Origin of the sequence: Streptomyces sp. WMMC940, assembly GCF_027460265.1 — a bacterium.
Taxonomy (GTDB): domain Bacteria; phylum Actinomycetota; class Actinomycetes; order Streptomycetales; family Streptomycetaceae; genus Streptomyces.
Window position 1 is genome coordinate 6,560,001 of sequence record NZ_JAPZBC010000001.1, and the last position, 57,671, is coordinate 6,617,671.

Sequence of the window (57,671 nt, forward strand, 5' to 3'; positions counted from 1 at the left end):
TGAATCTGGCGGGACCACCCGCTAAGCCTAAATATTCCCTGGTGACCGATAGCGGATAGTACCGTGAGGGAATGGTGAAAAGTACCGCGGGAGCGGAGTGAAATAGTACCTGAAACCGTGTGCCTACAAGCCGTGGGAGCGTCGGGCGTGCCTTTGGGTGCGTCTCGTGACTGCGTGCCTTTTGAAGAATGAGCCTGCGAGTTAGCGGTGTGTAGCGAGGTTAACCCGTGTGGGGAAGCCGTAGCGAAAGCGAGTCCGAACAGGGCGGTTGAGTTGCACGCTCTAGACCCGAAGCGGAGTGATCTAGCCATGGGCAGGTTGAAGCGGAGGTAAGACTTCGTGGAGGACCGAACCCACCAGGGTTGAAAACCTGGGGGATGACCTGTGGTTAGGGGTGAAAGGCCAATCAAACTCCGTGATAGCTGGTTCTCCCCGAAATGCATTTAGGTGCAGCGTCGTGTGTTTCTTGCCGGAGGTAGAGCACTGGATAGGCGATGGGCCCTACCGGGTTACTGACCTTAGCCAAACTCCGAATGCCGGTAAGTGAGAGCGCGGCAGTGAGACTGTGGGGGATAAGCTCCATGGTCGAGAGGGAAACAGCCCAGAGCATCGACTAAGGCCCCTAAGCGTACGCTAAGTGGGAAAGGATGTGGAGTCGCAGAGACAACCAGGAGGTTGGCTTAGAAGCAGCCACCCTTGAAAGAGTGCGTAATAGCTCACTGGTCAAGTGATTCCGCGCCGACAATGTAGCGGGGCTCAAGCGTACCGCCGAAGTCGTGTCATTGCGATATGTACCCCCAACGGGGATCGTGATGGGTAGGGGAGCGTCGTGTGCCGGGTGAAGCAGCCGTGGAAGCGAGTTGTGGACGGTTCACGAGTGAGAATGCAGGCATGAGTAGCGATACACACGTGGGAAACGTGTGCGCCGATTGACTAAGGGTTCCTGGGTCAAGCTGATCTGCCCAGGGTAAGTCGGGACCTAAGGCGAGGCCGACAGGCGTAGTCGATGGACAACCGGTTGATATTCCGGTACCCGCTTTGAAACGCCCAGTATCGAGCCCATTAATGCTAAGGCCGTGAAGCCGTCGGCTGAGTCTTCGGACGAGGTCGGAGTGGTGGAGCCGCTGACCCAAGGTGGTAGTAGGTAAGTGATGGGGTGACGCAGGAAGGTAGTCCAGCCCGGGCGGTGGTTGTCCCGGGGTAAGGGTGTAGGACGTCGCGTAGGCAAATCCGCGTGACATGTGTCTGAGACCTGATGCCGAGCCGATTGTGGTGAAGTGGATGATCCTATGCTGTCGAGAAAAGCCTCTAGCGAGTTTCATGGCGGCCCGTACCCTAAACCGACTCAGGTGGTCAGGTAGAGAATACCGAGGCGTTCGGGTGAACTATGGTTAAGGAACTCGGCAAAATGCCCCCGTAACTTCGGGAGAAGGGGGGCCACGTCTGGTGATCACTCTTGCAGTGTGAGCTGGGTGTGGCCGCAGAGACCAGCGAGAAGCGACTGTTTACTAAAAACACAGGTCCGTGCGAAGCCGTAAGGCGATGTATACGGACTGACGCCTGCCCGGTGCTGGAACGTTAAGGGGACCGGTTAGCTCCATTTCGGTGGGGCGAAGCTGAGAACTTAAGCGCCAGTAAACGGCGGTGGTAACTATAACCATCCTAAGGTAGCGAAATTCCTTGTCGGGTAAGTTCCGACCTGCACGAATGGCGTAACGACTTCTCGACTGTCTCAACCATAGGCCCGGTGAAATTGCACTACGAGTAAAGATGCTCGTTTCGCGCAGCAGGACGGAAAGACCCCGGGACCTTTACTACAGTTTGATATTGGTGTTCGGTTCGGCTTGTGTAGGATAGGTGGGAGACTGTGAAGCTTGGACGCCAGTTCAGGTGGAGTCGTCGTTGAAATACCACTCTGGTCGTGCTGAATGTCTAACCTGGGTCCGTGATCCGGATCAGGGACAGTGTCTGATGGGTAGTTTAACTGGGGCGGTTGCCTCCCAAAGGGTAACGGAGGCGCCCAAAGGTTCCCTCAGCCTGGTTGGCAATCAGGTGTTGAGTGTAAGTGCACAAGGGAGCTTGACTGTGAGACCGACGGGTCGAGCAGGGACGAAAGTCGGGACTAGTGATCCGGCGGTGGCTTGTGGAAGCGCCGTCGCTCAACGGATAAAAGGTACCCCGGGGATAACAGGCTGATCTTCCCCAAGAGTCCATATCGACGGGATGGTTTGGCACCTCGATGTCGGCTCGTCGCATCCTGGGGCTGGAGTCGGTCCCAAGGGTTGGGCTGTTCGCCCATTAAAGCGGTACGCGAGCTGGGTTTAGAACGTCGTGAGACAGTTCGGTCCCTATCCGCTGTGCGCGTAGGAGTCTTGAGAAGGGCTGTCCCTAGTACGAGAGGACCGGGACGGACGAACCTCTGGTGTGCCAGTTGTCCTGCCAAGGGCATGGCTGGTTGGCTACGTTCGGGAGGGATAACCGCTGAAAGCATCTAAGCGGGAAGCCTGCTTCGAGATGAGGACTCCCACCCACTTGATGGGGTAAGGCTCCCAGTAGACGACTGGGTTGATAGGCCGGATATGGAAGCCAGGTGACTGGTGGAGTTGACCGGTACTAATAGGCCGAGGGCTTGTCCTCAGTTGCTCGCGTCCACTGTGTCAGTTCTGAAGTAACGAACATGCCGGGACCATGTGGATGGTCGGTCGGGTTCGACATCTTCATAGAGTTTCGGTGGTCATAGCGTTAGGGAAACGCCCGGTTACATTCCGAACCCGGAAGCTAAGCCTTTCAGCGCCGATGGTACTGCAGGGGGGACCCTGTGGGAGAGTAGGACACCGCCGAACAAATTTTACTGGGAAAGCCCCGGGCCGAGACGGTCCGGGGCTTTTCCGCGTTCCGGGGAGGCAGGGGCAGATTGGGCCTGAGCGACCCGACACCCCTGTGTACATCGCTCATCCTGCTGACGGTAAGGTCAGGAGGCATCGTTGGTACGTTCGGCAGGAGGCCCCCGGGTGGAGGTCCAGGAGACCCGCGTTCAGACCGACCGGGTACTCACCATCCCCAACATCCTCAGTATGGCCCGCCTGCTCGGCGTGCCGCTGTTCCTGTGGCTGATCCTCCTGCCGGAGTTCGGTGGCCCGAAGGTCGACGGCTGGGCGCTGCTCGTGCTGGCGCTGAGTGGCGTCAGTGACTATCTCGACGGCAAGCTCGCCCGTCGATGGAACCAGGTCAGCAGCCTGGGCCGGATCCTCGACCCCGCCGCTGACCGGCTCTACATCCTCTCCACCCTCGTGGGCCTGACCTGGCGGGGGATCCTGCCCCTTTGGTTGACCGCGGCACTTTTGGCACGGGACCTGATGCTCCTCGTGATGGTGGGAATCCTGCGCCGGCACGGCTATCCGCCTCCCCAGGTGAACTTTCTGGGCAAGGCGGCTACCTTCAACTTGATGTATGCGTTCCCGCTCCTGCTGCTCAGCGACGGAGAAGGGTGGCTCGCGTCACTCGCCGAAGTCTTCGGATGGGCGTTCGCAGGATGGGGTACAACTCTGTATTGGTGGGCAGGGATCCTCTATGTGGTCCAGGTCCGCCGACTCGTCAAGGCTGACGCCGTGGCCGATTGAGCCGTATGCACAGAGCTGTGCAGAGTCCCACCGGTCCGCATGAGAACTGGAGAGGGGCCTGCCCGGACGGGTGAAGTCGGCTGGACCGTCGTCTCTTCAAGGAGGACGCTTCCGACATGAAGGCCGTCGTGATGGCTGGTGGCGAAGGAACACGACTTCGCCCCATGACCTCGAGCATGCCCAAGCCACTGCTGCCGGTGGTCAACAGGCCGATCATGGAGCATGTGCTGCGCCTGCTCAAGCGGCACGGGCTCACTGAGACGGTCGTTACCGTCCAGTTCCTCGCTTCCCTCGTCAAGAACTACTTCGGCGACGGTGAAGAGCTGGGGATGGAGCTCACATACGCGCACGAGGAGAAGCCACTCGGTACCGCGGGCAGTGTGAAGAATGCGGAAGAGGCGCTCAAGGACGATGCTTTCCTCGTCATTTCCGGAGATGCGCTCACCGACTTCGACCTTTCGGATCTCATCCGGTTCCACAAGGAGAAGGGCGCACTGGTCACGGTGTGCCTGACCCGGGTGCCGAATCCCCTTGAATTCGGCATCACGATCGTGGACGAGCAGGGCAAGGTCGAGCGCTTCCTGGAGAAGCCCACCTGGGGCCAGGTCTTCTCGGACACCGTGAACACCGGCATCTACGTGATGGAGCCGGAGGTCTTCGACTACGTCGAGCCGGATGTCTCGGTGGACTGGTCCGGTGATGTCTTCCCGCAGTTGATGAAGGAAGGCAAGCCGATCTACGGCTATATCGCCGAGGGCTACTGGGAGGACGTCGGCACCCACGAGAGCTATGTGAAAGCGCAGGCCGACGTGCTCGAGGGCAAGGTCGACGTGGACGTCGACGGCTTCGAGATCTCGCCCGGCGTCTGGGTGGCGGAGGGTGCCGAGGTGCATCCGGACGCCGTGCTGCGCGGTCCTCTCTACGTCGGTGACTACGCCAAGGTCGAAGCGGACGTCGAAATCCGCGAACACACCGTGGTCGGGTCCAACGTGGTCGTGAAATCGGGTGCGTTCCTCCACCGGGCCGTCATCCACGACAACGTCTACATCGGACCCCACAGCAATCTGCGCGGTTGCGTCATCGGCAAGAACACCGACATCATGCGCGCCGTGCGGATCGAGGACGGCGCGGTCATCGGTGACGAGTGCCTGATCGGCGAGGAGTCGATCGTCCAGGGCAACGTTCGGGTCTATCCGTTCAAGACCATCGAGGCCGGCGCCTTCGTCAACACCTCGGTGATCTGGGAGTCCCGCGGCCAGGCGCATCTGTTCGGGGCCCGGGGAGTATCGGGAATCCTCAACGTCGAGATCACGCCCGAGCTCGCCGTGCGGCTCGCGGGCGCGTACGCCACCACCCTGAAGAAGGGCGCGACCGTCACCACGGCCCGTGACCACTCACGAGGCGCGCGAGCCCTCAAACGCGCGGTGATCTCAGCACTCCAGGCCAGCGCCATCGACGTACGGGACCTGGAGAACGTCCCCCTGCCGGTCGCCCGGCAGCAGACGGCCCGAGGAAGCGCCGGCGGCATCATGATCCGCACTTCGCCGGGCGTACCCGACTCGGTCGACATCATGTTCTTCGACGAACGAGGCGCGGACCTGTCCCAGGGCGGCCAGCGGAAACTCGACCGCGTGTACGCGCGCCAGGAGTACCGTCGCGCGTTCCCCGGCGAGATCGGAGACCTCTCCTTCCCGGCGAGCATCTACGACTCCTACACGGGCTCGCTTCTGCGCCACGTCGACACCAGCGGGATCGCGGACGCCGGCCTCAAGGTCGTCATCGACGCGTCCAACGGCAGCGCCGGTCTCGTACTGCCGAGCCTCCTCGGCAGGCTCGGCGTGGACGCGCTGACGATCAACCCCGGGCTCGACGAGTCGCGGCCGACCGAGACGCTCGAGCAACGCCGGCAGGGCCTGGTGCGGCTGGGCGAGATCGTGGCGTCCGCGCACGCCGCCTTCGGCGTGCGTTTCGACCCCGTCGGCGAGCGGTTGTCGTTCGTGGACGAGCGTGGGCGGATCGTGGAGGACGACAGGGCGCTGCTCGTCATGCTGGACCTGGTGGCCGCGGAGCGCCGCAGCGGCAAGGTGGCGTTGCCCGTGACGACGACGCGCATCGCCGAGCAGGTCGCCGCGTACCACGGCACTCAGGTGGAGTGGACGACCACGTCGCCCGACGACCTGACCCGGGTGTGCCGGGAGGAGTCCACCATCTTCGGCGGCGACGGCCGCGGCGGCCTCATCATCCCGGAGTTCAGCAGTGTGTTCGACGGTCCGGCGGCGTTCGTGCGGCTCCTCGGCCTGGTGGCCCGTACCCAGCTCACGCTCAGCCAGATCGACGCCCGTATCCCGAGGGCCCATGTGCTCCGCAAGGACATCGCGACGCCGTGGGCGGTCAAGGGCCTGGTGATGCGCCGGGTCGTCGAGGCCGCCGGCGACCGGTCCGTGGACACGACCGACGGTGTCCGCGTCGTGGAGGCCGACGGCCGCTGGGTCCTCGTGCTCCCCGACCCGTCCGAGGCAGTCACCCATCTGTGGGCCGAGGGCCCCGACGACACGTCCGCCCAGGCGCTCCTCGGCGAGTGGTCCGCGGTCGTGGAAAGCGCAGGTGACGACACGAAGCAGTGAGCGTGCCGGCGGTCTGAGGACGAAGTGCCGGGGTGCGGCGCGGTCCGCATCCCGGCACAACCGTGGGGCCATTCGGCGGTAGCGGCTGCGACGTGCGACGATGTGCGGCATGCCGCAGCAGCACCCCGTACCGAGGACAGCCTCACCGCCGCGTCCCGATGCGTCGATGTCGCTGCTGAACAACGTCATGGACCACAGCCTCGACGACGGTTACGCGGAGGCGGCGGCCCGTAGGGACGCGGAGGGCGGACGGCTGCCCCAGACGCTTCGGGCCAAGCTGTGGCTCGCGGCCGGGCTGGTGCTGGCGGCGCTGGTGGTCACCCTCGGGGCTGCGCAGGCGCGGATATCGGCACCCGTCGTGGCGAAGGAACGCGAAGAGCTCATCGACCGTATCGAGGCCGAGACCGCGGCCGCGGACGAACTGGAGCAGGACGTCGACAGCCTCCGTGAGGAGGTCGGCGAACGGCAGCGCAAGGCGCTCCAGCAGCAGGGCGGGCACCAGGGGGACGTGGTGGCGCTGCTCTCCGGAGCGACCGAGGTGACCGGCCGAGGGGTCAAGCTGGTCGTCGACGATGCCAAGGACAGCGAGGCAGGCGGTGGCGGTCCGCGGGAGAGCAGCGGCTTCTCCGACACCGGACGGGTCCGCGACCGCGACATGCAGCGCGTCGTCAACGGACTCTGGGAGTCCGGCGCGGAGGCCGTCGCGATCAACGGACAGCGGCTGACGGCCCTGTCCGCGATCAGGGCCGCCGGCGACGCCATACTCGTCGACAACAGGCCGCTGGTGCCGCCCTACACGGTGCTCGCCGTCGGGGACGGGAAGAAGCTGAGCACCGCTTTCCAGGACAGTGTGGACGGCCAGTACCTCCACGCGCTGCAGGAGAACTTCGGAATCCGGAGCAGCATCTCCGCCCAGGAGCGGGTGCGTCTGCCGGCCGCACCGAGCCTGATCGTACGTACCGCAGAGCCGAGGACCGCCGGTGGCACGCCCGCCGGTCAGGGCACGGCAGAGACAGGGAAGGGCACATCGTGATCGCCGTACTTGGCCTGGTCTTGGGAGTCGTGGCGGGACTGTTGCTCCGCCCCGAGGTGCCGGCGGTGGTCGAGCCCTACCTTCCGATCGCCGTGGTCGCGGCTCTCGACGCGGTGTTCGGCGGCCTGCGGGCCATGCTCGACGGGATCTTCGTCGACAAGGTCTTCGTGGTCTCGTTCCTGTCGAACGTCGTCGTGGCCGCACTGATCGTCTTCCTCGGCGACAAGCTGGGCGTCGGTGCGCAGTTGTCCACGGGTGTGGTGGTGGTCCTCGGCATCCGCATCTTCTCCAACGCGGCCGCGATCCGCCGCCATGTCTTCCGGGCGTGAGGCCGATGAGTGACGACGACAAGACCCTGCGCGAGAAGCCGGACTCCCAGGACGGGCCGCCGAGGACGACGGGCGACCGCGCGCCCGGGGCGACGCCGCCGCAGGGGCCCGGAGGGACACCGCCGACCTCGACGCGCGACCGCGCGCCAGGGGCGACGCCGCCGCAGGGGCCCGGAGGGACACCGCCGACCCCGCCCGTCCTCGCACGCGGGTCCGTGCCCGCCGAGCCGGGGCCGCTTCCCGTCCCGGCCCCCGCGAGGCCGGCGGAATCCGGGAAGGACGGTGCACGGTCCGCCGCTGCCGGGACCGCAGGCTCCCGGACCGACGGGTCGGAGGGGACGGACCGCACCGCCGTCCACGGCACGGGCGCTCCCGCGGAGGAGGGCCCGGAGACGACGACGCCGTCCGGCGACGGGCCGCAGCTGACCGGGCGGCAGCGACTGGCGGCCGGGCTGTGGCCGCCCCGCTTCTCCCGCGCCCAACTCGTCGTGGCCCTCCTGCTGTTCGTCCTCGGTCTGGGTCTGGCCATCCAGGTCCAGTCGACGAGCGACAACAGCGCCCTGCGCGGCGCCCGCCAGGAAGATCTCGTGCGCATCCTCGATGAACTGGATGACCGCACCAAGCGTCTGGAAGATGAGAAGCGGCGTCTCGAGGACCAGCGGACCGAACTGGAGACCAGCTCGGACCAGGCCGAAGAGGCGCGCAGGCAGACACAGGAAAAGGAGCGGCAGCTGGGCATCCTCGCCGGTACCGTGGCGGCACAGGGCCCGGGCATCACGCTGACCATCGGCGACGGTGCCGGAGCGGTCGAGTCGGACATGCTGCTCGACGCGATCCAGGAGCTCCGTGCCGCAGGGGCCGAGGCGATCCAGGTCAACGGGGTGAGGGTCGTCGCGGACTCCTACTTCTCCGACGGCGGTGGTTCCATCGAGGTGGACGGCAAGAGGATCAGCGCTCCGTACCGCTTCAAGGTCATCGGCAAGCCGCAGGACCTCGAGCCGGCGCTGAACATCCCCGGCGGTGTGGTGCAGACCCTGGAGAAGGAGCAGGCCACCGCCTCGGTGACCCGCTCGGAGAAGATCGTCGTGGACGCCTTGCGACCCGTGGAACGGCCTGACTACGCTCGGTCGTCCTCCCAGTGAGACAAGGGCGTACGAGGGAGGCCGGAGATGGACGAGGGGTTGCGGGGGGTCGGCGCATCGTAGGAGTGCTGCGTGGTGGAAACTGTCCGGAGGGTACGGACGTTGTGAGGATGTCCGGGTCGGCAGGTGTGTTCATTCAGGGTTCCTGCCCCACGGGCGGGTCTGTTTTTCGGTCAAGGGGAATCGCCCGTGAAGTTGTTTGGGAAGTTGTTCGGCAAGAGCGCACGCGACGACAGCGGCACCGCCCGCCATCGCGCTCCGCGCCATGGCCACGAGGAGGAGCAGAGCGGCGAGCGTCCGCTCTTCCGGGACGAGATCGCCGGTGACATTCCCGGCGGTCCGGGCGCGTCTGCTGTTGACCCTGCCGGTCCCGGCCGCATAGGTTTCGGGGAACCGTCAACCTCAAGTGCGGGTGGAGGGTTTACGCCCGACCCGTATGCATCCCATGCCCCCGCGGGGCAGCCGCGGCAGGAGGATCCGTCCATGCCGGTGTGTACGCGATGCGGCAATCGCAATGCCGAGACCAGCCGCTTCTGTTCCAACTGCGGCGCGCCACTGCGGTCCGGAGCTCCGGCGGAGCGTGCCTCGGAGACGACCTCGACGATCTCCATCTCGGGGATCGAGGCCTATGAGGCGGAGGCCACCGGCCAGACGCCCATCCCGTCGCTCTCGCCCGAGGCACAGGCGGCCGTCGACGCCCTGCCGCTCGGATCCGCGCTGCTCGTGGTGCGCCGCGGGCCGAACGCGGGCAGCCGCTTCCTCCTGGACAGCGAACTGACCACGGCGGGCCGCCACCCCCAGAGCGACATCTTCCTCGACGACTTCACCGTCTCCCGGCGCCATGTGGAGTTCCGGAGGGCGGCCGACGGCACCTTCACCGTCACCGATGTCGGCAGCCTCAACGGCACGTACGTCAACCGCGAGCCCATCGACTCGGTCGTCCTGGCGAACGGTGACGAAGTTCAGATCGGTAAGTACCGGCTGGTCTTCTACGCGAACCAGCGGGGCATGTGACCTCAGGGACCTCCATGCGGCGAACTCCGACGGGCGGTGCCGGTCACGGCACCGCCGGTGGCGACCGGCTGGTCAGCATCGGCTCGGTGCTGAGTCAGCTGCGCGAAGAGTTCCCCGAGGTCACGATCTCCAAGATCCGGTTCCTGGAGGCCGAGGGGCTCGTCGAGCCGCAGCGCACACCGTCCGGTTATCGCAAGTTCAGCGTCGAGGACGTCCAGCGGCTCGCGCAGGTGCTCCGTATGCAGCGGGACCACTACCTGCCCCTGAAGGTCATCCGCGAGCACCTCGACGCGCCGGCCCGGGGGGAGCGGCCTCCAGTGCCGCCCCCGAGCGGGCCGGCGGACTCCGGTGCGCCAGGCGGGTTCCCCTCCGAGACGGCCACGGCGGCGCGCGTCGGCCGGGCGGAACTGCTCGCCGCCGCTGAAGTGACCGAGGCGGAGCTCGACGAGTGGGAGTCCTACGGTCTGATCACTCCTTCGGCGGAGTCCGCCTATGACGCCGAGTCCGTGACGGTGGCCAAACTGATCGCCGACCTGGGCAGATTCGGTCTGGAGCCGAGGCATCTGCGGGCCATGAAGGCGGCTGCCGACCGCGAGGCCGGCCTGGTCGAACAAGTGGTCGCACCGCTTCGCCGGCACCGCAATCCGCAGACCAGAGCGCATGCCGAAGCGACCACGAAGGAGCTGGCGGCGCTCTCGGTCCGGCTGCACTCCGCGCTGGTCCAGACGGCGCTGGGGGTGCGTCTGCCCTGAACCCCCGGGCGGGCTTGCACCGATCTTGGGGGAACCCGACTACCCAAACCTGCCGGGCACGTCCTAGGGTTGCTGTGTGAACGAGCTCGACGTTGTGGGTGTCCGGGTGGAAATGCCCTCCAACCAGCCGATCGTGCTCCTGCGTGAAGTGGGAGGCGATCGGTACCTCCCCATCTGGATCGGACCGGGTGAGGCGACCGCTATCGCCTTCGCGCAGCAGGGAATGGCGCCGGCCAGGCCGTTGACCCACGACCTGTTCAAGGACGTGCTGGAGGCCGTCGGACAGGAACTCACCGAGGTGCGGATCACGGACCTGCGGGAGGGTGTCTTCTACGCGGAGCTGGTCTTCGCCAGCGGCGTCGAGGTCAGCGCCAGGCCGTCCGACGCCATAGCTCTGGCGCTGCGCACCGGCACGCCGATCTACGGCAGCGACGGCGTTCTGGACGACGCGGGCATCGCGATCCCGGACGAGCAGGAGGACGAGGTCGAGAAGTTCCGCGAGTTCCTCGACCAGATCTCGCCCGAGGACTTCGGCTCCAGCAGCCAGTGATCCGCGGGCCCGGCGCCGCGATCCGTAGGGACGAGCGGCGTCGCGGTCGGGTCGGGACCCGTGCGTCGGACGTCCCACCGGGGATCCGGCCACGTATTCCCCGAAACAGGGCACGCAAAACCACTCTCAGGGTGATTATCACTCGGCGTGCCGAGTGTGGCGATCGTTGACGCACCCGGGGCGACTCCCTACCGTCGAGGAGGCAGGTCAAGGACGGAGGTCGGCGTGAGAAGCAGCGGCGACGGTACGGCAGCGGGTGCTCACGGGCGTGGTCCCGCGGAGGGCTTGCCGTATCCGCTTCACGACAGTGCGCAAGCCGATGTGACGCCCGAGACCGTGGGCTATCGGGGGCCGACCGCCTGCGCGGCGGCGGGCATCACCTACCGGCAGCTCGACTACTGGGCGCGCACCGGTCTGGTCGAACCGAGCGTCCGGTCGGCTCACGGATCGGGCACGCAGCGGCTCTACAGCTTCCGGGACGTGGTGGTCCTCAAGATCGTCAAGCGCTTCCTGGACACGGGCGTGGCCCTGCAGAACATCCGCGCGGCGGTACGGCACCTGCGGGCCCGCGGCTTCGCGGACCTGGAGCGGATGACCCTCATGAGTGACGGCGCGACGGTCTACGAGTGCTCCTCGCCGGACGAGGTCGTCGATCTCCTCCAGGGCGGGCAGGGCGTGTTCGGGATCGCGGTCGGAGTCGTGTGGCGGGACGTCGAGGCGGCGCTCTCGCAGCTGCACGGCGAGCGCATCGACACCGGCGAGACGCTGATCGGCCAGGACCCGGGTGACGAGCTGGCCCGGCGCCGCCGCGAGCGCGCCGGCTGACCCCCGGGGCCGTCGGGACTTCCCGGTCGGCCCGTACGCGCGTACGGGCGATTGTCAGTGCCGTAGGGCAGCATCGGAGCCGTGAGACCCGCGCCCACCATCCTGCATCTGGACATGGATGCGTTCTTCGCCGCCGCGGAGCAGGCGGCGAAGCCGAGTCTGCGCGGGAAGCCGGTGGTCGTCGGTGGGCTGGGGCCGCGCGGAGTGGTCGCCACCGCTTCGTACGAGGCGAGACGGTTCGGTGTGCACTCGGCGATGCCCATGGCGCAGGCGCGGAGGCTGTGCCCCAACGCCGCCTGTCTGGTGCCGCGCTTCTCGCTCTACCGGACGGTCAGCGACCAGGTGATGGAGCTGCTGGGCGGGCTCTCGCCCCTGGTGGAACCGCTGAGCCTGGACGAGGCCTTCGTGGACCTCGAGGCGGGCGGCACGGCGGATGACTCCCGGTCGGCCCGGGAGGCCGGTGAGCGGCTGCGCAGGGACATTTTGATGACCACCGGGCTGACGGGTTCGGTGGGACTGGCGGGTTCCAAGATGCTGGCGAAGATCGCCTCGGAGCAGGCCAAGCCCGACGGGCTGGTGCTCATAGAGCCCGGCACCGAGCGGGAGCTGCTCGCTCCGATGCCGGTGCGGACCCTGCCGGGCGTGGGCCCCGCGACGGGCGAGCATCTGCGGCGGGCCGGCATGACCACGGTCGCGGACCTGGCCGAGGCGGGCGAGGACGAGCTGGTACGGCTGCTGGGGAAGGCGCACGGGGGAGCGATCTTCCGGATGGCCATGGGCCACGACGACCGGCCGGTGGTCGCCGAGCGGGACGCCAAGTCCGTGTCGGTCGAGGACACCTTCGACGTGGACCTGCACGACCGGGTCCGCATCCGGATGGAGGTCGAGCGGTTGGCCGGCCGCTGTGTGCGCCGGCTGAGGGCCTCCGGGCACTCGGGACGGACGATCGTGCTGAAGGTGCGGCGGTTCGACTTCTCGACGCTGACCCGGTCGGAGACGCTGCGCGGGCCCACCGACGATCCCGCGGTGGTACGGGAGGCCGCGGCCCGGCTGCTGGAGGCGGTGGACACCACGGGTGGGGTCCGGCTGCTCGGCGTGGGTGTGAGCGGTCTCGCCGACTACACGCAGGAGGACCTGTTCGCACAGGCCGCCGCGGGGGAGCGACACGACCAGGACGACGAGCCTGCGCCGTCCCGGGAGCCGTCGCCGGGCGAGGAGCAGCCGCCGGGCGGGGGCGTGCGGCCGGTGGTGGACCGGCGCTGGGCCGCCGGTCAGGACGTACACCACGCCGAGTACGGCCCTGGATGGGTCCAGGGCAGCGGGCTGGGGAGGGTCACGGTCCGCTTCGAGGAGCCGTGGTCGGTCGCACCGGGCCGGGTGCGGACGTTCCCGGTGGACGACCCGGGGCTGGAGCCCTCGGAGCCGCTGCCGCTGGTGCGTCCGCCGGAGGATCAGTCGTCGGGGCCGGCCAGCCGCCCGAAGTCGCGGTCCCCGGCGGAGCCGGTGCCGGGCCCTCCGGCCTCGTCGCCGGGGGACGGGGAGGCGGTCGGCCCCTCCGGCGGCGAGGGCAGGTCGAGACCGTAGTGGTGGTACAGCTGCAGTTCCTGCTCGGGGGAGAGATGGCGGCCGACACCGAAGTCGGGCGCGTCCTTGATCAGGGCGCGCTCGAACGGTATGTGGAGGCCGTCGCCCTCCAGCCGGCTGGGTTCCAGCGGTACGAACGCGTCCCGGCTGAACAGGCCGGTCCGCACGGCCGCCCATTCGGGGACGCCCGTGGCGTCGTCGAGGTACACCTCGTCCACGGTCCCGAGCTTGTGGCCCTCGCGGTCGAACGCCTTGCGGCCGATCAGGCTGCGCGGATCGATGTCGGTCTGCACGGTCCCTCCAAACAGGTCGCACGGGTTCGCTGAACACTACGAAAGTGCACATCCGGGGCGTCGTCCACTCGAAGGTCCCAGGTGAGGCCGCGCTGGTACGCTGGCAGCGGCTGCTGACCCCGTGCGGGAGAGTGCCCCGGTGAAAGCCGGAGCCGCCGAAGGAGCAAATCCTCCCCGGAATCTCTCAGGCCCCTGTACCGCACGGACGAGGTCACTCTGGAAAGCAGGGCGGGCGTCGGACGGCATCCGCTCTCACCGACGGTGAAAGCCGGCACGCCCCGGGGCGTGCCGGTGAAGCTCTCAGGTTGAGATGACAGAGGGGGAGGCCGTCCGGGCACCCGCGCCGTGGTGCCCCTCGCAGGTCGTTACGACCAGGAGGCCTCCGCAATGACCGCCAACCGCATTCCGCTCTCCCAGCTGGAGCGAGGCACCCCCTTCGAGCAGCGCCACATCGGCCCCGACACCGAGGCCCAGGCGAAGATGCTGGCGCAGGTCGGCTACGGCTCGCTGGACGAGCTGACCGCCGCCGCCGTGCCGGACGTCATCAAGAGCGCCGAGGCCCTGGGGCTGCCCGGCGCCCGCACCGAGGCCGAGGTGCTCGCCGAGCTCCGGGGCCTCGCCGACCGCAACCAGGTGCTTGCCCCGATGATCGGCCTCGGCTACCACGGGACCTTCACCCCGCCGGTCGTCCTGCGGAACGTGATGGAGAACCCGGCCTGGTACACGGCGTACACGCCGTACCAGCCGGAGATCTCGCAGGGCCGTCTGGAGGCGCTGCTCAACTTCCAGACCATGGTCGCCGACCTGACCGGACTGCCCACGTCCGGCGCCTCGCTGCTCGACGAGGGCACCGCCGCCGCGGAGGCCATGGCGCTGTCCCGGCGGGTCGGCAAGGTCAAGAACGGCGTCTTCCTGATCGACGCCGACGCGCTGCCGCAGACCATCGCCGTGATCGAGACCCGGGCCGAGCCGACCGGTGTGGAGGTCGTCGTGGCCGACCTCGGCGACGGGATCCCGGTGGAGATCGCCGAGCGCGGTGTCTTCGGCGTACTGGTCCAGTACCCGGGTGCCTCCGGTGCGGTCCGGGACATCAAGCCGGTCATCGACCAGGCCCACGACCTCGGCGCGATCGTCACCGTCGCCGCCGATCTGCTCGCCCTGACGCTGCTCACCTCGCCCGGTGAGCTCGGAGCGGACATCGCCGTCGGTACGACGCAGCGCTTCGGCGTCCCCATGGGCTTCGGCGGCCCGCACGCCGGCTACATGGCCGTCCAGGAGAAGCACGCCCGCAGCCTGCCCGGACGACTCGTCGGCGTCTCCGTCGACGCCGACGGCAACAAGGCGTACCGTCTCGCCCTGCAGACCCGCGAGCAGCACATCCGCCGCGAGAAGGCCACCAGCAACATCTGCACCGCCCAGGTGCTCCTCGCCGTCATGGCCGGGATGTACGCCGTCTACCACGGCCCCGAGGGCCTGCGGACGATCGCGCGCCGGACCCACCGCTACGCCGCGATCCTCGCCGAGGGGCTGCGCTCGGGCGGCGTCGAGATCGTCCACGGCGCGTTCTTCGACACGCTGACCGCACGCGTCCCGGGCAGGGCCGCCGGTATCGTCGCCGCGGCCCGCGAGGGCGGTGTCAATCTGCACCTCGTGGACGCCGACCACGTGTCGCTCTCCTGCGACGAGACCACGCTGCGCGCCCAGGTCTCCGCCGTCTGGGCCGCGTTCGGCGTCGACGGCGACATCGACGCGCTGGACGCGACGGTCGAGGACACGCTGCCGGCCGCGCTGCTCCGCAGGGACGACTACCTCACCCACCCGGTCTTCCACGCGCACCGCTCCGAGACCGCGATGCTTCGCTATCTGCGCCGGCTCGCGGACCGCGACTACGCGCTGGACCGCGGCATGATCCCGCTCGGCTCCTGCACCATGAAGCTCAACGCGACCACCGAGATGGAGCCGGTCACCTGGCCGGAGTTCGGCCAGATCCACCCCTTCGCCCCCGTCGAGCAGGCCGAGGGCTATCTGACCCTGATCCACGAGCTGGAGGAGCGCCTCGCCGAGGTCACCGGCTACGACAAGGTCTCGATCCAGCCGAATGCCGGATCCCAGGGCGAACTGGCCGGTCTCCTCGCGGTGCGCGCGTACCACCGCGCCAACGGCGACGAGCAGCGCACCGTCTGCCTGATCCCGTCCTCCGCGCACGGCACGAACGCCGCGAGCGCGGTGATGGCCGGGATGAAGGTCGTGGTCGTCCGCACCGCAGACGACGGCGAGATCGACGTCCACGACCTGCGCGCCAAGATCGAGCAGTACCGCGACGAGCTGTCCGTCCTCATGATCACCTACCCGTCCACGCACGGCGTGTTCGAGGAGCACGTCGCCGACATCTGCGCCCAGGTGCACGAGGCCGGCGGCCAGGTGTACGTCGACGGTGCCAACCTGAACGCGCTGGTCGGCCTCGCCAGGCCCGGCAAGTTCGGCGGCGACGTCTCGCACCTCAACCTGCACAAGACGTTCTGCATCCCGCACGGCGGCGGCGGTCCCGGTGTCGGTCCGGTGGGCGTCCGTCAGCACCTCGCCCCGTACCTGCCGAACCACCCGCTCCAGCCCTCGGCCGGGCCCGAGACCGGCGTCGGCCCGATCTCGGCCGCGCCCTGGGGCTCCGCGGGCATCCTGCCCATCTCGTGGGCGTACGTGAGGCTGATGGGCGGCGAGGGCCTCAAGCGCGCCACCCAGGTCGCGGTGCTCGCGGCGAACTACATCGCCAAGCGCCTCGAGCCGCACTACCCGGTGCTGTACACCGGACCGGCGGGCCTGGTCGCGCACGAGTGCATCGTCGACCTGCGGCCGCTGTCCAAGGCGACCGGCGTGAGCGTCGACGACATCGCCAAGCGCCTCATCGACTACGGCTTCCACGCGCCGACGATGTCGTTCCCGGTGGCCGGCACGCTGATGATCGAGCCCACCGAGAGCGAGGACCTGACCGAGATCGACCGGTTCTGCGAGGCGATGATCGCCATTCGTGCGGAGATCGAGAAGGTCGCCTCCGGCGAGTGGCCCGCCGAGGACAACCCGCTGCGCAACGCCCCGCACACCGCGGCCGTACTCGGCGGGGAGTGGCAGCACGCGTACAGCCGCGAGGAGGCCGTCTTCCCCGCCGGTGTCGAGGCGACGGACAAGTACTGGCCGCCGGTGCGCCGGATCGACGGCGCCTTCGGTGACCGTAACCTGGTCTGCTCCTGCCCGCCGCTGGACGAGTACGACAGCTAGGGCGCTCCCGGGGACCCACCCGGAACGCGTCGGGGCCGGCTCGGAGGTCTCTCCGAGCCGGCCCTCTTCGTCCGTGGGTCGGTTGCCCCTCGGTCCGTCGGCACGGAGCGGGGGTGGGTCTCCCGGCCGGGTGGTCCGGCTGACCGGGCGGCGGGCCTCAGGCCGCCGTCACGATCCGCAGTGGTCGGTGCGGGGCGATGATCTGGCCGTCCGGGAGCAGTTCGCCCGTGTCCTCGAAGAGCAGCACTCCGTTGCACAGCAGGCTCCAGCCCTGCTCCGGATGGTGCGCCACGAGGCGGGCCGCCTCCCGGTCGGCGGAGTCTGCTGTCGGGCACGGTGGCTGGTGCTGGCACATGGATGGGTTCTTTCGCTGCGATGTGGTGAGTGTCCCGCGGCTCGATGCGGTGCTCATGGCCGCCCCCCGTATCTGTCGTCGATCCCAGTGTTGCCCCACGGGCGTCAATCCGCAGGGATTTCACGGCAGCTCGTCCTACCTGTTAATGACGTGTCACCCCGGCGGGCGGTTCAGCTCAACTGCACCGTCCCTTCGGGTGGTTCGCACTGGCCGTAGTGGGCTAGTCCGGAAGGGGCATGAACATGCCCCGTGACTCCATGTCACGGGGCAGCGGTGTCCGGTGGCTCCGGTCAGGCCGGGAATCCGAGCAGGGGCGCGGGAGTGACCCTCGAGGTCATCACCGGCAGTAGATCGGCCACCCGGTGCGGCCGGTGGGCGGCGATCCCGGGGGGTGCGGGAGCGAGCGGCACCAGCAGGTCGGCGGGGGCCGGCTTGCCCTTCGCCGGATCCGTCTCGCGGTTGCCGTGCAGCCAGAGAGTGAGCATGTACAGCTCGGGCACGGACAGCAACCGTGGCTGGTAGCTGCCCGGGAGGGCCTCGGCCTGCTGCAGCGCCCGCTCGGTCGACGCGATGTACGGGCCTTCGAAGAAGTGCGAGAAGGCCCAGCCGTCCGGGGTCAGCATGGTGTCGGCGGCGGCGATGGCGCGGTCGCCGCCGCGGATCAGGAACCGCCAGCCCGCCAGCCGGGTGCGGGGCCTGCGGTCGCCCTGCGGCACCACCTGGTCCAGGACGTGGACGGGAAGCGGGAGTTCGGCGGTCACCGCTCCCTGGACGGAACGGAGGGCAGGAGTGCGTGCCTCGCGGACTGCGGAGGGGGATCCGAGTGCCGTGAGGACGCTGCGCAGTGCGGGCGCGGGAGCCGGGGGGACATGCAGCGGCATGGTGGGTCGCCTCTCACTCAAGAGACAGGGGGTGATGCGAGGGCAGATGCGGACGGCTCTGTCGGCGTGGGCCGGAGGGGGCCGGATTTCCGTGGCCGGGCGCCGACTTTCTGCCTCGTTCGCGTGAGTTTATACGACGTGTGTTCACTCAGTGTTTCTGCTAGCTGTCCCCGGCATTGCAGTCAAGGTCGAATCAGGCCTTCAGTGCGCGAAGTTCGAGGGGGTTATTCGTGAACGCAGCGGCGTCACCAGGTGTGTTACCCCACGAGCGGTCGGCCGAATCTCGTCGGAGTTTTTCACCACACCTCGGCAAATGGTAAATGCGCACTGCGCCATGCCGACGGAATGTGCCGGACGGATGGCGCACGGTCGCCGCTTCAGACTAGCGGCCCATCGGTCGTGCGCGAGACGTTACGGATCTCTTCGTCTGGGCATTATCGTCCGTGACACGAGCGGCCCGGCCGTGGACTGCCCACTCGAGGAGGGACCCTTCGATGGGGGAGAAGATCGTGGCAGGCGGGTTCGACCTGTCCGATCGGCAACGCTACCGGAGAAAGCTCCAGCAGTGCCTGGCGGGACTGGGGAGACTTCTGGCGGAGAAGAGGTTCGATCGCCCCAAGAATCTGATGGGGCTGGAGATCGAGCTCAATCTCGCGGGCTCCGACGGCCTGCCCCGGATGATGAATGCCGAGGTACTCGACAGGATTGCCAGCCGTGATTTCCAGACCGAGCTCGGAATGTTCAATCTGGAGGTCAACATAGCGCCGCACCGGCTCGGTGGCCGGGTCCTCGACCAGCTCGCCGAGGAGCTTCGCACTGGTTTGGGATATGCCCATCGCAAAGCCGCGGAGATCGATGCCGGAATCGTGATGATCGGAATTCTTCCGACCCTCGACGGCAAGGATCTGGTTTCTGCGAATCTGTCGGACGTCGACCGCTATGTCCTTCTCAACGACCAGATCGTCGCCGCCCGCGGTGAGGACTTCACCCTCGACATCGAAGGGGTGGAGCACCTCGGCTGCACATCGTCCTCGATCGCCCCGGAGGCGGCCTGTACGTCCGTGCAACTGCACCTCCAGGTGACCCCGGGCCGGTTCGCCCAGGTGTGGAACGCCGCCCAGGCCGTGGCGGCGGTCCAGATCGCCGTCGGCGCGAACTCCCCGTTCCTGTTCGGCAAGGAACTCTGGCGCGAGTCCCGGCCACCGCTCTTCCAGCAGGCGACGGACACCCGGCCGCCCGAGCTCCAGGCCCAGGGCGTGCGGCCCAGGACCTGGTTCGGCGAGCGCTGGGTGGGTTCCGCCTACGAACTCTTCGAGGAGAACCTGCGCTACTTCCCGGCCCTCCTGCCGATCTGCGACGACGAGGAGCCGCTGCGGGTGCTCGACGACGGCGGTGTGCCGCGGCTGCAGGAACTCGTCCTGCACAACGGCACGGTCTACCGCTGGAACCGGCCCGTCTACGGTCTTGCGGACGGCGTGCCCCATCTGCGCGTCGAGAACCGGGTGCTCCCGGCCGGTCCGACCGTCACCGATGTCGTGGCCAACGCGGCCTTCTACTACGGGCTCGTGCGGGCGCTCGCCGAGGAGTCGCGACCGGTGTGGACCCGGATGCCGTTCGAGACCGCCGCGGCGAACTTCGAGACCGCCTGCCGGCACGGCATCGAGGCCGAGGTGGAGTGGCCCCGCCCGGGCCGGGGCGGCGGGCTCACCCGCGTCCCCGCGGTCAAGCTCGTACGGGACGAACTGCTGCCGCTCGCGGCGGCCGGGCTGGACGCCTGGAACGTGGAACCCGCGGACCGGGATTTCTACCTGGGCGTCATCGAGGGGCGGTGCCGGCGCCGGGTGAACGGTGCGTCCTGGCAGGTGGAGGCCTTCCACCGGGCGCTGGACGCCGGGCTCGACCGGCGTGCCGCGCTCGCCGCGGTCACGCGCCGCTACAGCGCGCTGATGCATGCGGACGAGCCCGTGCACACCTGGCCCGCCGGACCGGGCGACTGACCGCCCCCGCAATCGGGTCCCGCCTTCGACCTCGGTCCCGCCGTCGGGCAAGCTGTGACGGCGGGACCGAGGCAACGGGAGGCAGTGTGCAGGCGGAGAAGGGACGGGTGTCCGGATCGGTCCCCGACGGGGGACTGCCGCGCGGGACACTGCGGTCCGAGACCCTGATCGTCCTGGCGCTCTCGCTGGGCGCCAGCGCGGTGTCGTCGCTCATCAGCTTCATCGGGGCGCTGACGAAGCCCGGCGGTCTCGCGGACCAGGCCGCGAACCTCAACAGCTCCTACGCGCCCGGCCGGCCGTGGCTCGACCTCGCGTGGCAGCTGTTCGGGATCGCGACGGCGCTGGTTCCCGTCGTCCTCGTCGGCCATCTGCTGCTCAGGGAGGGCGCCGGCGGGCTGAGGGCCGTCGGATTCGACCGCACCAGGCCGTGGTCCGACCTGGGGCGCGGTGCGCTGGTGGCCGCCGCCATCGGCAGTGCGGGGCTGGCTTTCTACCTGGTGGTCAGGGCAGCGGGTGCCAATCTCACGGTGGTCCCCGAGTCGCTTCCCGACGTGTGGTGGAAGTACCCGGTCCTCATTCTCTCCGCGGTGCAGAACTCCGTCGTCGAGGAGGTCATCGTCGTCGGGTACCTGCTGCGGCGGCTGGACCAACTGGGCTGGAGCCCGGTCGGTGCCCTCGCCGCGAGTTCGGTGCTGCGCGGCTCGTACCACCTCTACCAGGGCATCGGCGGCTTCGTCGGCAACATGGTGATGGGGGTGGTCTTCGTCCTGCTGTACCGCCGCTGGGGCCGGGTGGGGCCGCTCGTGGCCGCCCACGCGCTTCTCGACATCGTCGCCTTCGTGGGCTACGGACTGCTGGCGGGGAAGGTGGGCTGGCTGCCCACGGTGTGAGGCGTGTCGTGGCGGGCCGCGGGCGCGAGGGCACGGAGCGTGGCGCGAGGGGCGTACGGCCGGACTGCCGTACGCCCCTCCCGCATTACCCGCGGCGGGCAGCGGCCGCGTGCCCGCGGTGGCGCCGTGGCCGGCCGTCTCCCGGTCAGGGGGCGAAGAGCAGTTCGCCGTCGACGACGGTCACGGCGCTGCCGGTGAGCAGGACGCGGTCGCCGCGCAGCGCCGTCCGTACCAGGCCGGAGCGGGCGGAGGCCTGCAGCCCGGTCAGCTCCGGCCGGCCCAGCCGCGCCGACCAGAACGGCGCGAGGGCGGTGTGCGCACTGCCGGTGACGGGATCCTCGTCGATGCCGACGTTCGGGAAGAAGCAGCGCGAGACGTAGTCGTACCCCTTCCCCGGGTTCGCGGCCGCCGCCGTGGCGATGATCCCGCGCCGGGAGTGGGCGGCGAGGGCCCGGATGTCCGGGCGCAGACCGCGGACGGCCGCCTCGTCGCCGAGCTCGACCAGCAGATCGCCGATGTGGTCGGAGGTGTCCAGGACCGAGAGCGGAACGGCCCCGAGCGCCTCGGCGATGCCGTCCGGAGAGTCCACCGGGGTCAGCGACGACACGGGGAAGTCCAGGGTGATCGAGCCGTCCTCGCGCACGGTCGTCGTCAGGATCCCGCAGCGCGCCGCGAAGCGCACGGTGCCGCTCGCGGTGCCGGTCCGATGGAGGACGTGGGCCGTCGCGAGTGTCGCGTGCCCGCACATGTCCACCTCGGCGGCCGGTGTGAACCAGCGCAGCGCCCAGTCCGCCTCGCCGCCCGCGGGCAGCGGATGTGCGAAGGCCGTCTCGGAGAGGTTCATCTCCGTCGCCACGTCCTGGAGCCGGCCGTCGTCGGGGAAGGCGTCGGTGTCGAGCAGCACGACCGCGGCGGGGTTTCCCGCGAAGGGCCGGTCGGTGAAGGCGTCCACGATTCGAATCCGCATGGCGTCGACCGTAGATGCCCGGCGAAGCGGCCGGCCAAGGCCAATCCCGGTGATCTGGACCGGTCGGCGATTGCCAATCGAACTGTTCCGATATATCGTTGAGGCATCGCGACAGATCGAAGATGGAGGGAGCGTAGTGATGCGTTCACATGGACACGGCTTCGGACCCGGCCCGGGGCAGGGCGGTTGCGGGCCCGGCCATCACGGTCGGGGTGAGTACGAGGGGCGTCGCGCCGCCTTCGGTCCGTTCGGGCCGGGGTTCGGCGGCCCCCCGTGGGGCGGTGGCCGGGGCCGGGGCCGGGGGAGGGCTCGCCGCGGGGACGTGCGCGCCTCGATCCTGGTCCTGCTGAAGGACCGCCCGATGCACGGTTACGAGATGATCCAGGAGATCGGCGAGCGCAGCGGCGGGGCCTGGAAGCCCAGCCCCGGATCGGTCTATCCCACGCTCCAGTTGCTGGAGGACGAGGGGCTGATCACCAGCGAGAGCGACGGCGGCAAGAAGCTCTTCACGCTCACCGGGACGGGGCGCGCCGAGGCCGAGTCGGTTCCCGACGCGCCCTGGGAGGAGGCCGGCCGCGGGATCGACTGGGAGGCCATGAACGAGATACGTCAGGCCGGATTCGGGCTCATGGAGGCCTTCGGCCAGGTCTGGAAGACCGGTACCCCGGATCAGCGGCAGAAGGCGATCTCGGTGATCGGCGAGGCCCGCAAGAAGCTCTATCTGATCCTGGCCGACGAGGACTGACGGCCCACGGCGCCCGGCCGTCGGCGGACGGCGGTCGGTGCCGGACCCCAACGGCGCCCGCCGGTCCTCGACCGGGCGCGGGCAGGGGCGGGCCGCGCCGTGCTCGGGCAGGGCGGCGCCGTGTGCCGGGTGAGGGGCTCCGCATCGTGCGGAGCCCCTCGCGCGGTGCGCCCAGCATGGGCGATTGCTTGGGGGTGGAAGTCCCCTGGGGGAAGAGGTGGTGCTAACCCCGAGCCGGAGGCAAGGGCGTCATCGTGAGGTGGGGTCTGGAGGAAGCCCGAGGCGAGACCTGGGTACCGAGGAACACGAACCGTGTATGAGGCGTGCTGGTCGGGTGAGTCTGCTGCGGAAGGCGAAGCCCGAGTTGATGCTCTCGAAGGAGAACCTGCTCGTGGCGCTCAACCGTGTCGAGGTGAACCGGGGTGCTCCCGGGGTGGACGGTATGACCACGACCGAACTCAGGTCGTGGGTTGCGGTGCACTGGCCCGAGGTCCGGGCTGAACTCGATGCGGGCATCTACCGGCCGGCGCCGGTCCGTCAGGTGATCATCCCGAAGCCTGGCGGGGGCGAGCGGATGCTGGGGGTGCCGCGGGTGCTGGACCGCTTGATCCAGCAGGCCGTCGCGCAGGTGCTCGTGCCCATCTTCGACCCTGGCTTTTCCGGGTCGTCCTTCGGGTTCCGCCCCGGCCGGTCCGCCCATCAGGCGGTCCGTGTCGCGCGGCGGGCGATCGAGGACGGCAACCGGTGGGTCGTGGACCTTGATCTGGACCGGTTCTTCGACCGGGTTCAGCACGATGTCCTGATGGCACGGGTGGCGCGGAAGGTTAGTGACCGCAGGGTCCTGAAGCTGATCCGGAGGTATCTGGAAGCCGGGATCATGGTGGACGGCGTGAAGATGCCGAGCGTGGAGGGAACCCCGCAGGGGTCGCCGCTCTCGCCGATCTTGTCGAACATCATGCTCGACGATCTGGACCGGGAACTGTTCAGGCGTGGTCACCGGTTCGCACGCTATGCCGACGATCTGCGGATCTTCGTGCGGAGCAAGCGAGCCGCTCAGAGGGTGCTTGACTCGGTCACGGCCGTGGTCGAGCAGCGGCTGAAACTGAAGGTCAACCGGGACAAGTCGAAGGTGGTCCCAGCTTCCGTCATGACGATGCTGGGCTTCGGCTTCTACTTCGTCCGGGGCGGGGAGGTCAGGATCCGGGTCGATCCGAAGGCGCTCGCGCGTTGGAAGGTACGGATCAGGGAACTGACGTCTCGCCGGTGGAGTATCGCGATGGATGGACGCATCGCGAAGATCAACCGCTTCACCACTGGCTGGATGGGCTACTTCCAGCTCGCGAATACCCCCAAGGTGTTCCAGGGGCTGGACAAGTGGCTCCACCGCAGGATGCGGCAGATCCGCTGGAAGGAATGGAAGCGGTACGCGACCAAACGTCGTAACCTGCGGGCGCTCGGGATCGGTGAGCGTGCTGCTCGGGAATGGGCGGCCAGTAGCAAAGGCTACTGGCGGATCGCGGGATCGGCTGTCCTCCAGCGGGCGCTGCCCAACTCTCACTGGGAGGGTCTAGGTCTGCGCACGCTCAAGCCGACCTGGCAACGGTTGAGATCAGCTGGATGAACCGCCGGATGCGTGGCCCGCATGTCCGGTGGTGTGAGAGGAGGGACGGGCGACCCGTCCCTCCTACTCGATTGTGCCCGGCGGTCAGCTCACGAGCCCTCCGAGTCTGCGCAGCGACTCGTTGAGCGCGGCCGTCGCCGATTCCCTGAGCTTGCCCGCCATCAGCGAGACGGCGGCGCCCGTGAACTCGCCGTCGATGCGGAGGGTCGTGGCGTCCCCCTCCGGGGTGAGCGTGTAGCGGGTGCCGACCAGTACGCCCATCGGGCCCTTGCCCCTGATCGCGAGGACCCGCTCGGGCTCCAGTTCCTCCACCGTCCACCGCACTTCCGCGGGAAAGCCCATGAGCTTCATGCTCTCGGCGAAGGTCGCGCCGGTCCTGAGGGCTTCGGGACCGCCCTGCGGGAAGCTCGTGTGCGTGGCGTTCCACCGGCCGTACGAAGCGAAGTCCGTCAGCTGGGCCCACACCTTGCCGGCCGACGCTGGGATGCGTGCGTCCGCGCTGACCTCGGCCATACGGCCAACCCCCTTCTCGTCGGGCTCGCCGCCCTTCGGGTTCCGGTGTTGCGGAACGTAGCCGCGCGCCCTGCGACATTCAATACTGATGAGCTGTCAGATGGGTCGCCTCGCCGCCGATGCGCCGCGGTCTGCGCGGCCGGTGCCCGGCGGACTCCCGCCGGCGGGGGAGCGCCAGGCGCCGCTGGTGAGGGTCGCTTCTCCTCCGCAAGGAGGAGGCGCGGCACGCGGTGCCCACCTTCCGCGGGATGCCCGAATGCTCCCGGGTGGCGATGACCCGGCCGTCCGCTGCTGATGGGGTGGGACCGTGCACTTCCCTGTCCCGCGCGTCCCCCAGCAGCCCGCTCCCGCCCCCACCGGGACCGACGCCGGACTCTCCGAGGAACTGGCCCCGGTCGTCGCCGGTGCGCGCCGGCGTGCGATGCGGGACGGTGACCCCCAGATCGACACGGCCCATCTGCTGCACTCCCTGGTCGAGTCCGGACCCGACGTCCGGGCGGCCTTCGGAGGCCCGGACCAGGTCGCCCGCGTCCTCGGCTACCTCGTCCAGCGCAGCATCGGGTACGGGCTGCGCTGGCAGGCGACGGTCGAGGACTCCGGCGCGGTCCCGGTGGTCCCCGGGGATCGGGACCCCGGACGGACGGGCTGGTCGCCGTCGGCCGCCGCCGCCGTGCTGCGGGCGCGGGAGCGGGCGGCGGAGCGCGGGGAAGGCCGGCCCGACGGCCTCGATCTGCTCGCCGGACTCGCCGCCGACCGCGACTCCAGGGCCGCCGAGGTCCTGGTGCGTGCGGGGGTCGACCCCGACCGGCTGGCGGGCCGGATCGGAGAGCTGTCTCAACAGGTGCGACGGACGTGACGCTCCTGACCCGGGCTGCCATGATGTGCCGATGCACGCGTCTCGGGAAAGGAGCGCCGGGCTGGGACTCGCCCTGGCCTCGGCGTTCGCCTTCGGTGGTTCAGGTGTGGCGGCCAAGCCGCTCATCGAAGCGGGGCTCGACCCCCTGCATGTGGTGTGGCTGCGAGTGGCCGGTGCCGCCCTCGTCATGCTTCCCGTCGCCTGGCGCCACCGCGACCTGCTGATACGCAAACCGGCGCTGCTCGCCGGATTCGGAATGCTCGCCGTCGCCGGTGTCCAGGCCTGCTACTTCGCGGCGATCTCCCGCATCCCCGTGGGCGTGGCGCTGCTCATCGAGTACCTGGCCCCCGCTCTCGTCCTCGCCTGGGTCCGCTTCGTCCAGCGCCGCCCGGTCACCCGCGCCGCCGCCGTCGGTGTCGTCCTCGCCGTCGGTGGACTCGCCTGCGTGGTCGAGGTCTGGTCCGGGCTGGGCTTCGACGTGATCGGCCTGCTGCTCGCCCTCGGGGCGGCCTGCTGCCAGGTCGGCTACTTCGTCCTCTCCGCCGAGGGCGCCGACGGCGACGACGCCGCCGACCCGCTCGGCGTCATCGCGTACGGACTGCTCGTCGGTGCGCTCGTGCTGACCGTCGTCGCCCGCCCGTGGGGGATGGACTGGCAGGTGCTCGGCGGTGGAGCCGCCCTGGCCGGCACGACCGTCCCGGCGGCGCTGCTGCTCGGCTGGATCGTCCTGATCGCCACGGTCCTCGCCTACGTCACCGGGGTCGTGTCCGTCCGCAGGCTCTCGCCGCAGGTCGCGGGAGTCGTCGCCTGTCTGGAGGCCGTGATCGCGACGGTGCTGGCCTGGGTCCTGCTCGGCGAGCATCTCTCCGCGCCCCAGATCGCCGGCGGTGCCGTGGTGCTCGTGGGCGCGTTCATCGCCCAGTCCTCCACGCCGAAGGCAGCATCCGGGCCGGTGGCGGGCGGCTCCGGCACCGTGGCCGGTGCTGCCGACGGCGACTTGGCGGCCGAGCGGGCGGCGGTCTAGGGTAGCGATCATGCATTCGACCGTCCTCCCGCCGCCCGCCGCGTAGCGCGGGCGGTTCTCCGCCGACGAAGACCGGGTCCGGGGTGTGGAGTCCCCCGGACGGTTCGTCGCTGCCCGCGTGTGGAGTCCAGCGGCCAACCGTCCTGTCTTCCGGCCCGTCGTGGGACGCGTTCCCCCACCCTTCGGGGCGGGCCTCCGGGGGCTATCCCCGGACACCCAGCACGGAGTACTCACGTGTCGAATCCTTCTTCGGCTGCCGTCACCGGCCTGCCCGTCGGGCGCAGCCTGTTCTATCTCGTCGTGGCCGGTGTGGCCTGGGGGACCGCGGGGGCGGCCGCCTCACTGGTCTTCGAGGCCAGCGATCTCGGCCCGCTCGCCCTGTCCTTCTGGCGCTGCCTCGGCGGCCTGCTGCTGCTCGCGGGAGCGCTCGCGCTGCGCGGGCGCCGGGCGGCGGGGAGCGGCGGCGCCGCCGTGGCCGGGTCCGAACCGCGCCGCCGCAGGATGCTGCGCATCCTCGGCACCGGCGTCGGTCTGACCGTCTTTCAGAGCTCCTACTTCGCCGCCGTCGAGCAGACCGGGCTGGCGGTCGGCACGGTCGTCGCCCTGGGCGCCGGGCCCGTGCTGATCGCCCTCGGCGCCAGGATCACCATGGGGGAGCGGCTCGGGGGCGGCGGGATCGCCGCCGTCGCCGGAGCGCTGACCGGACTCGTGGTGCTGGTCCTGGGCGGTGGGAGCGCCACCGTGCGGCCGGCGGGCGTGGCGCTGGCGGTGGTCTCGGCGGCGGGCTACGCGGCCGTCACCCTGCTGACCCGGCGGTTCGGCCGGGACGGCGACGGTCCCGATCATCTGTCGACGACGATGTGGACCTTCGTGGTCGGCGCCGTCGGGCTGCTGCCGGCGGCCCTCGCGGAGGGGCTCCTGCCGCACACCGCGGAGCCGCTGCGGGTGCTGGGGATGCTGGTCTACATCGCCGCCGTCCCGACGGCGCTCGCCTACGCGCTCTACTTCGCGGGTGCGGCGGTCGTCCGCGCCGCGACGGTGTCGGTGATCATGCTTCTGGAGCCGGTCAGCGCTGCGGTCCTGGCCGTGATCGCGCTGGACGAGCGGCTGACCTCGGCGACTGTGGCAGGGACGGTGGTCCTGCTCATGGCGGTGGTCGGGCTGGCCTGGCAGGAGGCCCGGCCGGCCGGGCGGCGCGGCGCCGTGGACGCGCCGGCCTGATCCCGCCGCTCATCCGCGTCACGACCAGGACGGGGGCGGAACCGGTGGCCGACGGCCCCGTTCCGCCCCGCCGCGGCCCGTTCGTGCGCCTCCCGGCATCGGACCGTGTGACGCCCTCGGGGCCGCACGGTCCGGCCGGCCTCTTCCGGCGGCCGGCCGCTACAGCGAGGCCAGGTACGGGGGCAGGGCCACCGACGGGTCCAGGTCGTCCGCGGGGACCGGCACGCCGTGGCCCCGGACCAGCGGGACGACGCCGGTCCAGTGCGGAAGTACCAGGTCCTCGGGGTCGTCGTTCGGTCCGCCGGTCCGGACCTTGGCGGAGACCTCGTCCAGATCAAGCCGGAGCACGGCCGTCGCGGCGAGCTCCTTGGCGTTGGCGGGACGCGAGTCGGCGGAACGGCCGGGGACGACGTGGTCGACGAGGGCGTCGAGAGCGGCGCGCTTCTCCTCCGGGTCGGTCACCTGGCGGGCGGTGCCGTGGACCACCACCGACCGGTAGTTGATCGAGTGGTGGAACGCGGAGCGGGCGAGCACCAGGCCGTCGACGTGCGTGACGGTCAGGCAGACCTCCAGGCCGCGATCGACCTGGCCGGCCATGCGCAGCGGACGGGATCCGGTCGAGCCGTGCACGTAGAGCACGTCGCCGACCCGGCCGTACAGCGTCGGCAGCACCACCGGCGCCCCGTCGCGCACGAAGCCGAGATGGCAGACGGAGGTCTCGTCGAGTATCGAGTGCACCAGTGCGCGGTCGTGGGACGCGCGCTCCCGCGCCCTGGTGGGGACGGTCCGGTCGGTGGGCCGGTAGGTCGGCGACTCCTCGGACGGTGCCATATTGCGTTCTCCCATTGCACTAGTGCAAAATATGATTTGTGCTAGGAGAGTATCGGATCGAAGGGCGCGGCGCATCGGACATCGCGGCCAGCATCGAGCGAGGTGTCGCTTCGGGAGAGCTCGGCCCCGGCCAACCGCTGCCCCCCATGCGGGAGCTGGCGGCTTCGTTGGGGGTCAACGCGAACACCGTCGCGGCCGCCTACCGGACGCTGCGCGACCGCGGCGTGATCGAGACGGCCGGCCGCAAGGGCAGTCGTGTGCGGGAACGGCCGGCCAGTACGGCGCGCGGCTCGCTCACGATCGACGCCCCGCCCGGCGTACGGCAGATCTCCGAGGGCAACCCGGACGCCGCGCTGCTGCCCCCGCTCCACGACGCCTTCGCGGCGGCCGCACGCCATCACGACGCCCGGCCGGTGCTCTACGGCCAGGACGCCGTGGACCCCCGACTGGCGCGGCTCGTCCGTGCCGGAATGGACGCGGACGGGGTACCGGAAGGCCCGGTCGCCGTCACCTCCGGGTCGCTCGACGCCATCGAGCGGGTGCTCCACGCCCATCTCCGGCCCGGCGACGCCGTGGCCGTGGAGGACCCCGGCTGGGGGAGCCTGCTGGACCTGGTCCCGGCGCTCGGGCTGCGGCCGGTTCCGGTCGCCGTCGACGACGACGGTCCGCGTCCCGAGGACGTCGAGCGGGCGCTCGGCCGCGGGGCGAGGGCCCTGATCGTGACCGACCGGGCCCAGAACCCCACGGGTGCCGTCGTCTCCGCGTCCCGCGCCCCCGAACTCCGCGACGTGCTCGGCCGGTACCCGAGGACACTGCTCGTCGAGGACGACCACGGCCATGCGATCGTCGACGAGCCACTGCACCCCCTCGCCGGTGTCACGGACCACTGGGTGCTCGTGCGGTCCGTGGCCAAGGCATACGGTCCCGACCTCAGGCTCGCCGTGCTCACCGGTGACCGGGTGACCCTCGACCGGGTCCAGGGGCGGCAGCGACTCGGCCCCGGCTGGGTCAGCCGACTGACCCAGCGCGCCGTCGTGGAGTTGTGGACCTCCGGGGCCGTCGACCCGTCGGCGGTCGCGGCCGCCTACGCGGACCGGCGCGACGCGCTGCTGAGCGCCCTGGCGGAGCGGGGAGTCGAGGCCCGCGGCCGCAGCGGCATGAACGTGTGGGTACCCGTGGCCGACGAGACAGGCACGGTGGCCCGGCTGCTGCACTCCGGCTGGGCCGTGGCGCCGGGTGCCCGCTTCCGCATCTCCTCACCACCGGCGGTGCGGCTCACCGTGTCGGGCCTGACGGCCGACGACATCTCCGTGCTCGCCGACGCGGTGGCCCTGGCGGTCGGCCCGGTACGTGCGCGCAGCTACGGCTGAGTGGCGTGCGGGGCACCCGGCCCGAGCGGCGACCGTCGGGACGGCGAGGAGCCCCGCGGGCACCTCGCCGCTCATGCCGGTCCGCGACCACGCGGTCACGACCGGCCGCCGCGACTGCTCGCCCGTGCCCGCACGCGGTCACGACCGGATCCGAGGCGTCCGTGTCCGTGGCGGGCGGACGCCCTTCCCCACGGGCCCCGGTCCGGACCCGTTCTGGGTGAGCGCGGCGCCCGCCAGCACGATCAGGGCGCCGACGGGCGTGTTCCAGCCCAGCCTCTCGTCGAGCAGCGTGACTCCCGCCGCGGTCGCGATGACCGGGATGAAGTACGTGACCATCGTCGCGGTCGTCGGTCCCACCTCGGCCACCAGTCCGTACTGCAGCAGCATGGCGATTCCGGTGCCCAGTGCGCCCAGGGCGACCACCGCGAGCAGCGGAACCAGCGGGAACGAGCTCGGCAGCGTGGTGAACACAGGGGTCACCACGGCCAGTTGGAGCGTCGCCAGCATCAGCTGCGCCCCGGTCAGGGACAGATGGGAATGGGACGAACCCGCGAGGGTGCGCCGGACGTAGATCCAGCCCACCGGGTAGCTCAGGGCGGCGAGGAGGGCCATCGCCGTGCCGTCGACGTCCAGCCCGGAGAAGCCCTGCCAGGCGCCCAGCACGGTGAGCACACCGATGAAGCCGATGCCCAGACCGGCGACCCGGCGGCGGGTGGGCCGGTCCTCGGAGAGCGCCACCAGCGACAGCGCCATGCCCCACAGCGGGGACGTGGCGTTGCAGATCCCGGCCAGCGTCGAGGGGATGGTCAGCTCCGCATGGGCGAAGAGCGAGAACGGCAGCGCATTGAGGAAGAACGCCGCGACGGTCAGATGCGCCCAGGTGCGCGCCCCGCGGGGCAGCCCCTCGCGCCGCACCGCCATCGCGGTGGCCAGCACGGCCGTACCGAAGAGCAGCCGGCCGAGGGTGACCTGGAACGGCGCGTAGCCCTCCGTGCCGACCTTGATGAGCAGAAAGCTGAAGCCCCAGATCAGGGCGAGCACGGCGAACCTCAGGCGCCAGCCGAATGCCGGGTGGTCGCGCCCGGTGGAGGGTGGGGCCGCGGGGGGCGGGGTGGGCGCGGTGGACGCGGATCCCGTTTCGGGCTCCGTGCGTGACGGCGGCGTGGCGGTGGTCATGGAAACCACCCTGGAGCCAATGTCTTCTTAGGACAAGCGAGACTTCTTTCAGTCATCCGATTAGCATTGCTTACATGTTGAACCTGGAGCGCCTACGGACCCTGGACGCCCTGGCCCGGCACGGTTCCGTCAGTGCCGCGGCCGACGGGCTGCACGTCACGACCTCGGCCGTGTCCCAGCAGATGGCCAAGCTGGAGCGCGAGGTGGGCCAGCAGCTGCTGGCCAGGATCGGGCGCGGGGTGCGGCTCACGGACGCCGGACGCCTGCTCGCCGACCACGCCGCCCGCATCCTGTCTCAGGTCGAGCTGGCTCAGGCCGACATCGAGGCGCAGCGGGGCCAGGTGGTCGGCGAGGTGCGGCTCGGGGCGTTCCCGACGGCCGCCCGCGGCCTCTTCCCCGCCGCGCTCACGGCCCTCCGCGCCGACCACCCCGACCTGCGGGTACGCACGAGCGAACGGGAACCCGAGTACGCCCTGCGCCAGGTGATCAGGGGCGATCTCGACCTGGCGGTGGCACTGGACTGGAGCAACAAGCGGCTCCCGGTCCCGAGCGGGCTCACGCGCGAACCGCTGTTGGACGACGCCGCCGACGTGGCGATGCCCGCCGACCACCCGCTCGCCGGCCGGGCGGACGTGGATCTCGAGGACTTCGCCGACGACGACTGGGTCTCCTGGCCCGAGGGCGAGTTCTGCTACGAGTGGCTGGTGTTCACGCTGCGCGCCAAGGGCATCGAACCCCGCATCGTCCACCTCGCCGGCGAACACCACACCCAGCTGGCACTGATCGCGGCGGGCCTCGGTGTGTGCGTGACCCCGCGGCTGGGCCGGGGCCCCGTCCCGGACGGCGTCCGGCTCGTCCCGGTGCGGCAGAAGGTGTGCCGGCACGTCTACGCGGTCTGGCGGACGGACGCCGACCGCCGGCCGTCGATCCGTGCGGCGTTCGCGGCGCTCCGGTCGGCCGCGGCGACGGCCTGAGGCCCGCCGGACGGAAACCCGGGGCGAGCCTGCTCCGTGCGCGCGCCCGCGGACCTCCCGCGGCCCAGTGGTCCGGGGCCTTCCGAGGCGCCCGCCGGGCCTGCTCGTCGGCGGAGGGGCGCCGGGCTCAGAGCCCGTTCAGCTTGCGGAAGTCCCACGACGCGATCGCCTCCGGCGTCAGCCTGAGCCAGGCGTGCCGGCCGTCGTGCGGCATCGAGTCCAGGCCGAAGTTCTTCCGCGCGAACAACCGCTCGGGGGCCTCGAGTTCCGGGCAGGGTTCGCCGGTGCGCGGGGCCTCGCCGACGAAGACCGCCGTCCCGGAGAGTTCCGCGCCGCGCAGCTCGCCGTACTCCTCCCCGGCGTCCACCACGACCGCGATCCGCGGATCGCGGCGCAGTTCGGACCACCGCCGGCTGCGGGTGATCGAGTACAGCCACAGCGACGTGCCGTCCCACGCGAACCACAGGGCGCTGACGTGCGGCATGCCGTCGGGCGAGACCGTCGCCACCCGGCAGGTGCGCTGCTCGGCGAGGAAGGCGTCCAGTTCGGCGGGCGACATCATGATCCGCCGGCCCCGGCGCTGTGTGACGGCCATCGGCGGCCCCTCCTCCCGCGAGCCGGCGTGCCGCCGGCCGACCGACTGATGTGGTGTCGGAAATCATGGGTGCTCTTCCCCTGAGAGGCAATGCCCGTTACCGTCGCGCGGCCGGACCGGCCCGGATCCTCCGTGACCCGCGAGGCCGTCCGTGACCGGACCGGCCCCACCCGGCGACGCCGGCCGTCCGCGGCCCGGACGACGAGAAAGGCGGGGTGCATGCCCTCGTACGAACGGCTGCGGGCGCAGCTCGACCCGGCCCGCACGGTCCTGCTCACCGTCGAGTGCCAGCAAGGCGTCGTCGGCCGGGACAGCGCCCTTCCGGAACTCGCGGCACAGGCGCGGGCGTCGGGCGCCCTGGAGAACATCGGCCGGCTCGTGGACGTGGCCCACGAAGCGGGCGTGCAGGTCATGCACGCGGTGGCGGAGCGACGTCCCGACGGGCGCGGGGCCGGCAGCAACGCCCGGCTGTTCCGGGCCGCCGAGCGGCTGCCCGTCCAGCAGTACTCCGGCAGCAAGGCGGTCCGCGTCGCCGAACCCATCGAGGTCGCGGACGAGGACATCGTGGTGCGCCGGCTCCACGGCCTGTCACCGATCGCCGGCACGGACGTCGACGCGCTGCTGCGCAATCTGGGCTGCCGCACGCTGGTCGTCACGGGCGTCTCGGCGAATGTGGCGATACCGAACGCCGTCTTCGACGCGGTCAACCTCGGCTACACCGCGGTCGTGCCCGCGGACGCCATCGCGGGGGTGCCCCCCGAGTACACCCCCGCGATGATCAGGAACACGCTCGCTCTCGTCGCCACCGTCATCACCACGGACGACGTGCTCGCGTGCTGGAAGGCGTCCCGCCGGGCCCAACGCACCTGACGTGCGGCCCGGACGGTCGCCGCCTCCCGGATGCTCCTGTGGCTGTCAGGCGAGCTTGATCGAGTCGCCTTCGACGACGATGGCCGCGGCGGGCAACGGCGAGGTCGCCGGGCCGCTCTTCACGCTGCCGTCGCCGGCGTCGAAATTGCTGTTGTGGCACGGGCAGTTGATCATTCCGTCGGCGACGCCCTTCACCGCGCAGCCCTGATGGGTGCACTTCGACGAGAAGGCCTTGAACTCGCCCGCGGTCGGCTGCGTGACCACGATGTCGCCGATGACCTTGCCGCCGCCCTCCGGGATGTCGGCGACGCTCGCGATGACCTTGCCACCGCCTCCGCCCGTGGTGCCACCCGTGCTGCCGCCGGTGGAACCGCCGGTGGAACCGCCGGTGGAACCACCGGTCGTGCCGCCGTCCGCCGGGGACACCGCCCCGCTGCCCGGACTCTCCGAGCCTCCGCACGCCGTCAGTGCCGCGGCGAGCCCGGCACCGCCGGCGGCCGTGAAGACGGTGCGCCGCGCCACGGTGCGCGCCGGTCCCTGCGTTCCGGTCATGCCGCTCCCTTTCCACAGTCGGCCCCGTCCCGGGCCGTTCGTGTTGTTCTACGGGACCGGGCCACCGCTCGTTCAACGGCCACGCCGCAGGACCGCGAAGTAATCTGGCGCAATGCTCTCCGAAGTCACAGCGACCCGCTATGTCACGCCTTTGCGCGAGGGCGGCTCGCTCCCCGGGATCGTCGAGGCCGACGATCTCGGGACGTACGTCATGAAGTTCACGGGGGCCGGACAGGGGCGCAAGACCCTGGTGGCCGAGGTCATCTGCGGGCAGTTGGGGCGCAGGCTCGGGCTGCGCGTGCCCGAACTGGTCCGGATGCAGCTCGACCCGGTCATCGGCCTGTCCGAGCCCGATCAGGAGGTCCAGGAGCTGCTGAAGGCCAGCGGCGGGCTGAACCTCGGGATGGACTTCCTGCCCGGCTCGATCGGCTTCGACCCGCTCGCGTACGCAGTGGACTCCGCGGAGGCAGGTCGCGTCGTCTGGTTCGACGCGCTGATCAACAACGTGGACCGGTCGTGGCGGAACCCCAACATGCTCGTGTGGCACGGGGCCCTGTGGCTGATCGACCACGGTGCCACCATGATCTGGCACCACAGCTGGCCCGGGGCGGCGGCCTCGGCGGCGAAGCCGTACGACGCGTCCGACCACGCCCTCGCGCCGTTCCGGCCGGACATCGCGGGCGCCGCCGCCGTGCTGGCTCCGCTGGTCACCCGCGAGCTGCTGGCCGAGGTCGCCGCGGACGTCCCGGACGAGTGGCTCGTGGACGAGCCCGGGTTCGACACCACCGACGCGGTCCGCCGTGCCTATGTGGAGGCCCTGCTGCCGCGGGCTGCCACGATCCACGAGCGCATCACGCTGGAGGCACCCTCCGGGCCCCGGCCGTCCCAGGCACCGGGCTGGCTCACCGGTCACCTCGGCTCCTGGCCGCACCCCGCCGGGAAGAGCACGAAGGGCGGCGGCCAGTGACCCGGCAGGATCCCCGGCGGGATGTCTTCGAGTACGCGCTGCTGCGCGTCGTCCCGCGCGTCGAGCGCGGTGAGTGCTTCAACGCGGGCGTGGTGGTCTACTGCCGCGCGCGGTCCTTCGTGGCCGCCCGCACGCTGCTGGACGAGGCCAAGCTCAGGGCGCTGGACCCGCGGGCCGACGTCACCGGTGTACGGGCGGCGCTGCACGCCGTGGAGGGTGTCTGCCGCGGCGGCGAGGAGGCCGGACAGGCGGCCCGGGACGACGCGGGCAGGCGCTTCCGCTGGCTGGTCGCGCCTCGCTCCACCGTGGTGCAGCCGGGGCCCGTGCACACGGGTCTCACCGCCGATCCGGAGGCCGAGGTCGAGCGGCTGCTGGACATCCTGGTGCGCTGAACGAGCCCATCGGAGGGGGCACGTGACGGGGGGCACCCGGTGTGCCGTTGACACCGGGTGCCAGGGCTTCTAGCGTCTCGTCTGCTGAAGGTACTAAGCGGTCGCTCACCCTCCCTGGGTGGTGTCGACGGGCCGTGCCGGGCGAGCCGTGTCCAAGGGATCCGAGGCGAGGAGAACGAACCATGTCCAGCAACGAGCAGCGAGTCGCGATCGTGACGGGGGCGGCGCGCGGCATTGGGGCCGCCACCGCCGTGCGCCTGGCGGCCGAGGGCCGTGCCGTGGCCGTACTCGACCTCGACGAGGCGGCCTGCAAGGACACCGTCGAGAAGATCACCTCGGCGGGCGGGAAGGCGATCGCGGTCGGCTGTGACGTCTCGGACTCCGCCCAGGTGGAGGCCGCCGTGGAGCGGGTCGCCGCCGAGCTCGGCGCGCCGACCGTCCTCGTCAACAACGCGGGCGTACTCCGCGACAACCTGCTGTTCAAGATGAGCGAGTCCGACTGGGACATCGTGATGAACGTGCACCTCAAGGGCGCGTTCCTGATGGCCAAGGCGTGCCAGAAGCACATGGTCGACGCGGGCTTCGGCCGTATCGTGTCCCTCTCCTCCAGCTCCGCGCTGGGCAATCGGGGGCAGGCGAACTACTCGGCGGTCAAGGCCGGCCTGCAGGGCTTCACCAAGACCCTCGCCAAGGAACTCGGCAAGTTCGGCGTCACCGCCAACGCCGTCGCTCCCGGCTTCATCGTCACGGAGATGACCGCGCAGACCGCCGCCCGGGTCGGCATGGGCTTCGAGGAGTTCCAGGCCGCGGCCGCCACCCAGATCCCGGTCCAGCGGGTCGGCCGGCCGGAGGACGTCGCGGGCGCGATCGCCTTCTTCACCGGTGACGACGCCGGCTTCGTCTCGGGCCAGGTCATGTACGTGGCCGGCGGCCCGCTCAACTGAACCGGAGGCGACCGACATGACCGCACAGGAGCGAGAGCTTCCCCCGCTGTCCGGCAAGGCGGCCCTGGTGACGGGCGGCAGCCGCGGCATCGGCTACGGCGTCGCCGAGGCGCTCGTCGCCCGCGGCGACCGGGTGTGCATCACCGGCCGCGGCGAGGACGCGCTGAAGGAGGCCGTCGAGAACCTCGGCGCGGACCGGGTGATCGCCGTCGCGGGCAAGGCCCACGACGAGGCGCACCAGGCCATCGCCGTCGAACGCGCCATGGAGGCGTTCGGCCGCGTCGACTTCCTCGTGAACAACGCCGGCACCAACCCGGTGTTCGGCCCCATCGCGGAACTCGACCTCAACGTCGCCCGCAAGGTGTACGAGACGAACGTGATCTCGGCGCTCGGCTTCGCCCAGCAGACCTGGAAGGCCTGGCAGAAGGAGAACGGCGGTGCGATCGTGAACATCGCGTCCGTCGCGGGGCTCTCCGCGTCCCCCTTCATCGGGGCGTACGGCATGAGCAAGGCGGCCATGGTCAATCTGACCCTTCAGCTGGCGCACGAGTTCGCGCCGGCGGTCCGGGTCAATGCGATCGCGCCCGCCGTGATCAAGACGAAGTTCGCCGAGGCGCTGTACGAGGGCCGGGAGGCCGAGGCTGCTGCGGTGTACCCGATGGGCCGGCTCGGCGTCCCGTCGGACATCGGCGGGGCCACCGCGTTCCTCACTTCCGACCAATCGGACTGGATCACGGGGCAGACACTCGTGGTGGACGGCGGTATTTTCCTTAACGCCGGAGTCCACTGAGTCGATTTCTACCTGAATGGCTTGAGATGGCCTCAAGTGCCCCGCCGGACCACCACGTTGTTACGGCGGGGCACTGCGGTATGGTTCGCCGACCCATGGCTGAACGAGGAGCGTGCACGTGTTCAACCGGACGATGCTGCAGGCGGCTGCAGCCCTTGCGTCCATATCCCTGGTGGCGGGATGCGGTCTGTTTTCGGACGACGAGGCCGATGGGGCGCAGCCCATAGTGGTCGGTACGATGAGTGCACCCAGCACACTCGACCCGGCCGCCGCGTGGGACAGCTCCTGGGAGCTGTACCGCAATGTCTTCCAGACCCTTCTGAGCTTCCCGACCGGAAGCACCACCCCCCAGCCGGACGCGGCCGAGAAGTGCAAATTCACCAATCCGGCCAATACCGCATTCCAGTGCACCCTCCGTGAGGGCCTGACCTTCTCCAACGGCCACCCGCTCGACGCGGCCGCGGTCAAGCACTCCATCGACCGCATCCAGAAGATAGACGTGGACAGCGGTCCCAACGGTCTGCTCGGCTCGCTCCGCGAGGTGAAGCAGGACGACGAGCGGACCGTCACCTTCCACTTGACCAAGCCCGACGCCACCTTCCCGTTCATCCTCGCCACGCCCGCGATGTCCCTGGTGGACCCGGCCGAGTACCCCGCGGACAAGCTCCGGGAGGACGGCAAGCTCACCGGCTCCGGCCCGTACGTCCTGGAGTCCTACCAGGAGGGCTCGAAGGCGGAGCTGAAGAAGAACACCCGCTACAACGGGTTCGCGGACCGCAAGAACGACGCCGTCACGATCCGCTACTTCAAGCGGTCGGAAGCCATGGTGGCCGCGCTCAAGAGCAGGGACATCGACGCCACCTACCTCGGCCTGACCGCGGAGGAGGTGGCCGATCTCCAGGAGAAGAAGAAGGCGAACGAGGGTCTCCAGATCGTGGAGAGCCCCGGTGTCGACATCCGCTACCTGGTGTTCAACCCCAAGGACCCCTCCGTCCGCGAGGTCGAGGTCCGTCAGGCGATCGCCCAGCTGATCGACCGCGGCGAGCTCATCAACAAGGTGTACCGGGGCACGGCCGAGCCGCTGTACTCCATGGTCCCCAAGGGCATCGCCGGCCACGCGACCAGCTTCTTCGACAAGTACGGCGACCCCAGTGCGGCGAAGGCACGGGACATCCTCGAGGAAGCGGGCATCGAGACACCGGTGCGGCTCGACCTCTGGTTCACCACCGACCGCTACGGTTCCGCCACCGCCTCCGAGTTCGCCGAGATCAAGCGGCAGCTGGAGCAGTCCAAGCTGTTCGAGGTCTCGATCCAGGGCAAGCCCTGGAAGGACTTCCAGGAGGGCTACCAGAAGGGCAGCTATCCGGTCTTCGGGCGAGGCTGGTTCCCCGACTTCCCGGACCCCGACAACTTCATCGCGCCGTTCGTCGGCAAGGAGAACGTGCTCGGTACGCCCTACGAGAGCCCTGAGATCACCCAGCAGCTGCTGCCGCAGACCCGCCAGCTGAGTGACCGCGGAGCGGTGTCCAAGAAGTTCGAGCGGGCCCAGGCGATCCTGGTGGAGGACGTGCGGCTGCTCCCGCTGTGGCAGGGCAAGATCAACATCGCGTCCCGCGAGGAGATCGCGGGTTCCGAGCGCGCCCTCGACCCGCAGATGATCATGCAGCTCTGGACGCTGCACCGGCAGACCAGCTGGTAGCGCGGATCCGACCTCCGGACGTCCCACCGTCGGGAGGGTTGTCAGTGGCCGCGGGTAGGTTGTGTGGTCGGTAACTGATCGCACACCGGAGGTTGTTGACGTGACCGACACCGACATGCTGCCCGAGTCCTGGCGCGGCGTCCTCGGCGAGGAGCTCCAGAAGCCGTACTTCAAGGAGCTCGTCGACTTCGTCGAGGACGAGCGCGCCAGGGGGCCGGTGTACCCGCCTCGCGAGGAGGTCTTCGCGGCGCTGGAGGCCACGCCCTACGACCGGGTGAAGGTGCTGGTCCTGGGGCAGGACCCGTACCACGGTGAGGGGCAGGGGCACGGCCTCTGCTTCTCCGTGCGCCCCGGTGTGAGGACCCCGCCCTCGCTGCGGAACATCTACAAGGAGATGCAGGAGGAGCTGGGTCTGCCGATGCCGGACAACGGCTATTTGATGCCGTGGGCCGAGCAGGGAGTCCTGCTGCTCAACGCGGTGCTGACCGTCCGCGCCGGAGAGGCGAACTCGCACAAGGGCAAGGGCTGGGAGAAGTTCACCGACGCGGTGATCCGTGCGGTCGCCTCCCGGCCGGACCCGGCGGTCTTCGTGCTGTGGGGCAACTACGCCCAGAAGAAGCTGCCGCTGATCGACGAGACCCGCCATGTCGTGGTGAAGGGCGCGCACCCCTCGCCGCTGTCCGCGAAGCGTTTCCTCGGGTCCCGTCCGTTCACCCGGATCAACGAGGCGGTCGCCGCCCAGGGCCATGACGCCGTCGACTGGCGCATCCCCGACCTGGGCTGACGGTTGGCGCACCTGGCTGACAGGTTCGGGTCACCGCCCGAGCCTGTGCCGGATTGCCGTCGGCGGCGGCTAGCGTCGGGAGGACGGGTCGAGGTGCTGGAGGGCCGCAGTGGTGGAGCAGCAGGGGGCGTCGGGTGACGCGGTCATGACCACCAGGATCGGGCAGGCGATCATGCTGCTCCACGGCGGGGACCGCGAGGAGGCACGCAACCGCTTCTCCGCGCTGTGGGCGCAGCTCGGCCAGGAAGGCGATCCCCTGCACCGCTGCACGCTCGCCCACTATCTGGCGGACACCCAGGACGATCCGGGCGACGAGCTCGCCTGGGACCTCCGGGCGCTCGCCGCCGCCGAGGCGCTCACCGACGAGCGCCCGGAGCGCCACGAGGCCGCCGTCGCCGCGCGGGGGCTCTATCCCTCGCTCCATCTGAATCTGGCCGCCGACTACCTGAAGCTGCATCGCCCCGAGGCCGCCCGGGTCCATCTGGACCGTGCCAGGGCGGCCTCGGCCGCACTCGGCGACGACGGCTACGGCAACGGGGTGCGGGCGGCCATCGACCGGCTGGACCGGCGCTTGTCCGGCCGCTGACGACGCGCCCGCTCTCCGGGGGCGCCGCCTGCCGCGACGGGTGAGGGCGTCTCAGGCCCCCGTGGCCCCGTCGATCCCTCGCTGAGGAGATCGGCGTGTCCGTTGTGCCGGGCGTATTCCTCGATCATGTGGACGTGGATCCAGCGGAGGCTGAACCGCTTGCCGGCCCGCTCCCCCTTGGAGGTGTCGTGCAGGGACCGTGACGCGGCCGGCTCCCGGGCCCGCTCGATCTCGGCACACCAGACGGTCTCCGCCGCCTCGAAGGTGTCGGCCGGCCCGAGGTGGAACTTCCCGTCCGGGTCCTCCTGCCGTCACGAGAAGACGAGGAACATGATGCCGAAGACGGTGGCGAATCCACCGAGCGCGACACAGCCGCGCCCCACGATCCTGAAGGCCCACACGCTGCGTTCGTCACCGGGCATCAGGTTGATCGGCGAGGCCAGGAGACGGTCGGCCAGGCCTCGGTGGTTGCGTACCCACGCCAGCCCGAACAGCAGCCAGCCCAGGCCGAGAAGCAGGGGGACTATACGCATTATCGGTGATCCTTAACTCGGGTCTGCTACGGAAGTGCCAGCACGAAGGACAGACCGAAGAGCATGACGACAAGCCCGACGACTATCCAACCGAGGCCCATCAGCCTGGCCACCACCAGGGGATATCGGTCCATTCGGCTCGCACGTCCCTGGAGGTCGAGAGCGACGGCGCCGCCGAGGGCGAGGAAGCAGATGCCGAGGCCCATGAAGAGCCCTCCGAAGATCCAGGTGAGTGCTGTCATGGGATTTGCTCCTGAGCTCTTCTCGGAAGATCGGGACGACACGCCAGGGACGTTCAAGTGCCCCGCCCGGACGGGCGCCCTCCGGCGGGGTTCTTCCCGCCGGAGGGCGCCAACGCGGCCGGCCGTGTCCGGTTGGCCGATGGGGGTACGGTCAGGGATTGCAGCCTAGTCTGAAACTGCAGGTCCAGGTGTGGTTGAGGCCCACCTCCGCCCCCGCCTCGATGCCGACGCCGGCCCCCGCTGTGACAGCCCAGACGGGCTCGCCCTTACTGTTTCGCACCAGCCCCGGCTCGGGGTGGAGGTTGATGGCATTCTCGTGGTTGACGAAGCCACCGACCTTGTAGTGCAGGGACAGCTCCTTGTCCAGGCCGTAGCCCGCGAGCTGGTCCATGCCGTCGGCGTTGCTGACCAGGAGCCCGCCGTCCAGGGAGGCGCCGGCCCCGGGGCCGGACAGCCCCACGGAGGTGCTGCCGCCCAGGTCCCACCCGTCAGGGCCGTGAGTGACGATGACACACAATTCGCCCGAGGCCATGAGCCATTTTCCGCCCGACGCGCTGCCGCAGTAGCCGAAGGTGTTCGGGACGGTTCCGATGCCGATGATCTCGGTGATCTTGTCGAACCACCCCTTCGGCGGCTCCTTCTTCGCCGGCGGGCCCGGGTCCGGCGGGGCGACCGGGAGCCACCCGGACGGGGCGGGTCCGGGCGGCAGGGTGATGTTGCGGCGGCCGCCGGTGCCACCGCTGGTGTGCAGTCCGGTGGGCCTGCCCTTGCTGTCCACGAGCGGAGGCCGCTTGCCGCACCTGCACGCGCGATTGCCGGAGCTGCTGCTCGGCTCGGCCTGGGGCTTCTTCGACTTCTTCTGACTGACCGGGATGCCGCCCCGGCACGTGATCACGACCGGAGCTTGGACGCACTCCGGCACCGCGAGTCCGCTGGGGTCCGAGAACGTCGTCGGGTTGTTGTTGGCGTATGCGTAGCCGTTCATCGACTGCGGCTGATTCGTGCTCAGGACCGGGTCGATGCTGAGGAACTGTCCGATGCCGGCGTCGTACTGTCGCGCTCCGACGTGAGTGAGACCGGTCGTTGCGTCGTGGGTCTTGCCCAGAAACGCCTTGTCGTCCGGCCACTCGCCGCCGCCTTCGAGGCCCCGCGGGGCGCCGAAGGCGGTCATGCGGCGCTTGACGAACGGCTGCGTGCTGTCCGAACCGATGGTGAGAGTCGACGTGCCGTGATGGTCACTTGCCAGGTAGTGGAGCTTGTTGCTGCCCGTCCGGTTGGTGCGGACGGCGACCTGTAGGTCACCGGCGCCGTAGGAGCGCTGGGCCCAGGTGGTCCCGTCCGCCTTGAGGTGCAGCTCGGTACCGCCGGCGTACAGGACGCGCTCGCCGCCCGTGGTGGCACGGATCAGCAGCTCGCCGTCCGCGTCATAGAGGTACTCGGTCGCCTTCGCGTCCTCGGTCAGCCGCGCGATCTTCCCTTCGTCGGACCATTCGATGCCCTGGGTGCCCGCGGGGCCCGGCCGGCTCGTGGTGTTGCCGGTCGCGTCGTACGCGTAGGAGCGGTCGGGGGATGTGCAGTTGCCGCTGGTACTCGTCCCGGCCAGGGCGTGCGACTGGCCGGCCTTGTAGCAGTACGTGGTCGTGGAGTTGCCGGCAGCCCTGTGCCGGGTCTCGCCGGTGCGCTGTCCCGCCGTGTTGTACGTATAGCTGGTCCAGTACGGGTCGGGCCCGCCCAGGGCGCTCGCGCTGCGTGCGTCCCCGCACGTCTGCGAGGCCGGAGTCCAGGCTTCGGTGAGACGGCGGTGACCGTCGTAGGCGAAGCACTGGGTCTCGGCACTGCTCGTGCCGCCCAGGGTCGTGGGGTCACCGATGGAGGTCAGATTGCCCGCCTGGTCGTAGGTGTAGTTGAGGTCCTGCAGCATGTACGGGTGGGTCTGGTCCGTGACGTGACTGCGGGTCAGCCGACCCGTGCCCTCCTCGTATGTGTTGGTGACGTACGTCTTCCTGAAGGCCTCGGTGTTTCCCGTCCCCAGTACGTACTGCAGGGCCTGGCCGAGTGCCGAGTAGTCGGCGTCGAGCAGGTAACCGGTGGAGCCCCTGATAGCGGTGACCTGGCCAAGGCCGGTGTAGTCGTAATCGACCACCTCCTTGGGGAGACCTCCCAGCGCGGGCTGCGTGCTGCTCCCCAGCGTGCCGTCGATGCGGTAGAAGCTGGCCAGGTCCACGACGGCAGGTGCCCCCGCCTTGACCAGCGGATCGGCGGCGGGCAGGCGGAGCTGAGTACCGGTCGCCCGGTTGAGGCTGTCGTAGGCGGTGACCGACTTCGTGTACGCCAGGCCCGTCTTGCCCCCGACGTAGCGGGTGCTGGAGGCGGGCTGCCCCTTGAGCACGGTGTCGTAGGTGTAGGACGTCAGCAGTTTGGCGTCCGTCTTCTCACCGGACCAGGTCCCGAGGCTCCGGCCGAGCACGTCGTACTCGGTGAGGATGCTGCGGCCCCGCGCGTCCGTTGCCTTGATCACCCGGTCGAGGTCGTCGTAGGCGAGTGTGGACGCTCCCTTGTCCGGATCGTCGGCCGACACCATTCGGCCGTTCAGGTCGTAGGCGCTGTTCCACCGAGCGCCGTCGGGGCCGGTGACCGATTCCTTCTTGCCGTCGAGGCTGTACGTGAACTTCGTCGCGGTGTACGGGGTTCCCAGACCGCCGCCGTACGCGGGGTCTGCCGGGTTCACTCCCGCGTACTCGCGGCTCTCCGTCGTACGGCCGCGGGCGTCCGAAATCGTGCGTTCCGCCGTTCCACCCTGCACGGCCGTGGTGGCGGTGGAGTCACCGGTGTACGTGGTGGTGGTCGACCACTTCTTCACGCCGTACACGTACAGCGTGCTGGTGGTGGACCGCTCGGCACCGTCGTAGGCGGTCTCCGTCTGGGTGGGCGCCTCGCCGTACTCGGCGCGTGTGTAGGTGCCATTCGGTGCCGTGGTGCTGTCGAAGATGTCGGAGTAGGTCTCGTAAGCGAGGCCCCGGGAGTCGTAGCGGGTGTCGGTCAGCAGCCGGCCGCCCTGCGGCGTCGGCGCCTGGTCCTGCAGCTTGCGCAGCAGCGCGTCGTGGATCGCGTAGGTGGTGTTGTAAGTCTCGCCGTCGGCCTTGAGCACGGCCGTCGACACCCAGGACGCTTTGGTGTTGCTGAGGAGGTACCGGAACTTCTGGCTGGGGCTGTAACCCGCGGCTTTGTTCCGGTTGGGCAGCCAGACGTCGGTGAGTCGGCCCAGGGCGTCATAGGACAGCTCGGTCTTCTTCAGGTTGGCGTCGTATATCCGGTTGGCCTGGCCGCGCCGCGGATCGATGAAGCTGATCTTCCTGAACCCCTTGGGGTCGGTGGCGACGGTCTTGGTCAGTGGGCCCGCCTCCACCGGGGTGTAGGCGGTGGAACTGGTCCCCCCGGCGGCGTCGGTGACGGTCAGCGGCCGACCGAGCGCGTCGTAGTCGGTGGAGGAGACGGTCTGCCAGAGGGGGGAGTCGGCGGTGCTGTATCCCTTGGCGCGGCCCGTCCAGGTCGCCAGACCCTTCTGCGGCGACATCGTCGTCGACCAGGCCACACCGTCGAAGGCCACGGCAACGTCGGAAAGGACGTCACCACGGCGGGACGAGTCCGCGGGCAGGTCGAGGGCGGTGTCCGCGACATCGCACTTCCGGGCGACGGTGCGGGTGCGTGAGGCGAGGCCCGTGATGCCCGTGGTGGTGTTGCGGGCGTACCAGGTGCGGGTGCACGTCTCGTCGTCGGACTTGGCGTCGTCGCCGAAGTCATCGACCCGGTACGGCAGTCCGTAGGCGTCGTACCCCGTTTGCACCGTCCGGGAGCGCCAACTGTCGGACGCGGTGAGATAGGTGTAGTCGGTGGTCTTCGCCGTACGGACGTAGCGGGCCACCGCGTCGGCGGCGTCCGGCTGGGTCTGTCGGGCGGTCTCCTGCGACCAGGGCTCGTTGGCCTCCGCCGAGACGGGGGTGGCGCCGTCGTACGTCACCCGCTGGCGCAGCTGCCCGGCGTACTGGTCGCTGTCCGTGAGGGACGCGAGGCCGAGGTCCGGGCTGCTCAGCGGGGCGACGCTCACCGACGTGGTGCTGCCGTCCTTCTTCCTGTCGCCGTGCATGCCCTGCATGTAGAGGGAGACCGTCTTGGAACGGGTCGTGTTCAGCGCGCCGTTGTAGACCGTGACCTGTCGGTAGCCGCGCCAGTCGGACCAGGTCCTCTCGTCCTTGGGAGTGAACGGCGAATCACTGCGGCGCCAGGCGGCGCCGCTGTAGACGTACTGCTGCTCCAGGCCGTCGTTCTGGCCGGCCGGGTCCGAGGTGCTCACCGCGAGGACACGGTACTTGTGGAACCAGTCCACGGACGAGGTGGTGGACCCGTTGACGTTCCAGTACTGCGGGAAGCAGTTGCGGGTGTTGGTGTCCTCCGCGGCGCCGACGACCTGGCTGCGTACGCACTCGGCCGCGGAAAGGGTGACCGTGGTGATCGCGCCCGTCTCCGAGGTGACCGTCGAGACACGGGGACGGGTCAGCGGCAGGATGTCGTCCGTACCGTCCACACGGTTCGGACGCATCTGGTACGTGAACGAGATCGGGTCCATCCCGATGGCCGTGCCCGCCTTGGCGGTCCGCTTGATCGACTGGAGGGTCAGGGTGTGGTCGGAGGTGTCACCGATGTCACCGCCATCAAGGTACTTCTGGGTCAGGGCCCAGGAATCCACCGCGTCGTACGAGCCGCTGGTGGTGTTCCAGGAGAACGTGTTGATCTCGGTGAGCCTCTTGCGCGAGAAGAACGCGGGGCCCGTGCCCAGGCACTCGCTGTCGCCGCTGGAGCAGATGGCGTCGAAGGGGACGTCCGGCCAGTTGTCGGCGGTCTCCTTCGTCAGCGACGTGCAGTCCGCGGCGGTGCAGCGCTCGGCATAGCCGAAGGTGACCTTCGCGTCGGCCGCGTCGGTGAAGAGCGCACCCTTGCGCAGGCCGTACTTGATCTCCTTCAGGTATCCGCCGCGGGTGTAGGCGGCATCGGCCGTGGTGGCCTTGTTCTTCCTGTAGTGGTTGGTTTCCTTCGTGTACCAGTAGGTCGCCGCGTTGCCCCGGGCGTCCTCGACGTAGTCGAGGTTCCACCGCCAGGCCTGCGTCACGGACCGGCCGGCGAAAGACGTGCCGGAGGAGTAGCCGGGCTCGCCGGGGTCGTCACCGAAGACCGGCACGGTCCAGGTCGAGTTCGTGCGCTCGGTGCCGGCACTCTCCAGCTTGTTGAGACCGAAGACGTACTTCGTCCCGTCCCCGGCGACGACGGTCCAGTACTCACCGTCGTTGTCGCCGTTCTCATTGGTGGAGCTCGTCGAGCGGGTCACCTTCGAGGCGTCGTCCCCCTGGAGCCGCCACTGCCCGGTGGTGTCGTCCTTGACCAGCCGGGTCGCCTTGCCGTTCAGCACCAGGCTGGCGTTGTCGAACTTCCAGCAGCGGTCGTTGAGCTCGTCGTGGCCGTCCTCGTCACAACTGCCGTAGCTGCGCTCGATGTACGACTCGTTGATGGCGAAGCCCTCGCCGATCGCGCTGCCCTGGTTGTTGGTCGCGGCCGTCCGGCCGTCGACGCTTCCGGAGTCGTACGCCAGGGAGAGCTCGGGCGCCGGGCCGGCGGCCGCCGGGGGCATGGTGAGGTCGTACGACCAGGTGAAGGAGCCGGAGCTGCTGCCTGCCTCCCAGGACGAGGACGCCGACAGTCCGGTGGCCGAGTAGTCGCCGCTGCCGTCGGGCGACTCTCCGTCGCCCGCACCCGTGGCGGTCAGCGCCATGACCGTCGTACCGGAGGAGGCGGTGGCGGCGCGAGGGGCGCCGGTGGCGAGCTGAGTGGTGAGACCTCGGGAGGCCCCGGAGCCCTTGAGCGCGAGCTGGGCGGTGACGGTCTGCTTCCGGCTGTCGTTCTGCGAAGCGAGCGGAGTCTGCTTGCGACACTCGGCCTTCTCGGGTGTCGTCAGGGCGCAGGCGGGCAGCTGCACCAGGCGCAGCCGCCCGGCCCAGCCCCCGCCCAGGGCGGAGGCGAAGGCGCTGTAGTCGACGCTCACCGCGGCGCTGCCCGTGGCGTTCGCCTGCGCGGTCAGCAGGACGCCTGTGATGCCGAGCCGGTCTGCGGCCTTGCGGTCGAGAACGGTGAGCTTGGCTTCGGCGCCGGCCGGCAGCCGACCCTTGGCGTCGGCGCCGGGGGCCAACGACATCGGCAGCCCGCCAGGGGCCGCCTTCGTCACGCCGGACGGCTCGAGTGCCAGCGCGGCGCTGCCGGCTCCGGGCCAGGCGGCGGCACGCTGCTCCTTCAAGGCCCGTCCGGCCTGCTTGGCGTTGGCCTTCTTGTCCCGGGCGACCCTTTCCCGGGCCTTCTTCGCGCCGGGTCCGTCGACCGCCTTGACCTTGCTGACCCGTTGTTCGGGCACGTCGGGGCGCCCCGGACCGCCGCTCTCCGTCGCCGCCGACGCGACCGGAGAGAGACCGATGGGAACCGTCATGGCGAGGGCGAGCGAGGTGAGCAGCAGCCTGCCTGCGGGGCGCCCCACCACGCCCGTCCGTCTTGTCGCTCCGCTCGCCGTTCTTGTCGCATCTGGTGGTGTGCCGCGTGGCATGTGGTCCGTCCCTGCCCAGAGAGTTCGAGGAGCCGGGGGGAGAACCTGACGCATCCAGAGGACGAACGGACACCCCCCGGGTCCATGATCAGAACAAGCGACGAGTCAACGTCACCTTCATGCCCTCGTCAAGGCAATGGCTGGTTTTCCTCTTGTTTCGCTCCCCTGCCAAGCGCCTCACCCAGGACGCGAGGTGGGCGGCGCTCGGCGAGCGCCGCCCACACATGCACCACAGAGCGTGGCCGTCAGCCGGCCGTGGCCTTCGGCCTTCAGTCGCCGACGGTCGTCTCGACCTGCGCCGGACCGGCCATGGCGCCCGCCCACACGCGTACTTCGGCGATCCCCCCAGGCAGGTGGTGCTTCCACCCGCCCGAAGTGAAGCCCTTGCCGATCGCGAAGTCACCCGTACCGGCCTTGGCGGTGAACGCCGTCGCCTCACCGTTCTGGTTGTGGCCCAGGTACAGGCTGATCGTCCCGGACTGTGCGTCGAACGTGCCGGTCAGCCGGACCAGGCTGTCCATGGCGGCGACCTCGTCGGAGACGACCGACGAGAAGGTTCCCTCGGCGTTCAGACGGCCGAAGTGCCACTTGCCGACTGGGATGACGCTCTCTTCCAGGGTTTCCTCGTTGAGTACGGTGTCCTTGCCCGTCAGCTGGAACCAGAAGCCCCACGCAGAACCGTCCGCGGTGCGTTGGCCTAGCACCTGACCGGTGTAGCCGATGTCCTTGGCCGCCAACTTCGCGCTGTCCAGACTCGCAGCCGTGGTCACCGTGAATGAGCCGGAGTCGTCCACCAGGGGGCCCGCTGCCGTAGCGGCGTCGTCGACACCGTCCAGGACGACCTCGCCGCCCGCCAGGGAGGCACCTCCGGTGAGCGTCAGGGGCCTGCCGTAGCCCGAGGCCGTGTCGGTGATCGTGGTTCCACCGCCGTTCTCGGCCTTCCAGTCGGCCACCAGCTCCACCCCTGCGAGGGCTTCCGACGTCATCAGCCGTGCCTCGTCAGCGATCTCCTTGCCCGTCAGGGCCCGCTGCCATGTGGTGACCTCGTCGATGGAACCACCGAAGGGCTGGTAGTAGCCGCCGTTCGCCTGGACCACCCCGAACCGCAGCCGGCCGGCCGGCTCCACCGCTGCTTCGATCCCGTCCTCGGCCCCTATGGACACCCCGTTGACGAAGAGCTCCACCCGGTTGGCGTCAGCGTCGTACGTACCGGCCACATGCGTCCAGACGCCGGCCTGCGCGGGCTGCTCGGAGATCTCCCCTCCGTACAGGCCGTTCTCCCTCTTCACACCGAAGAACCAGCTGGTGTACCCCTCGGCGATCTGGTAGGAGAGCAGGAACGAGCTGTTGTCGGTGCCGTCCTGCGACAGGATCGCCTGGCTCTTGTCGACATCGTTCAGCCGCACCCATGCGGAGACGGTGTAGCTCGAACGCGGCTCCAGCACCGCCCCATCGGCCGCGGCATGGCTCCCGCCGTTCAGTACCAGCCCGCGGTCGGTCACCGGCGTCTCCAGTGGAGCGCCACTGGCGTCGTGGGTCAGGAGACCGCGCCGGCCACGGTCGTCGCGTGTCGCAGTGCTGCTCAGCGTGACATCGTGCCGGGGTGTGCCGTCCGCCGTCGCGGAGTCGACCGCCACACCGTCGGCTTCGTCGAAGTGCCAGCGGCCGACGGGGCCCGAACCCGCGGCGACGAGGAAGTCGACGATCTGCTCGGCGCCCCAGCGGCCCACGTTGTCCTTGGCGCGCACCACGATCTGGTGAGTGCCCGAACTCACTGGCGTGATTGGGGCGTTCACCGTCGAACCGGTCAACGAGGTCCACGTCTCGGTGTTCGACAGCCGGTACTGGTAAGAGACGTTGTTGGTGTCACCGGTGGCGGGGGTGAACGTAAACGTTCCCTTTACGCCGGGACCGCCTCCCGGGGTACATGCGTTGGGCGTGCAGAGGCTGTACGGGCTGCCGACCGTGACAGTGGGGGCCTTCGGCGCGGTCGGGTCGACCTTGAAGTGGCACCAGCCGGTCGTCGAGGCGTTCGACGGCCCGGACAGGTGGCTGCCGCCGTTGTTGTAGTACGAACGAGTCCAGGCCCGATAACGGTAGAGCTTGCCCTCAGCCAGAGTCGACCAGGAGAGGGTCTGCTTGGAGCCGTCCCCTGCATATCCGGTGGAGGGTTTCATCTCACCGTTGCCCGGGGGCGTGTCCGACCAGGTGCCGTCGCTGTTCTTGTGGTCGAGGTCATAGATTATCCGCAGCTGGGCACCGCTCTCCCCACCCGGCTTGGTCTGCGTCGTCGCGGTCAGCGCCGGCGTCGGGTCGGAGACCATCGAGGGGCTGGACTCGTCGGTGGAGCACACGGTGCCCGTGCCGGCCACCAGGCCGATCGAGGTCGGCTTGTCCGGGATCCCGACGAAGTCGACGGCGAGGACGGCGTCGTTCTTGAACCGCTTCCAGGCAGAGGTGTCACTCTCGTCGTGCGCTCGCAGCTGGAGGGTGAGCCGGGAGAACTTGCCCGCGGCGAAGTCCTTCACCGTGGGTGTCAGGTTCTCGTTGGGCTCTGCCGGGTTGTCGTTGAACTCGATCGGCGCATCCGGGGAGTCAGGGTCGCACAGCGAGCCGCGGCCCGCCGAGACATGCCGGTCGACCATCCAGTCCAGCTCCTTGGGACGCGATGCCCAAGTCGTGGAGGAGGAGATGTTGTTCGTGCGGACAAGGTCGACCCAGCGCGGTTCGCACTGGAACGCCCACGGCTCGGTCACTCGGAACGTCGCGTCCAGGACCTGCTTCCCCTTCAGGCTCGCGGGCGAGAACTCGAAGTACAGGCGCTGCACGTACCCTGGACCGCAGTAGTAGCCGTTCCAGGTACCGCACTTGCCCATGCCCTTGCCGAGGCCGTCGTCACCGTTGCTCCAGCCGTACGACTCATAGCCGTCCGAGCGCAACAGCGTCCGCTCGGACTCACCCCAGGTCACGGTCGGGTCGATGAACAGCGGGAACGCCGCGGCGTCCGTCCCGCTCAGCATGGCCGGGTCTGGGACGACCGCGAGGGAGTTCTTGGTGACCTTGACGCCCATACGGGCGACCCTGTCGCCCTGGCCGGGCTCCGTGCCCGCCCCGGATGGGGCGGCCTCGGAGGCGTCCGCAGGTACCGTCGCCCGCCGCCCGACCTGCGGTCCTGTACCGCTGCGCGGGGTGTCCGCCGATCCGGACGGCCGTGTCGCGGCCCGCTTCCGCAGCTCGGCGGCGGCCTTCTTGCCCGCCGAGTTCCACATCTGAGCGGGCGGCGCACGGAACACCGTCTGCCCAGTGGTGTCGACCGCCGCGAGGGCGCCCACCGCGTTCTTGACGACCGACAGGCCCCGCGCCTTCAACCCGAACGTCAGCTTTTTCAGCTTCGGGTTCCCGGCCGCCTTCGGGGTCTTCACCACCAGCACATGCTGGAAGCCCTCGACCGTGGCCGTGACCTTCAGATCGACCCCGGCGAGAACCTCGCGGTACAGCGCGCTCGGACCGTCCAGCTCGGGGCCGGGCAGTTTGCCCGGCCAGCTCAGTTCGAGCGCGCGTCCCTTGTCGGCTATCGACACCAGCGGATCGTCATCCCCGCCGGGCGAGAACGACATCTCCGCTGCGGCAGCCCTCGGCCCGACCGAACCGTCCGCGCGCCGCACCAGCGTCGCGTCCGGCGTCTGCCAGCCACCCCCCGGCTTCGCCACCCGAACCGGGACCGACGACTCCTCCAACGTGAACGAGAATCCATCCGGATTCGCGAACACCGTCGACCGCTCCGAGCGCTCTCCCGTCACCTCCACTCGCTGGCCGGATTTCGTTGCTGCCTCCAACGCCCGCTGAGCCTCCGACGGCCTTGCGGAGTCCGGTGCGGCGGGCGCTGCTCCGGCGCTCTCGACCGGCATTACCAAGGTGGCCATGACCGCCGTCAACACGGCTCCGACCACCCCTGGGCCGCCCTGCACGCGTCTCCTGCGCCCACGGGCAGCGGTCTCCGATTTCACGAATACACCCACTTCAAAGTCGAGTTATCGCATAAGCGGGGTGAGTTAACGCTTTACTCATCCCTTACGTCAACCTGGCCGGATCGTGTCGTGACCAGGGGTCAGGAGTTTCCGCTTGGGGGAGGAGCGTCGCGCGGTCGGCGAGGTCGACGCGCTGACCCGCCTCCCACGGGGGCTCAGCCACGGCATCCGTGCTGGTGAGGTCTTCGCCCCGGCCGGCATGCCTGGTGGGGCGACTGAGCGAACCCCTGCGTCCGAGCGGTGATGAGGGGCCGTCGGCTTGCTGAGGACCCTTTCTGCTCGTCCGGAGCAGGGAATTGCGTCGGTGGGCGGGTTGACGGTCCGGCTGTCGCGTCGGGTGGGCGCCGGGTTCGACGGCTCTGTGCGTCTCCCGGCTCGGACCCGGGATCGTCCTGCGCGGTCCCGACGGCATCGCCGAAGGGCGTCCGCGCCGGGCGGACGTATGCTGCCGGTGCGGCGCGGACGGCTGCGCCGCGCTGACGGCAGGCATGACAGGGCGGACTGGGGAGGTCCAGGTGAAGGTCGGCTGCATCGGGCTCGGGGACATCGCGCAGAAGGCGTATCTGCCGGTCCTCACCACTCTGCCGGGCGTCGAACTGCATCTGCAGACTCGGACGGTGGCCACCCTCGACCGGGTCGCGGCGGCCCACCGCATCCCCGGCCCCCAGTGCCACTCCACCCTGGACTCCCTCCTCGCCGCCGGGCTCGACGCCGCCTTCGTCCACGCCCCGACCACCGTGCACCCGGGGATCGCGGCCCGGCTGCTGGAGGCCGGGGTCCCCACGTACGTCGACAAGCCCCTCGCGTACGAACTCGGCGACTCCCAGCGGCTGGTGGAGCTCTCCGAACGGACCCGCACCAGCCTCGCGGTCGGCTTCAACCGGCGCTACGCCCCCGGTTACGCCCAGTGCCTGGAGCACCCGCGCGACCTCATCCTCATGCGCAAGAACCGGGTCGGCCTCCCCGAGGACCCCCGCACCCTCGTGCTCGACGACTTCATCCACGTCGTCGACACCCTGCGCTTCCTGCTTCCCGGGCCCGTCGAGCACACCGGTGTACGGGCCCGGGTCCGCGACGGGCTCATGCACCACGTGGTGCTCCAGCTGTCGGGGGACGGGTTCACCGCCGTCGGCATGATGAACCGGATGAGCGGCTCCGCGGAGGAGATCCTGGAGGTCTCCGGACAGGACACCAAGCGCGAGGTCGTCAATCTCGCGGAGGTCGTCGACCACAAGGGCCAGCCGTCGGTGCGGCGCCGCGGCGACTGGGTGCCGGTCGCCCGGCAGCGCGGGATCGAGCAGGCCGTGCTGGCCTTCCTCGACGCCGTCCGCGCGGACAAGTTCCTCAGCGCCCAGGACGCACTGGCGACCCATGAGCTGTGTGAGCGGGTGGTGCGGGAGGCGCTGGAGCTCGCTTCCTGAGGGCTCGCAGGCCTCCCGCCGCGCAGAACGCCGCCAGTACCGCCAGCGAGCCGTACACCGCCCAGTCCCCGAACCGGACGTACGGCGTGGTGCCCCGGGCGAGCGGGATCTCGTGGACGGCCGCGGTGCTCTCGTCCGTACCGAGCCGGGGGCCCAACCGCTCCCCTTCCGCCCCGTACACCGCGCTCACGCCCGTCAGGGTGGCGTGCACCATCGGCCGCCCCGTCTCCGCGGCCCTCAGCGCCGCCAGCGAGGCGTGCTGGGCGGGCGCCCAGCTGTCCTGGAACGTGGAGGTCGCCGACTGCGCCACGAGGAGTTCGGCGCCGCTCCGCGCGAGGCTCCTGCTCATGTCGGGGAACGCCGACTCGAAGCACACCAGCGGCCCCACCCGCAGCCCTGCCCGGCCCCCGTCGCCCGGCAGCACCATCACCACCTGCTCGCCGCCGCGCATCCGGTCCTCGCCCGCCGCCTCGCCCACCGACGTGACCCAGCCGAGCACGGTGCGGAAGGGCACGTACTCGCCGAAGGGAACGAGCCGCATCTTGTCGTAGCGGTCGCCGGTCGGGCCGCCGGGGCCCACCAGCACACTGCTCTTGAAGATGCCCGGCCGGTCCGAGCGCCGGGCGTCCACGTTCACCAGCACCTCGGCGCCCACCTCACGCGACAGCGCGGCGAGTCGCGCCGCGAGGTCGCGCCGCGCCGCCAGATCCGCGCCGACACTGCTCTCGCCCCACACCACGAGGTCCGGCCGCTGTCCCGCCAGCTGCCGGGTCAGCTCCTCACTGCGGGCGAAACGCCGCTCCGCCCCTCCCAGGCCGTTGACGACGCCCGGCTGGACGACGGCCACACGGATCACCCCGCCCGGCCGGTCCGGCCGCGGTGCCCACAGCCACACCGCACCCACCGCCACCGCGCACGCGCAGACGGCCGCGACCGCCGGGATCCACGCGTGCGGAACGGCCACCAGCACCGCCACCGCGCTGTTCACGGCCACCACGAGCAGTGTCACCAGCCACACCCCGCCCACCGACGCCAGCCGCAGCGCCGGCGGGACCTGCCACTGGCTCGCGCCCAGCAGCCCCCACGGCCCGCCCAGCCCCTCCCAGGACCTGACCAGCTCGATCGCCAGCCATCCCGAGGGGACGACGACGACCGCCACCACCGCCCGCCGGGCCGAGGGACGGCCGCCCAGCGCCGTCCGGACCAGCAGTCCCCACGGGGCCCACAGCAGCCCGAGCAGCGCCGCCAGGACCACGATGAAGACATGCAGGTTGGGCATCAGCCAGTGGTGCACGGCGATCATGAAGCCGGTTCCGCCGAGCCAGCCGTCCAGAGCGGCCCGGCGGGCCGTGGGAGCGCTACGGACGAGCAGCAGCCACGGTACGAGCGCCACGTAGGCGAACCACCACAGACCGGGGTCGGGGAACGCGAGGGCGGGCAGCGCGCCCGCCGTCACCGCGGCCGCGCCGCGCCACCACGGCGACGACAGCAGCCGCGTCAGCTGCTCCCGCCGGCCCACCGGAATCCGCATGCGGCGCCTCCACGAGAGCGATGTCTGCCTCCAGTGTGCGGGAGCGGCCGGCGGCCGGGACAGGCCGCGTCGATCATTCGGCCCCGGGGAGGAACGCGGCGCGCCGCCACTTCTCGTGCACGGTGACCGAGCTCAGCCGCCAGCCGTCCTCCCCGCGTGCCAGCCCGAACGAGTAGCGGCCGCCGGCCACGAAGTCGTCGCCCGACTCCAGCCGCATCGGATTGACGTAGTCCGCCTGCACGTCCGCCCGGTCTCCCGGGCAGCCGTCCACGTCCCGCAGACGCACCCGCCGGTTCACGATCAGATGCTGGCGCACGGGGAACAGCCGCATCGTCTCCGCGAGCCAGTCCGCCACCTCGGCCGCGGGTCCCTCGACGCCTCCGGCGCCGCGGTAGTCGGCGCGCCCGTCGTGGGTGAACAGTGCCCGGAAGGCGGGCCAGTCGGCGTCGTCCACGGCCACCGCGTACCGGGTGACGACTTCGTCGATGGCCAGCCGGTCCATCACGGTCGCGAGATCCACGCGCTGAGTCATCGGCCAAGTGTCGGGCAGCGGGGGCGCCGCGCCAAGAGGCCGGCACGGTCAGGAGCGGGGCGGCGGGACCGGTTCGCCCTTGCGCACCGCGCCCGGGGCACGGGCGGCGGGACGGTCGGCGCGGGCGGCGGACTCCAGTTGCCAGGGGACGCTCGTCACCATCACCCCGGGCGTGAACAGCAGCCGGCTCTTCAGCCACAGCGCGGACTGGTTGTGCAGCACGTTCTCCCACCAGTGGCCCACGACGTACTCGGGGATGAACACCGCGACGACGTCCCTCGGGCTCTCGCGCCGGATCGACCGCACGTACGCCAGTACCGGGCCGGTGATCTCCCGATAGGGCGAGTCCAGGACCTTCAGCGGGACATCGATCCCGGCATCCTCCCACTCCTGCTTCAGCTCCGCTGCGGCCTCCCGGTCGACGGCCACGGTCAGCGCCTCCAGCCGGTCCGGACGGGTGGCCCGGGCGTACGCGAGCGCCCGCAGCGTGGCCTTGTGCAGCCGGGAGACCAGGACCACCGTGAGGACCCGGGAGGGCGGCGCGAGCTCCTTGCGCGGGTCGGTGACCGCCAGCTCCGCCGACGTCGAGTCGTAGTGCCTGCGGATGCTCCGCATCATCACCCACAGCACCGCGGCCGCGAGGACGGCCAGCCAGGCTCCCTCGGTGAACTTGGTCAGCAGCACGATCACCAGCACCAGCGCCGTGATGACCGCGCCGGTCCCGTTGACGACCCGGGACGTGCGGTGCCGGCGGCGCAGCACGGGGTCCTTCTCCGTGCGCAGTTCACGGCCCCAGTGCAGGACCATGCCGGTCTGACAGAGCGTGAAGGAGGTGAACACACCGAGGATGTAGAGGTGGATGAGACTCGTGACGTTCGCGCGGTACGCCCACAGCAGTACTCCCGCGACGACCGCGAGAGCCAGGATGCCGTTGGAGAACGCGAGCCGGTCACCCCGGTTGTGCAACTGGCGCGGCAGATAGCGGTGCTGCGCGAGGATCGAGGCGAGCAGCGGGAAGCCGTTGAAGGCGGTGTTCGCGGCGAGGATCAGGACGAGAGCGGTGGCTGCCTGGACGTAGAAGAAGCCGAAGCTGCCCTCCCCGCCGAACACGGCGGCGGCCAGTTGCGCGATGACGGTGCGCTGCGTGTAGTCCTCGCAGTCGGGCAGGCCCGTCAGCCGGCAGGGGTCGTCGGTGATGCGGACGTCGGCGACGATCGCGAGCGTGGTGACGCCGACGAACATCGTCACGGCGATGAGACCCATCGCGGCCATGGTGGCGGCCGCGTTGCGCGACTTCGGCCGGCGGAAGGCGGGTACGCCGTTCGAGATCGCCTCCACTCCGGTCAGCGCGGTGCAGCCGCTGGTGAAGGCCCGCAGGACCAGCATCACCAGGGCGAGACCGACGAGGTTCGCCTCCGCCGGGACCGGCTCGATCCCGTACCGTGCCGTCGCCGCCACCGGAGGATCGCCGAGGAGGTAGCGGAGCAGTCCCGTCCCGCACATCAGGAGCACCCCGGCGACGAACAGATACGTCGGCGCGGCGAACGCGCGGCCCGACTCGCGCACTCCGCGCAGGTTGACCGCGGTCAGCAGCCCGACGAAGACCAGTGCCATCGGCACGCGGTACTCGGCCAGCGCCGGCAACGCCGAGATGACGTTGTCGACACCCGAGGCCACGGACACGGCGACGGTCATCACATAGTCGACCAGCAGCGCCGCGGCGACCACCAGACCGGCCGAGGATCCGAGGTTGGTCGAGGCGACCTCGTAGGACCCGCCGCCGCTCGGGTAGGCGTGCACCACCTGACGGTACGACAGTACGACGACGGTCATCAGGAACACGACCGCGGCCGCGATCCACGGCGTGAAGTGCAGGTACGCCAGCCCGCCCAGAGTGAGGACCAGCAGGATCTCCTGCGTGGCGTAGGCCACCGACGAGAGCGGGTCCGAAGCGAAGATCGGCAGCGCCAGCCGTTTGGGCAGCAGCGTCTCGCCGAGTTCCTCGCTCCGCAGCGCGCGGCCCAGGACCAGCCGCTTGAGGAACGCCGTCACGTTGAACACGGCGCGAGGTTATGCGCGGGACCCGGCACGGCCCCGACCCGCCG

At 69.9% G+C, this 57,671-nt stretch carries 43 protein-coding genes, 2 rRNA genes, 3 pseudogenes and 1 riboswitch (1 of these 49 only partly in view); of the genes and pseudogenes, 31 read left to right on the forward strand and 17 right to left on the reverse strand.

All coding sequences use genetic code 11. The annotated features are described in order from the left end of the window. The 12 genes and pseudogenes from O7595_RS28945 to O7595_RS29000 all read left to right on the forward strand — a co-directional run. Positions 1 to 2,637, forward strand: a 23S ribosomal RNA gene (locus O7595_RS28945); it begins 486 nt to the left of the window's first position. Between the two features lie 89 nt (positions 2,638 to 2,726). Continuing rightward, positions 2,727 to 2,843: ribosomal RNA gene (gene rrf, locus O7595_RS28950) — 5S ribosomal RNA — on the forward strand. Positions 2,844 to 3,011: 168 nt separating this feature from the next. Further along, complete coding sequence (locus O7595_RS28955; RefSeq protein ID WP_269731518.1) at positions 3,012 to 3,620, forward strand: CDP-alcohol phosphatidyltransferase family protein; 609 nt, start codon at positions 3,012 to 3,014, stop codon at positions 3,618 to 3,620. Positions 3,621 to 3,736: 116 nt separating this feature from the next. Beyond that, entirely contained in the window at positions 3,737 to 6,244 is a 2,508-nt protein-coding gene (locus tag O7595_RS28960) for a mannose-1-phosphate guanyltransferase (RefSeq protein WP_269731519.1), read from the forward strand. 109 nt (positions 6,245 to 6,353) lie between these two features. Further along, positions 6,354 to 7,277 (forward strand): DUF881 domain-containing protein, encoded by a 924-nt coding sequence (locus O7595_RS28965; RefSeq protein WP_269731520.1) that lies wholly within the window; start codon positions 6,354 to 6,356, stop codon positions 7,275 to 7,277. Then, on the forward strand, positions 7,274 to 7,606 hold the full coding sequence (locus tag O7595_RS28970) for a small basic family protein (RefSeq protein ID WP_017948521.1): 333 nt from the start codon (positions 7,274 to 7,276) through the stop codon (positions 7,604 to 7,606). The genes O7595_RS28965 and O7595_RS28970 overlap by 4 nt, the downstream gene beginning before the upstream one ends. 215 nt (positions 7,607 to 7,821) lie before the next feature. Beyond that, positions 7,822 to 8,748, forward strand: coding sequence for a DUF881 domain-containing protein (locus O7595_RS28975; protein WP_269732671.1), 927 nt, complete (start codon positions 7,822 to 7,824; stop codon positions 8,746 to 8,748). 82 nt (positions 8,749 to 8,830) lie between these two features. After that, a pseudogene (locus O7595_RS33725) lies at positions 8,831 to 9,762 on the forward strand (FHA domain-containing protein). Between the two features lie 14 nt (positions 9,763 to 9,776). After that, complete coding sequence (gene ftsR, locus O7595_RS28985) at positions 9,777 to 10,514, forward strand: transcriptional regulator FtsR (protein ID WP_269731522.1); 738 nt, start codon at positions 9,777 to 9,779, stop codon at positions 10,512 to 10,514. 76 nt (positions 10,515 to 10,590) lie between these two features. Beyond that, entirely contained in the window at positions 10,591 to 11,064 is a 474-nt protein-coding gene (locus tag O7595_RS28990; RefSeq protein WP_026281837.1) for a bifunctional nuclease family protein, read from the forward strand. Positions 11,065 to 11,289: 225 nt separating this feature from the next. Next, entirely contained in the window at positions 11,290 to 11,889 is a 600-nt protein-coding gene (locus O7595_RS28995) for a MerR family transcriptional regulator (RefSeq protein WP_269731523.1), read from the forward strand. A gap of 81 nt (positions 11,890 to 11,970) precedes the next feature. Beyond that, on the forward strand, positions 11,971 to 13,473 hold the full coding sequence (locus O7595_RS29000) for a DNA polymerase IV (protein WP_269731524.1): 1,503 nt from the start codon (positions 11,971 to 11,973) through the stop codon (positions 13,471 to 13,473). 146 nt (positions 13,474 to 13,619) lie between these two features. Here the strand turns inward: O7595_RS29000 and O7595_RS33970 are convergent. Beyond that, positions 13,620 to 13,766 (reverse strand): annotated as a pseudogene (locus O7595_RS33970) (PRC-barrel domain-containing protein); the annotation flags it as partial. Positions 13,767 to 13,880: 114 nt separating this feature from the next. Then, a riboswitch (glycine riboswitch) is annotated at positions 13,881 to 13,976 on the forward strand. 177 nt (positions 13,977 to 14,153) lie between these two features. Here O7595_RS33970 and gcvP point away from each other — a divergent pair. After that, on the forward strand, positions 14,154 to 17,039 hold the full coding sequence (gene gcvP, locus O7595_RS29010; RefSeq protein ID WP_269731525.1) for an aminomethyl-transferring glycine dehydrogenase: 2,886 nt from the start codon (positions 14,154 to 14,156) through the stop codon (positions 17,037 to 17,039). A 157-nt stretch (positions 17,040 to 17,196) separates the two neighbouring features. On the opposite strand, the gene O7595_RS29015 is transcribed toward gcvP, so the two are convergent. Beyond that, the gene (locus O7595_RS29015; RefSeq protein WP_093654310.1) at positions 17,197 to 17,394 is read right to left on the reverse strand and encodes a DUF5999 family protein; all 198 of its coding nucleotides are present in this window, start codon (positions 17,392 to 17,394) and stop codon (positions 17,197 to 17,199) included. Between the two features lie 290 nt (positions 17,395 to 17,684). Then, positions 17,685 to 18,275: a hypothetical protein gene (locus O7595_RS29020; RefSeq protein WP_269731527.1), complete on the reverse strand. Its 591-nt coding sequence runs from the start codon at positions 18,273 to 18,275 to the stop codon at positions 17,685 to 17,687. Between the two features lie 494 nt (positions 18,276 to 18,769). On the opposite strand from O7595_RS29020, the gene O7595_RS29025 reads away from it, so the two are divergent. Continuing rightward, complete coding sequence (locus O7595_RS29025) at positions 18,770 to 20,272, forward strand: glutamate-cysteine ligase family protein (RefSeq protein WP_269731528.1); 1,503 nt, start codon at positions 18,770 to 18,772, stop codon at positions 20,270 to 20,272. 86 nt (positions 20,273 to 20,358) lie between these two features. Continuing rightward, positions 20,359 to 21,162 carry a CPBP family intramembrane glutamic endopeptidase gene (locus O7595_RS29030; RefSeq protein ID WP_269731529.1) on the forward strand — a complete coding sequence of 268 codons (804 nt, stop codon included), beginning with the start codon at positions 20,359 to 20,361 and terminating at the stop codon, positions 21,160 to 21,162. Between the two features lie 145 nt (positions 21,163 to 21,307). Here O7595_RS29030 and O7595_RS29035 read toward each other — a convergent pair whose 3' ends face one another. Next, positions 21,308 to 22,129 carry a PhzF family phenazine biosynthesis protein gene (locus O7595_RS29035; protein WP_269731530.1) on the reverse strand — a complete coding sequence of 274 codons (822 nt, stop codon included), beginning with the start codon at positions 22,127 to 22,129 and terminating at the stop codon, positions 21,308 to 21,310. 139 nt (positions 22,130 to 22,268) lie between these two features. Between O7595_RS29035 and O7595_RS29040 the strand changes: the two genes are divergently transcribed. Continuing rightward, positions 22,269 to 22,874 (forward strand): PadR family transcriptional regulator, encoded by a 606-nt coding sequence (locus tag O7595_RS29040; RefSeq protein ID WP_269731531.1) that lies wholly within the window; start codon positions 22,269 to 22,271, stop codon positions 22,872 to 22,874. A gap of 334 nt (positions 22,875 to 23,208) precedes the next feature. Beyond that, positions 23,209 to 24,495, forward strand: coding sequence for a group II intron reverse transcriptase/maturase (ltrA, locus tag O7595_RS29045; protein ID WP_269731532.1), 1,287 nt, complete (start codon positions 23,209 to 23,211; stop codon positions 24,493 to 24,495). 84 nt (positions 24,496 to 24,579) lie between these two features. Here ltrA and O7595_RS29050 read toward each other — a convergent pair whose 3' ends face one another. Continuing rightward, the gene (locus O7595_RS29050; RefSeq protein ID WP_269731533.1) at positions 24,580 to 25,008 is read right to left on the reverse strand and encodes a type II toxin-antitoxin system Rv0910 family toxin; all 429 of its coding nucleotides are present in this window, start codon (positions 25,006 to 25,008) and stop codon (positions 24,580 to 24,582) included. A gap of 307 nt (positions 25,009 to 25,315) precedes the next feature. Between O7595_RS29050 and O7595_RS29055 the strand changes: the two genes are divergently transcribed. The 3 genes from O7595_RS29055 (at position 25,316) to O7595_RS29065 (ending at position 28,109) form a co-directional block, all read left to right on the forward strand. Continuing rightward, positions 25,316 to 25,864, forward strand: coding sequence for a Clp protease N-terminal domain-containing protein (locus O7595_RS29055; RefSeq protein ID WP_269731534.1), 549 nt, complete (start codon positions 25,316 to 25,318; stop codon positions 25,862 to 25,864). A gap of 31 nt (positions 25,865 to 25,895) precedes the next feature. Further along, positions 25,896 to 26,888, forward strand: a complete 993-nt coding sequence (locus O7595_RS29060) for an EamA family transporter (RefSeq protein WP_269731535.1) — start codon at positions 25,896 to 25,898, stop codon at positions 26,886 to 26,888. A 234-nt stretch (positions 26,889 to 27,122) separates the two neighbouring features. Next, the gene (locus O7595_RS29065) at positions 27,123 to 28,109 is read left to right on the forward strand and encodes a DMT family transporter (protein ID WP_269731536.1); all 987 of its coding nucleotides are present in this window, start codon (positions 27,123 to 27,125) and stop codon (positions 28,107 to 28,109) included. 159 nt (positions 28,110 to 28,268) lie between these two features. Here O7595_RS29065 and O7595_RS29070 read toward each other — a convergent pair whose 3' ends face one another. Continuing rightward, complete coding sequence (locus O7595_RS29070; protein ID WP_443071869.1) at positions 28,269 to 28,940, reverse strand: pyridoxamine 5'-phosphate oxidase family protein; 672 nt, start codon at positions 28,938 to 28,940, stop codon at positions 28,269 to 28,271. Between the two features lie 38 nt (positions 28,941 to 28,978). Here O7595_RS29070 and O7595_RS29075 point away from each other — a divergent pair, with 38 nt between their 5' ends. Continuing rightward, positions 28,979 to 30,310, forward strand: coding sequence for an aminotransferase class I/II-fold pyridoxal phosphate-dependent enzyme (locus O7595_RS29075; protein ID WP_269731538.1), 1,332 nt, complete (start codon positions 28,979 to 28,981; stop codon positions 30,308 to 30,310). Between the two features lie 138 nt (positions 30,311 to 30,448). Here the strand turns inward: O7595_RS29075 and O7595_RS29080 are convergent, their stop codons facing one another. Next, positions 30,449 to 31,486: a DMT family transporter gene (locus tag O7595_RS29080; protein ID WP_269731539.1), complete on the reverse strand. Its 1,038-nt coding sequence runs from the start codon at positions 31,484 to 31,486 to the stop codon at positions 30,449 to 30,451. A 74-nt stretch (positions 31,487 to 31,560) separates the two neighbouring features. Between O7595_RS29080 and O7595_RS29085 the strand changes: the two genes are divergently transcribed. Next, positions 31,561 to 32,460, forward strand: coding sequence for a LysR family transcriptional regulator (locus O7595_RS29085; RefSeq protein ID WP_269731540.1), 900 nt, complete (start codon positions 31,561 to 31,563; stop codon positions 32,458 to 32,460). 127 nt (positions 32,461 to 32,587) lie between these two features. On the opposite strand, the gene O7595_RS29090 is transcribed toward O7595_RS29085, so the two are convergent. After that, on the reverse strand, positions 32,588 to 33,055 hold the full coding sequence (locus O7595_RS29090; protein WP_269731541.1) for a pyridoxamine 5'-phosphate oxidase family protein: 468 nt from the start codon (positions 33,053 to 33,055) through the stop codon (positions 32,588 to 32,590). A gap of 219 nt (positions 33,056 to 33,274) precedes the next feature. Between O7595_RS29090 and O7595_RS29095 the strand changes: the two genes are divergently transcribed. Then, positions 33,275 to 33,925 (forward strand): cysteine hydrolase, encoded by a 651-nt coding sequence (locus tag O7595_RS29095; protein ID WP_269731542.1) that lies wholly within the window; start codon positions 33,275 to 33,277, stop codon positions 33,923 to 33,925. 45 nt (positions 33,926 to 33,970) lie between these two features. Here the strand turns inward: O7595_RS29095 and O7595_RS29100 are convergent, their stop codons facing one another. Beyond that, on the reverse strand, positions 33,971 to 34,477 hold the full coding sequence (locus tag O7595_RS29100) for a Rieske (2Fe-2S) protein (protein WP_269731543.1): 507 nt from the start codon (positions 34,475 to 34,477) through the stop codon (positions 33,971 to 33,973). A gap of 112 nt (positions 34,478 to 34,589) precedes the next feature. Here O7595_RS29100 and O7595_RS29105 point away from each other — a divergent pair, with 112 nt between their 5' ends. From O7595_RS29105 to O7595_RS29135, 7 genes are all read left to right on the forward strand, one after another. Beyond that, on the forward strand, positions 34,590 to 35,444 hold the full coding sequence (locus O7595_RS29105) for a HipA family kinase (protein WP_269731544.1): 855 nt from the start codon (positions 34,590 to 34,592) through the stop codon (positions 35,442 to 35,444). Continuing rightward, positions 35,441 to 35,836, forward strand: a complete 396-nt coding sequence (locus O7595_RS29110; protein WP_269731545.1) for a DUF3037 domain-containing protein — start codon at positions 35,441 to 35,443, stop codon at positions 35,834 to 35,836. The genes O7595_RS29105 and O7595_RS29110 overlap by 4 nt, the downstream gene beginning before the upstream one ends. A 182-nt stretch (positions 35,837 to 36,018) precedes the next feature. Further along, positions 36,019 to 36,780 carry a 3-oxoacyl-ACP reductase FabG gene (gene fabG / locus O7595_RS29115; protein ID WP_269731546.1) on the forward strand — a complete coding sequence of 254 codons (762 nt, stop codon included), beginning with the start codon at positions 36,019 to 36,021 and terminating at the stop codon, positions 36,778 to 36,780. A gap of 16 nt (positions 36,781 to 36,796) precedes the next feature. After that, positions 36,797 to 37,570 carry an SDR family oxidoreductase gene (locus O7595_RS29120; RefSeq protein WP_269731547.1) on the forward strand — a complete coding sequence of 258 codons (774 nt, stop codon included), beginning with the start codon at positions 36,797 to 36,799 and terminating at the stop codon, positions 37,568 to 37,570. A gap of 118 nt (positions 37,571 to 37,688) precedes the next feature. Next, positions 37,689 to 39,269 carry an ABC transporter substrate-binding protein gene (locus O7595_RS29125; RefSeq protein ID WP_269731548.1) on the forward strand — a complete coding sequence of 527 codons (1,581 nt, stop codon included), beginning with the start codon at positions 37,689 to 37,691 and terminating at the stop codon, positions 39,267 to 39,269. 100 nt (positions 39,270 to 39,369) lie between these two features. Continuing rightward, a complete protein-coding gene (ung, locus tag O7595_RS29130; protein WP_269731549.1) occupies positions 39,370 to 40,053 on the forward strand; it encodes a uracil-DNA glycosylase in 684 nt (227 codons plus the stop codon). A gap of 109 nt (positions 40,054 to 40,162) precedes the next feature. Continuing rightward, on the forward strand, positions 40,163 to 40,639 hold the full coding sequence (locus tag O7595_RS29135; RefSeq protein WP_269731550.1) for a hypothetical protein: 477 nt from the start codon (positions 40,163 to 40,165) through the stop codon (positions 40,637 to 40,639). Here O7595_RS29135 and O7595_RS33975 read toward each other — a convergent pair. The 5 genes and pseudogenes from O7595_RS33975 to O7595_RS29160 form a co-directional block, all read right to left on the reverse strand. Continuing rightward, positions 40,579 to 40,884, reverse strand: a pseudogene (locus O7595_RS33975) (mycothiol transferase); the annotation flags it as partial. The gene O7595_RS29135 and the pseudogene O7595_RS33975 sit on opposite strands and share 61 nt — an antisense overlap. Before the next feature lie 66 nt (positions 40,885 to 40,950). Next, positions 40,951 to 41,172 carry a hypothetical protein gene (locus O7595_RS29145; protein WP_269731551.1) on the reverse strand — a complete coding sequence of 74 codons (222 nt, stop codon included), beginning with the start codon at positions 41,170 to 41,172 and terminating at the stop codon, positions 40,951 to 40,953. Between the two features lie 26 nt (positions 41,173 to 41,198). Further along, positions 41,199 to 41,414: a hypothetical protein gene (locus O7595_RS29150; protein ID WP_269731552.1), complete on the reverse strand. Its 216-nt coding sequence runs from the start codon at positions 41,412 to 41,414 to the stop codon at positions 41,199 to 41,201. Positions 41,415 to 41,565: 151 nt separating this feature from the next. After that, positions 41,566 to 47,940 carry an RHS repeat domain-containing protein gene (locus O7595_RS29155; protein ID WP_269732672.1) on the reverse strand — a complete coding sequence of 2,125 codons (6,375 nt, stop codon included), beginning with the start codon at positions 47,938 to 47,940 and terminating at the stop codon, positions 41,566 to 41,568. A gap of 383 nt (positions 47,941 to 48,323) precedes the next feature. After that, a complete protein-coding gene (locus O7595_RS29160; protein WP_269731553.1) occupies positions 48,324 to 51,977 on the reverse strand; it encodes a LamG-like jellyroll fold domain-containing protein in 3,654 nt (1,217 codons plus the stop codon). Between the two features lie 620 nt (positions 51,978 to 52,597). On the opposite strand from O7595_RS29160, the gene O7595_RS29165 reads away from it, so the two are divergent. After that, complete coding sequence (locus O7595_RS29165; protein ID WP_269732673.1) at positions 52,598 to 53,503, forward strand: Gfo/Idh/MocA family protein; 906 nt, start codon at positions 52,598 to 52,600, stop codon at positions 53,501 to 53,503. On the opposite strand, the gene lnt is transcribed toward O7595_RS29165, so the two are convergent. The 3 genes from lnt to O7595_RS29180 all read right to left on the reverse strand — a co-directional run bounded on the left by lnt (position 53,427) and on the right by O7595_RS29180 (position 57,627). Further along, entirely contained in the window at positions 53,427 to 55,034 is a 1,608-nt protein-coding gene (lnt, locus tag O7595_RS29170) for an apolipoprotein N-acyltransferase (RefSeq protein ID WP_269731554.1), read from the reverse strand. The two genes, O7595_RS29165 and lnt, sit on opposite strands and share 77 nt — an antisense overlap. Before the next feature lie 73 nt (positions 55,035 to 55,107). Further along, complete coding sequence (locus tag O7595_RS29175; protein ID WP_269731555.1) at positions 55,108 to 55,566, reverse strand: nuclear transport factor 2 family protein; 459 nt, start codon at positions 55,564 to 55,566, stop codon at positions 55,108 to 55,110. Between the two features lie 48 nt (positions 55,567 to 55,614). After that, positions 55,615 to 57,627 (reverse strand): APC family permease, encoded by a 2,013-nt coding sequence (locus tag O7595_RS29180; protein WP_269731556.1) that lies wholly within the window; start codon positions 57,625 to 57,627, stop codon positions 55,615 to 55,617. Positions 57,628 to 57,671 lie beyond the last annotated feature (44 nt).

Coding starts and splice junctions, on each gene's coding strand:
- O7595_RS29160 (WP_269731553.1), bottom strand. CDS start 51,977: ATGGCCACCTTGGTAATGCCGGTCGAGAGCGCCGGAGCAGCGCCCGCC.
- O7595_RS28960 (WP_269731519.1), top strand. CDS start 3,737: ATGAAGGCCGTCGTGATGGCTGGTGGCGAAGGAACACGACTTCGCCCC.
- O7595_RS29050 (WP_269731533.1), bottom strand. CDS start 25,008: ATGGCCGAGGTCAGCGCGGACGCACGCATCCCAGCGTCGGCCGGCAAG.
- O7595_RS29015 (WP_093654310.1), bottom strand. CDS start 17,394: ATGTGCCAGCACCAGCCACCGTGCCCGACAGCAGACTCCGCCGACCGG.
- O7595_RS29150 (WP_269731552.1), bottom strand. CDS start 41,414: ATGACAGCACTCACCTGGATCTTCGGAGGGCTCTTCATGGGCCTCGGC.
- ftsR (WP_269731522.1), top strand. CDS start 9,777: ATGCGGCGAACTCCGACGGGCGGTGCCGGTCACGGCACCGCCGGTGGC.
- O7595_RS29145 (WP_269731551.1), bottom strand. CDS start 41,172: ATGCGTATAGTCCCCCTGCTTCTCGGCCTGGGCTGGCTGCTGTTCGGG.
- fabG (WP_269731546.1), top strand. CDS start 36,019: ATGTCCAGCAACGAGCAGCGAGTCGCGATCGTGACGGGGGCGGCGCGC.
- O7595_RS29060 (WP_269731535.1), top strand. CDS start 25,896: ATGCACGCGTCTCGGGAAAGGAGCGCCGGGCTGGGACTCGCCCTGGCC.
- O7595_RS29095 (WP_269731542.1), top strand. CDS start 33,275: ATGCCCTCGTACGAACGGCTGCGGGCGCAGCTCGACCCGGCCCGCACG.
- O7595_RS29175 (WP_269731555.1), bottom strand. CDS start 55,566: ATGACTCAGCGCGTGGATCTCGCGACCGTGATGGACCGGCTGGCCATC.
- O7595_RS29090 (WP_269731541.1), bottom strand. CDS start 33,055: ATGGCCGTCACACAGCGCCGGGGCCGGCGGATCATGATGTCGCCCGCC.
- lnt (WP_269731554.1), bottom strand. CDS start 55,034: ATGCGGATTCCGGTGGGCCGGCGGGAGCAGCTGACGCGGCTGCTGTCG.
- O7595_RS28965 (WP_269731520.1), top strand. CDS start 6,354: ATGCCGCAGCAGCACCCCGTACCGAGGACAGCCTCACCGCCGCGTCCC.
- O7595_RS29040 (WP_269731531.1), top strand. CDS start 22,269: ATGCGTTCACATGGACACGGCTTCGGACCCGGCCCGGGGCAGGGCGGT.
- O7595_RS29025 (WP_269731528.1), top strand. CDS start 18,770: ATGGGGGAGAAGATCGTGGCAGGCGGGTTCGACCTGTCCGATCGGCAA.
- O7595_RS29020 (WP_269731527.1), bottom strand. CDS start 18,275: ATGCCGCTGCATGTCCCCCCGGCTCCCGCGCCCGCACTGCGCAGCGTC.
- O7595_RS29100 (WP_269731543.1), bottom strand. CDS start 34,477: ATGACCGGAACGCAGGGACCGGCGCGCACCGTGGCGCGGCGCACCGTC.
- gcvP (WP_269731525.1), top strand. CDS start 14,154: ATGACCGCCAACCGCATTCCGCTCTCCCAGCTGGAGCGAGGCACCCCC.
- O7595_RS29085 (WP_269731540.1), top strand. CDS start 31,561: ATGTTGAACCTGGAGCGCCTACGGACCCTGGACGCCCTGGCCCGGCAC.
- O7595_RS29035 (WP_269731530.1), bottom strand. CDS start 22,129: ATGCGGATTCGAATCGTGGACGCCTTCACCGACCGGCCCTTCGCGGGA.
- O7595_RS29120 (WP_269731547.1), top strand. CDS start 36,797: ATGACCGCACAGGAGCGAGAGCTTCCCCCGCTGTCCGGCAAGGCGGCC.
- O7595_RS29080 (WP_269731539.1), bottom strand. CDS start 31,486: ATGACCACCGCCACGCCGCCGTCACGCACGGAGCCCGAAACGGGATCC.
- O7595_RS29105 (WP_269731544.1), top strand. CDS start 34,590: ATGCTCTCCGAAGTCACAGCGACCCGCTATGTCACGCCTTTGCGCGAG.
- O7595_RS29155 (WP_269732672.1), bottom strand. CDS start 47,940: ATGACGGTTCCCATCGGTCTCTCTCCGGTCGCGTCGGCGGCGACGGAG.
- O7595_RS29070 (WP_443071869.1), bottom strand. CDS start 28,940: ATGGCACCGTCCGAGGAGTCGCCGACCTACCGGCCCACCGACCGGACC.